This window comes from Burkholderia sp. Bp8994 (assembly GCF_003853805.1).
GTDB lineage: Bacteria > Pseudomonadota > Gammaproteobacteria > Burkholderiales > Burkholderiaceae > Burkholderia.
Map to the genome: position 1 here is coordinate 57,672 of NZ_QTQH01000013.1, position 56,480 is coordinate 114,151.

Consider the following 56,480-nt stretch of genomic DNA (forward strand, 5'->3'; position numbering starts at 1 on the left):
CTACATCCAGTCGCTGCGCAACGGCGCGGCCGATCGCGCCGGCCAGCCGGTCGCCTACCGGGGCGGCACGCGCTACATGAAGGCGCCGCTCGAATTCCTCGTCGAGCGCCTGAACGACTCGCCGCTCGGCGAACGCTATGCGCTCAAGGGCGTGATCGTCGACGACGACGCAGGCTCGCCGGCCGACCGCGCGAAGGTCGCCGACTACGGCTTCGCGCGCACGCCGGGCCGCCCGTGGATCCTGCCCGACGGGCTGACGGTGCAGGGCCGGCCGGTCGACGAACTGTTCTGCACGATTGCATCGACGTACCGCCGGCTGCCGCGCGACGCACGCGAGCGCGTGACGGGCAAGCAAGCGTTCGAGCGCCGCCTGCTCGAACGCCTGCTCGAACTCGACGCCGACGTGGTCGTGCTCGACGGGCTGCTCGTGATCCTCGACGAGCTCGTGCGTCCCGGCGCGCGCTTTCACCGCCGCATCGCGAACATCCACCCCGGCATTACGGCCGACGCTTCGCCGTACCAGCGGCGCGGTGCGTGGGCGACGCTCGACGCGCTGCACGGCGCGCGCGGCGAACGGGTCGACTGGGCGAGCGGCGCGACCTCGCGCGTCGAACCGGTGACGATGACGGGCGCCTCGTTCCACTACGTCGACAACGGCATCGATTCCGGCGAGGTGATCTGCGACGTGCTCGACACGCCGATCGCGCCGGACGACACGATTCTCGAACTGCGCTGGAACAACTTCCAGCGCAGCCTGTTTCCGGCGCTCGAGCGGGGGCTGCACATCCTCGCCGACCGCCACGACGCGGGAGCACTGTGATGGAAGACACGCTGACGAAACCGGCCAACGCGGTAGACGCGGTCGAAGGCCACGTGGCCGCGGCACGCGACGGCGCCGCGCACGGGCAGGAGCCGCCCGCCGTCGAGCGCACGCTCGACGCGTGGCGGCCCGGCGATCCGCCGGCGGCACTGCTCGCGGAATTCGTCGCGCTGTTCAACACGGACACGCGGCACGACGCGGCGACGGTGTCGGTGCCGCTCGGCGGCGCCGATCCGGCGGCCATCGCGTCGTACGTCGCGCGCGCGGTTCGCGAAGGCGTGATCGACGGCGCGCGGATCGCGGGCGACCGGCTGCGCGTCACCGCATCGCGCGCGACGTTCTGGCAGAACCCGCGGCCGTGGCTGAAGGCCCCCGCGTCGGGCGGGATGCCGCTGCGCTACACGATCACGAACGGCCATCGGCACCCGGTGCGGCCGCCGTCGCCGGCCGGCGAGATCTATGCGCGCTACATGCCGCAGGTCGGGATGACGTTCAGCCTGCGCACCGTCGACATCGCTGCACATGCGCAGCTGTTCAGCGACTGGATGAACCTCGATCGCGTCGCGCATTTCTGGGATCAGCGCGGCACGCTCGACGAGCACGCCGCGTATCTCGCGGAGCGGCTCGCCGATCCGCACATGCATCCGATGATCGGCTATTTCGACGACACGCCGTTCGGCTATTTCGAGTTCTACTGGGCGAAGGAGGACCGCCTCGCGCCGTTCTACGACGCGCACGACTACGATCGCGGGCTGCACCTGCTGATTGGCGACTCACGCTTCCAGAGCGCGGGCAAGCTGCATGCATGGTGGAGCGGGGTGCTGCACTACATGTTCGTCGACGAACCGCGCACGCAGCGGCTCGTCGGCGAGCCGCGCGTCGATCACGTGCGGCATATCGCGTACATGCACCGGCTCGGGTTCCATACGTTGAAGGAGTTCGATTTCCCGCACAAGCGCGCGGCGCTTACCGTGATGGAGCGCGAAACATTCTTCGACACTTTCCGGTTGCCGTGACGGGGACGGGGACGGGGACGCGAGGCGTCGATACGTCGATTCGCAAGCGTGGACGTTTCGCGCGGCTTGCAGGGGGCGCGCATCGGCCGTTCGGGATATGGATCGGGTGGGCGGCATGAGGAAGAATGGTCGCTCCCTCATCGCAGACAGGTCGTGACGACATGGCAAGCACACCCACGACAGCATCAGGCGCGATCCCGCATCAGCGCCGCCCGATATTGACATATGCCGGCATATGCCTAGAGTGGGTGCATCGTACTCCATTGGAGTGGCTCATGCGCACCGTTTCCATTTTCAAGAACGCCCGTAACCAGGCAATCCGCATCCCGAAGGACATGGAATTCGAGGGGGTGACGGAACTCGAGATCCGCCGCGAGGGCGACACGTTGCTGCTGCGGCCGGTGCGGCCGACGTGGCTGTCGCTCGCGAGTGAACCGCTGGCCGATGCCGACTTCCTCGTCGAGCGCCAGGCTGTCGTCGAATCCGGCCGTTTCGACTTGTCCGGCGCCGATGACGCCGCACCGACGGAGTCGGGCCGGTGACCACGCTCTACATGCTCGATACGAACATCTGTTCGTTGATCATGCGCGAGCGACCGTCCGTGGTGTTGTCCCGGCTGCAGTCGTGCGTCAATGCGCAGCACCGGATCGTCGTGTCGGCGATTACCTATGCGGAAATGCGGTTCGGCGCGGTCGGCAGAAAGGCATCGCCGAAGCATGCGGAACTCGTGACGGCCTTTGTCGCTCGGCTGGACGGCGTGCTGTCGCGGGATACCGCGGCGGTCGATGCAACGGCGGCGATTCGCGCCGACCTCGCCGCGCGCGGCACGCCGATCGGCGCAAACGATGCGTCGATCGCCGGTCACGCGATCGCGGCCGGTGCCGTGCTCGTCACGAACAATCGTCGCGAGTTCGGCCGCGTCGCGGGGTTGTCGCTCGAAGACTGGGCGGCCTCGGCCTGAGGTCGTGAATGCGCGATGGCGTGGCGCCCGCGCGGTCGCACGTCACGCGCGAGGAACAGGCGGATCCGCGAGGAAGGCGCTGCGGAACGCGTCGAGATACCGGTCGGCGTCCGCGCTGAATTCCCCCGGCAGCAGCGCGAACGCGCGGGCCTGCAGATCCTGCCCGAGCGTCGCGTAGATTGCTTCGTCGGACAACAGCGCGCGGATCGCATCGTACGTCTGCGGCGAAGCAATCCGCTGCGCATCGCGCGCCAGCAGCGCAGCCGCCGCCACCTCAGGCTGGAAACCGTGCTGCTCGAGCAGGTCGGGCGCCACCTCCCAGATGCGCTCGCGATTGCCTGCGTCGTGGAAATGCGTGAGCAGGAACAACAGGTCGTACGCGTCGCTGTTCTGGCGCGCGCGCCGGTCCTTCCACGCGAGCAACTTCAACAGCGCAAGGGCGGGCAGGCTCGCCACCGGCACCGCGACGTCGGCCGCGATCGACACGACCAGCGCCGTATCGATCGCCTCCTGAAAGCCCAGCACGTTCAACACGAAATCGCCGCCAGGCGGCCAAGCGATTTCGCCGGGCGGCGTTTCGAGCGGCCCGAACGGCACGAGATCGAGTTCCGTGCGAAAGCCTTGCGTCCCGCTGTCGAACAGCAGTTTCTGCTGATGCTTCGGCGCACGCGCGAATTGCCCGGTCGCGACGAGCGCATCGACGAGCCGTTCGTGAAACGGCCAGCTCACCGCGCACACCGCGACGTCGACGTCCCGCGTCGCACGCACCGGGCGGATGCCGTGGACATGCCACATCAGGATGTCGCGCGCGGTCGCACCGGCGACGACGAATGCCGCGTCGAGCTGCGCGCAGGCCGCACGGACCGCCTGCAGCAGCGCGACCGCCGCCGGCTCGAGCGGCCGGCGCGCGTCGACTTCAAGCGGGCGGGCGGGCGAGGTATCGGTCATGGATGTGTTCGGCGGCGGCGAGATTGCGGCTGTCCCCGGACGAGACGAGATCCGCGTAGATCAGCAGCGGCGGCACGAGCGGCACGTCCTGCTCGCGCCAGTCGAGCGCCGGCGACGGCGGCCAGAAGGCTTCGAGCAGCTCGACGTCGCCACGCTCGTCCGGGCGCAGGCGTGCCTGGAGCAGCAGGCGGTTCGACACGGCGCCATGCGTATAGACGGTGATCGCGGCCGGCTTCAGGTCGTGCGTCAGCAAGTCGGCCGCGGGTTCGCCGCCCAGCCGCGCGTCGAATGCCGCGAAATCGAAGCCGCGCCACCAGTCGGGCGCGAGCGCGGCAAACCGCCGGGCCGGCAGTTTCGCGCGCAGGCGGCTCGGATACAGCGCGACCCATTCCTGCATGAAGCGCGGCCAGTCGGGTATCAGCCGTTCGCCGTTGCGCCGCTGCGCGACAAGGCCGCGCGCGAGCAGGTCGTCCATCGCGAGATTGACCGTGCCGAGCGCGACGCCCGACGCGGCAGCGATCGCCCGGTACGGTTGCGCGACGAGGCCCGGCTGCGTCGCGAGCGCGAACATCACGGCCAGCCCCTTGGGCGTCGTCGCGCGCGATGCCTGCCGGCGCGGCGTGCGGGCGGGTTTCGGCCGGCCGGCGATCATCACGGTCGCTTCCGGCTGGATCAGGCACGCATTGCCGGCCGTATCGAGAAACGGGATGCCTTGATCGGTCAGGCGGGCAGCCAGCTCGACCGATACGTACGGCGCAACCAGCATCAGCGGCCGCTCGCCGGGCAGCGGGGCGCCGCCGCGCCGGCGCAGCGCCGCGCGTGCGTCCTGCACCGATTCGACCCCGATGCTCACCGCCGCCGGCATCTCGAAGGCCTGCCCGGCAATGGCGAAACGGATCATCGCGTCGGCATGCGCTTCATAGGCGGCCGGCACGCGCACGGGCCGCGCATGGAAGTGCCGGGTCGCGCGTTCGAACGCGGCGCAGGCTTCGTCGAGCACGTGCTGTTCCGCTATCGGCAGGGTGGCGTTCTCGGGCATCGGGATGGATCGCTTGTTCACTTTTCTGCCAGCGTACACAAAAAATGTACAACCGTCAAAAAATGAACACGAACGCTCAACTCTTTGATAAGGCGAGATTATTCCGGAATGACGAACGGAACTCAACGTGCACTCCCACCTGAGAAATCAAGACGAACTCGCAGTGTCGCGCATCCCGATCGTGGCCGGCAGTCACCCGAATGGCCAGCTTCCTCCCGCCGTGCGATTCGTCGTGTGCCGGCGAGCAGACTGGCAACTCCAGGTTGTCGCCGCGACGACTTTCTGTCTGTCCGGTTGCCGCTCAACCGACTATCCTTGCCTGCACATTCCCCACGGAACCCAGGAGACGACACCGTGACGCACAGCGTGATCCCCGCAGGCCTCGCCGACGAAATGATCGAGATCCGGCACCGCATTCATGCCCACCCCGAACTGGGCTTCGAGGAATTCGCGACGAGCGATCTCGTCGCCGGGCAGTTGCAGGCGTGGGGCTACACGGTGCAGCGCGGGCTCGGCGGCACGGGCGTCGTCGCGCAGCTGAAGGTGGGCAATGGCACGCAGCGCCTCGGCCTGCGTGCCGACATGGATGCGCTGCCGATCCACGAGTCGACCGGCCTGCCGTACCAGAGCACGATCCCCGGCAAGATGCACGCGTGCGGTCACGACGGCCACACGGCGATGCTGCTCGCGGCCGCGAAGCACCTGGCGCGCGAGCGCCGCTTTTCCGGCACGCTGAACCTGATTTTCCAGCCGGCCGAGGAAGGGCTCGGCGGCGCGAAGAAAATGCTCGACGACGGGCTGTTCGAGCAGTTCCCGTGCGACGCGATCTTCGCGATGCACAACATGCCGGGCTTCCCGACGGGCAAGTTCGGCTTCCTGCCGGGGCCGTTCATGGCGTCGTCCGATACCGTGACCATCGACGTGCAGGGGCGCGGCGGCCACGGCGCGGTGCCGCACAAGGCGATCGACCCGGTCGTCGTGTGCGCGCAGATCGTCATCGCGCTGCAGACGATCGTCTCGCGCAACGTATCGCCGCTCGACATGGCGATCGTCACGGTCGGTGCGATCCACGCGGGCGAGGCGCCGAACGTGATTCCCGACCGTGCGCAGATGCGCCTGTCCGTTCGCGCGCTGAAGCCCGAGGTGCGCGACCTGCTCGAGACACGCATCAAGGAAGTCGTTCATGCGCAGGCGGCCGTGTTCGGCGCGACCGCGACGATCGACTACCAGCGTCGCTATCCGGTGCTCGTCAACGATGCGGAGATGACCGCGTTCGCACGGGGCGTCGCGCGCGGGTGGGTCGGCGAAGCGAACCTGATCGACGGGATGGTGCCGCTCACCGGCAGCGAGGATTTCGCGTTCCTGCTCGAGAAGCGGCCGGGCTGCTACCTGATCATCGGCAACGGCGACGGGGAGGGCGGCTGCATGGTGCACAACCCCGGCTACGACTTCAACGACGCGGCGCTGCCGATCGGCGCGTCGTACTGGGTCAAGCTGGCGGAGACTTTCCTGGTGTGACGCCGCGGCGCATCGACGTGGGCACCGCCGCCCGGTGAGCGCCCGCGCGGCCATGACACCGGCCGCGCGGGACGCATTGGAAACGCGCCAAAGGCGCTACACAAGAGCTACCGCCAACCCTCGCCCAGGCTCCTGTTCCATTGGAAAGCGCTCACGCGCTGAATTTGACGCTCCTTGACATCGACGGCACGGGCCGCGTGCTACGCTGCGCGCGACGCCGGATCGGCTCGATGAATACAGGTGTGGACGACATGCGAAAACAGTTTCTGACCGTGCTGACGGCTTGCGCGGTCGGCGTTCTGGCGGCCGGATGCGACGACCAGAAGGTGGCTGACGCGGTGAATGCGATCAAGCCCGATCCGATGGCGTTCGGCAATCTGCAGCCGGGCGTCTCGACGACCGAGGACGTGCTGCGCCAGGCGGGCAAGCCCGAGATGGTCCGGCAGGGCGACGACGGCTCGCAGCGCTTCGAATATCCGCGCGGCCCGTACGGCACGCGCACGTACATGCTCGATTTCGGGCCCGACGGCCGGCTCGTGTCGATCACGCAGGCGCTGACGGCGGCGAACATCGCGAAGGTCGTGCCGGGGATGTCGAAGGACGACGTACGGCAACTGCTCGGCAAGCCGACCGAGGTCGCGCAATACGCGTTGAGCCATGAGGAAGTGTGGAGCTGGCACTGGGCCGAGGGCGGCGTATCGGGCGACGCGATGTTCAACGCGCATTTCTCCCCCGACGGCACCGTGATCCGGACTTCGCGCTCGGAAGCGCCGGGCCGCGAAAAACCCTGACCGCGCGGCCGCGCGGTGTCCCGGGGTATTTTTCGTCAGAATACCGTGCCGCCGAACAGCGCGGCCGCCATCTCCGGATTCGATGGCCAGTACATGTGCATGTAGGTCGCGACGATCGGGCCCGCGCGATATACGGCTTCGCCGCTTCCGGGCGCGCCGTCGGGCCGCGCAGCCGTCGCCACCGGCGCCAGCGGCGTATCGAGCCGCGAATAATGAAACGTATGACCGCGCATCGGCCCGGTGCGCGTGTCCAGCTGCTGCATCCCGAGCGCCGCGAACCGGCGCTGCATCGTCGCATGGCCTGACAACAGTCCGAGCATCGGCGTCGTCGCGCCGTCCACGTCGGTCAGCGATTCGCACAGATACACCATCCCCCCGCATTCCGCGACGATCGGCAGGCCGGCCGCCGCATGCGCGCGAATCGTCCGCGCGGTCACGGCATTCGCCGCGAGCGTCGCCGCATGCAGTTCCGGATAGCCGCCCGGCAAGAACAGCGCGTCGCAATCGTCGGGCACGGGTTCGTCCGCAAGCGGCGAAAAGAACCGCAGCTGCGCACCCAGCGCGTCGAGCAGCGCGAGATTGGCCGGATAGATGAACGAGAACGCGGCATCGCGCGCGATCGCGATCCGCTTGCCGGCGAGCACGCGCGGCAGCGCGGCGTGAACGTCCGGTTCCGCGAACGCGACGGCCGGCGGCAATTCGGCGAGCGCCGTCCGCGCGAGCACGTCGGCCGCACGCTCGAGCCGCGCGTCGAGATCGTCGATGTCGGCCGGCTGGTGCAGGCCGAGATGCCGTTCCGGCAGCGCGATGCCCGCATCGGCCGGCACGTGCCCGAGCCAGCGCAGGTCGTCCGGCAGCGCCTGCCGCAGCAGTTCCGCATGTCGCGGCGACCCGACACGATTGCCCAGCACGCCGTGAAACGGCACCTCCGGCCGGAACCGCGCGAGCCCGAACGCGATCGCCGCGAACGTCTGCGCCATCGACTTCGCGGCAATCACCGCGACGACCGGCACGCCGAACGCGACCGCGAGATCGGCGCTGCTCGGCGTGCCGTCGAACAACCCCATCACGCCTTCGATCAGGATCAGGTCCGCGTCGCGCGCCGCATCGGCGAGCAGCGCGCGGCAGCCGGCTTCGCCGACCATGCCGAGGTCGAGCGCGTGCACGGGCGCGCCGCTCGCGCGTTCGAGCAGCATCGGATCGAGAAAATCCGGCCCGGTCTTGAACACGCGCACGCGCCGGCCGAGCCGCCGGTGCAGCCGCGCGAGGCCGGCCGTCACCGACGTCTTGCCCTGGCCGGACGCGGGCGCGCTGACGAACAGCGCGGGGCAGGCCAGCATCACTCAGAACTCCACGCCGGGTTGCGCCTTCACGCCTTGCTCCTTGTACGGATGCTTGACGAGACGCATTTCGGTGACGAGGTCGGCCGCATCGATCAGCGCATCGGGCGCATGCCGCCCGGTGACGACGACGTGCACCGATTCCGGGCGCGCGACGAGCGTCGCGAGCACTTCGTCGAGCGGCAGGTATTCGTACTTCAGCACGGTGTTCAGCTCGTCGAGGATCACCATCCGGTACTCGCCGCTTTCGATCATCCGGCGCGCCTCGTCCCAGCCCTTGCGCGCGGTCGCGATGTCGGCGTCGCGGTTCTGCGTGTTCCACGTATAGCCGTCGCCCATCGTCACGAAGTCGCATTGCGCGACCGCGCCGAGGAAGTCGCGCTCGGACGTGTGCAGCGCGCCCTTGATGAACTGCACGACGCCGAGCCGCATGCCATGGCCGAGCACGCGCACGGCCATGCCGAACGCGGCCGTGCTCTTGCCCTTGCCGTTGCCGGTATTGACGATCAGCAGGCCCTTTTCCTGGGTAGCGGCAGCCTGCTTCTTTTCATGGCCGGCGCGGCGGCGTTCGGTCATCCGCTGATGGGATTCGGCATCGGTCTTCATCGGGAATCGTCCTGTCGAAAGCGAAACAAAAGGTTCAGAGCGGGCCGGCGAGCGCGACCGTCACGCCGTCCCGGATGGATTTGGGGCCGAGCAGCCGGCCATCGGGCGCCGCGAGCCGCGCGCACGGCTCGGCCACGCCCGCGACGCCGAAACGCGCGAGCGCCGCAGCCGACGGGCCGCTCAAGGCCGGTTCGGGGCACCGCGCGAGCTGCGCCGCGTCGAACGCGACGAGCGGCCAGCCGCGGCGTGCGCACAGCGTGCGCAGCGGCCGGGCACGCGCCTTGTCGGCGAGCGTCGCGACGACGGCCGGCTCGGCGTCCGGGTAGCGCGCCAGCGCCGCGCGGATCGCGGCATCGAGTTGCGCGGCCGTCACGCCCGCGCGGAAACCGACGCCGAGCGCGACGCGCATCATGCGCTGCCGCCGAGCGCCGCGCGCACCGCCGGATCGCCGGCGAGCGCCGCGACGCGGCCGATCACGACGATCGCGGGCGAGCCGATACCGGCGGCGCCCACGCGTTCGACGACCGTGTCGAGCGTCGCGAGCGCGTGCCGCTGCCCGTCGCGCGTCGCGTTCTCGATCGCCGCGCACGGCATGTCGCCGGGCACGCCGCCGTCACGCAGCGCGGCCACGATCGTGTCGAGCCGGCGTATGCCCATGTAGATCACGATCGTCATCCGCGTCGCGGCCAGCGCGCGCCAGTCGGGCTCGTCGGCGCCCGCGCCGTGGCCCGTGACGAAGATCACGCCCTGCGCGTCGCCGCGATGCGTGACCGGAATGCCGAGTGCGGCCGGCGCCGCGATACCTGCCGTGATGCCGTTCACGACCTCGACCGGGAAACCCGCCGCGCCGAGCGCGAGCAGCTCCTCGCCGCCGCGGCCGAACACGAACGGATCGCCGCCCTTGAGCCGCGCGACGCTGCGGCCCGCGCGCAGGTGCGCGAGCATCGCGGCGACGATCGTTTCCTGCGGCGTCGACGCGTGGCCGCCGCGCTTGCCGACGTGCTCGATGCGCGCGTCGGCGCGCGCATGGCGCAATACATCGGGGTTCACGAGATCGTCGACGAGCAGCACGTCGGCCGCGGCGATCGCGCGCACGGCCTTCAGCGTCAGCAGATCCGCGTCGCCGGGGCCGGCGCCGACGAGCCAGGCGCGGCTCATCGGGCGCGGCACGGCGCACACCGTGTCGTGGCAGTGGAAAGGGGACAGCGAGCGGCGCATCGGCGGCCGGCGGACAGGCAAGGCATGACGGATCGGGCGAAGCCCGCGCGAACGCGGGCGGAAAGCGCACCCCATCCGTCCCCCGCGGATCGGGCGTTCGGCGAGCAGCGGGCTCGCCCCTTGCGTCGGCCGGTATCCGGGCTGGCCGCTTGCCAGGCCGCAGCCTTCCCGCCCGCTGAAGGGCAGTGGCATCGCGGGCGGCCTGGGCGCGTGCGGGGGGAACCGCGGCGCGCGGGCGGCGTACCGTTGCGGGGACAGCACAGGCCGGGCGGACTTCCGCCTCCTGTTTCCCGTTTAACTGCGTGCGCGGAATGCGCATGCGAGCACCGAACGCGGCGCATACGATAGCACAGCGGTCGGCCCGCGCGAACCCGCCGCGCGAGCGCCGCAAGCGCCCCCGGTGCGATGCCGCCACCACGCCGGACGCGCCGCGGCAGGCCGTTCCGCCTTTACCTTGACGCTCCCCGCACCGCCGCCTACACTCGCACGCGTTTCGGTGCTCGCGCGCGCTCCTCCGGCGCGCGCAGTTAAACGGGAAACAGGGAGCCTGCCTGCGCCGCAGTCGGACCAACCTGTGCTGCCCCCGCAACGGTAAGCGAACGCGTCGCGCCCAGCGCGATGCAGCGCCGCTTCGCCGCATGCCTGCCGCATGCGGACGACCGCCACTGGATGCCGCGCATCCGGGAAGGCGAAGCGGCGTGTTCGTCAGCCCGGATACCGGCCGAGACGTTGGGGTTCAGCGCCGCGGGGAGGCGGCGCATCGTCCACGGCCGCAGTTCGCCGGACGCCCGGGCGTTGCCCTTCCTTCGCCGATCCGTCAGCCGCTGCACGCGTGCGGGCCGGGGCGAAGAACGGCCAGCTCCGCGGGCAGGCCGACGACGGCCGTGTTGGCATACATCATGTCGACCGTTCGCAAAGGAGCATCATGCTCGACTCGTTCTTCCGCCTGTTCAACGACAGCCCGTCCGGGCTGCGCGGCAAAATCGCCGCGATCTATTCATTGCTCGTCGCATTCAACGTCGGCGCGTGGATCTGGGCCTTCATCGCGTTTCGCGACCAGCCCGTGCTGCTGGGTACCGCGCTGCTCGCCTACGTGTTCGGGCTGCGCCACGCGGTCGACGCCGATCATATCGCCGCGATCGACAACGTCACGCGCAAGCTGATGCAGGAGGGCCGCAGCCCGCTCGGCGCGGGCCTGTTCTTCTCGCTCGGCCATTCGACGGTGGTGATCGTGATGTCGGTCGCGGTCGCGCTGACCGCGGCGTCGCTCGCGCGCTTCGAGAGCATGAAGACCTGGGGCGGCGTGATCAGCACGAGCGTGTCGGCGTTCTTCCTGCTGGTGCTCGCGGCCGCGAACCTGCTGATCCTGATCTCCGTGTACCGGACGTTTCGCGCGGCACGCCGCGGCGAGCCGATCGTCGACGCCGACCTCGACATGCTGATGAACCAGCGCGGCGTGCTGGCCCGCCTGTTCCGGCCGTTGTTCCGCCTCGTGTCGCGCAGCTGGCACCTGTATCCGGTCGGCTTCCTGTTCGGCTTCGGCTTCGATACCGCGACCGAGATCGCGCTGTTCGGCATTTCGGCCACGCAGGTGCAGGGCGGCCTGTCGTTCTGGTCGGTGATGGTGCTGCCGGTGCTGTTCACCGCGGGCATGACGCTCGTCGACACGACCGACGGCATCCTGATGATGGGCGCGTACCGCTGGGCGTACGTGCGGCCGATCCGCAAGATCTACTACAACATGACGATCACGTTCGTGTCGGTGCTGGTTGCCGCGCTGATCGGCGGCATCGAGGTGCTCGCGCTGCTCGCGGACAAACTCTCGCTGCAGGGCCCGGTATGGGATTTCGCGACGATGGTCGCATCGCATTTCGGCATGCTCGGCTACGTCGTGATCGGCCTGTTCGTCGCGTGCTGGATCGTATCGGCCGCGATCTACCGCCTCAAACGCTACGACGAGATCGACGTGACGCTCTCGGCCTGACTCCCTCTTAGACACAGGACCCACCATGACCCTACGCAAGCTTCCCGTCACGATCGTCACGGGCTTTCTCGGCAGCGGCAAGACCACGCTGATGCGCCACATCCTGCAGCATGCAGAAGGCCGCCGCATCGCGGTGATCGTCAACGAATTCGGCGAGCTCGGCATCGACGGCGAAATCCTCAAGGGCTGCGGGATCGGCTGCGAGGATGCCGAGGGCGCCCGCACCGAAGCGTCGGGCCAGCTGTACGAACTCGCGAACGGCTGCCTGTGCTGCACCGTTCAGGAGGAGTTCTATCCGGTGATGGAAGCGCTCGTCGAGCGCCGCGCCGACATCGATCACGTGCTGATCGAGACGTCGGGCCTCGCGCTGCCGAAGCCGCTCGTGCAGGCCTTCAACTGGCCCACGATCCGCAACAGCTTCACGGTCGACGCGGTCGTGACCGTCGTCGACGGGCCGGCCGCCGCGAGCGGCCAGTTCGCCGATAACCCGCAGGCCGTCGACGCGCAGCGCCGCGCCGATCCGAACCTCGACCACGAATCGCCGCTGCATGAACTGTTCGCCGACCAGCTGTCGTCCGCCGATCTCGTGATCGTGAACAAGGCCGACCTCGTCGCCGACGCGCAGTTCGCCGCGGTCGAAGCCGCGATTCGCGAGGAGATCCCGCCGCAGGTGAAGGTCGTGCGCGCGACGCGCGGCGAGCTCGACCTCGCGATGCTGCTCGGCCTCGAATCGGCATCGGAGGAAACGATCCACCTGCGGCACGACCATCACGGCTCGGCCGACGACGGCGATCACGACCATCACCACGACGAATTCGATTCGGTGGTGGTGTCGGGCGACGCGGGCTCGCGCGAGGCGACGATCGCCGCGCTGCAGCGTGTCGTCGAGACGCACACGATCTACCGAGCGAAAGGCTTCGCGGCGCTGCCCGATGCGCCGATGCGGCTCGTGATCCAGGGCGTCGGCCGCCGCTTCGACAGCTATTTCGACCGTCGCTGGCAGGACGGCGAACCGCGTGCGAGCCGCTTCGTGCTGATCGGCGAGGATCTCGACGCGGCCGCGCTGCAGCGCGCGTTCGACGTCGCGTGCGCGGCCGAGCCGCAACAGGCGTAACGCACGATGCATCTGCTGCGCACCACGCCGGGCGGCTTCGTCGACGATACGCAGGGTGTCGTCCGGATCGACCAGCAGCCGGCCGACATCGTGATCCTGAGTTCGGCCGACACGACGCTGTCGCTGCTGGCCAGCGTCGTGCCGAAGCTGCCGGCCGGCTTTCCGAGCGTGCGGCTCGCGAACGTCACGTTCCTGCGGCAGCCGGCGTCGGTCGATTTCTATGTCGACGACGTGCTGCGTCATGCGAAGACGGTCGTGATCGATCATCTGGGCGGCGAAGCGTACTGGCCGTACGGGATCGAACAGGCCGTGTCGCTCGCGTCGAAACGCAGGCAGCAGCTCGCGATGTTCTCGGGCGACCTGCAGGAAGATCCGAACCTCGTCGCGAAGAGCACGGTCGCGCCGGACCTGTGCCGGTTGTGGTGGCGCTATCTGCGCGAAGGCGGGATGCACAACGCCGAAGCGTTGCTGCGCAGCATCGCGTTCCATACGCTCGGGGTCGGCGACGAACCCGAGCTGCCGCGCCCGCTGCCGGCCGCCGCGCTGTATCACCCGGCGCGCGACCCGGCGAGCGTCGACGACTGGCGTCCGCGCTGGACGCCCGGCGCGCCCGTCGTCGCGATCCTGTTCTATCGCGCGCACTGGCAGGCCGCGAACACCGCCGTGTTCGACGCGCTGGCCGATGCGCTCGTGCGCGAAGGGCTCAATCCGCTGCCGATCGCCGTCACGTCATTGAAGGATGCCGTGAGCCGCGAGGTCATCACGCGGCTGTGCGACACGCACGGTGTCGCGCTCGTGCTGAACACCACGGCCTTCGCGGCCGGCGCGATCGACAGCCCCGAGCCCGACGTGCTCGCCGGCGACGCGCCGGTGCTGCAGGTGATCCTGTCCGGCGGCAACCGCGACGCGTGGGTGGCCGACAACCAGGGGCTGCACGCGCGCGACATCGCGATGCACATCGCGTTGCCCGAAGTCGACGGGCGCATCGTCACCCGCGCGGTGAGCTTCAAGGGGCTGGCATATCGTTGTCCGCACACCGAGGTCGACGTCGTGCGCTACCAGCCGGACGCCGAACGGATCGCGTTCGTCGCGGCGCTCGCGCGCGGCTGGTGCCGGCTGCGCACGCTCGACCCTGCCGACAAGCGCATCGCGCTGATCCTCGCGAATTATCCGCAAAGCGAAGGGCGGATCGGCAACGGCGTCGGGCTCGACACGCCGGCGTCCGCGCTGCGCGTGCTGGCGGCGCTGCGCGACGCGGGCTATAGCGTGGCCGACCTGCCGGCCGACGGCGACGCGCTGATCGCGCGGCTCACCGAAGGCGTGACCAACGACCCGGCCGTGCGCGCATTGCGCCCGGCGTTCCAGAGTTTCGCGCTGGCCGATTACATTGCGCATTTCGCGCGACTGCCGGCCGCCGTGCGCGACGCGCTGAACGCACGCTGGGGCCCGCCCGAAGCCGATCCGACGCTGCGGCAGGGGCGCTTCACGATCGCCGGCTGGCGCGCGGGCAACGTGTTCGTCGGCATCCAGCCGTCGCGTTCGCGCGGCGAGAACGACTATGCGAGCTACCACGACGCGGATCTCGTGCCGCCGCACGCGTACCTCGCGTTCTATTTCTGGCTGCGCGATGCGTTCGGCATCGACGCGGTCATCCACCTCGGCAAGCACGGCAACCTCGAATGGCTGCCGGGCAAGAGCGTCGCGCTGTCCGACGCGTGCTGGCCCGACCTGACGCTCGGGCCGCTGCCGCACCTGTATCCGTTTATCGTCAACGATCCGGGCGAGGGCAGCCAGGCGAAGCGCCGCGCGCAGGCGGTGATCATCGATCACCTGATGCCGCCGCTCACGCGCGCGGAAAACTACGGCCCGCTGCAGGATCTCGAACGGCAGGTCGACGAATACTACGAGGCGCTGATGGTCGATGCGCGGCGCGCGAAGCTGCTGCGCAAGACGATCCTCGCGACGATCGCCGAACACCGGCTGCACGACGAACTGAGCGTGTCGCCGCCGCGCGATGCGGGCGACGAAGATGCGCTGCTGACGCGCGTCGACGCGTGGCTGTGCGAATTGAAGGAAGCGCAGATTCGCGACGGGCTGCATGTGTTCGGCGCGTCGCCGGCCGAGCGTCAGCGCCGCGACACGCTGCTCGCGCTCGCGCGCTTTCCGGTCGGCGACGGCAAGGGCGAACGTGCGGGGCTGATCGGCGCGCTCGCGCGCGATCTCGCGCTCGGCGACGATTTCGATCCGCTCGCGGCCGACTGGGCCGCGCCGTGGACGGGCCCGCGGCCGGCCGTGCTGCAGGCGCTCGACACATCGCCGTGGCGCCATGCGGGCGACACGCGCGAGCGGCTCGAACGGCTCGCGCAGCAGTGGCTCGACGGCGTGTGTGCGGCCGGCACGTCCGGCGCTTCCGGGATCGGCACGACGCCGCCCGGCGACTGGCCGCATACGCTCGCCGTCATCGAACGCGTGCGCGCGACGCTGATGCCCGCGCTCGACGCGTGCGGCGGCGAGGAAATGCGCCAGCTGCTGCGCGGGCTCGATGGCCGCTTCGTGCCGCCGGGGCCGAGCGGCTCGCCGTCGCGCGGCCGCCCCGACGTGCTGCCGACGGGCCGCAACTTCTATTCGGTCGATACGCGCGCGGTGCCGACGCAGGCCGCGTGGTCGCTCGGGCTGAAATCCGCGCAGCAGCTGATCGAACGTCATCTGCAGGATCACGGCGACTATCCGCGCGCGATCGGGCTGTCGGTCTGGGGGACGGCCACGATGCGCACCGGCGGCGACGACATCGCGCAGGCGTTCGCGCTCCTCGGCGTGCGGCCGAAATGGGCGCACGGCAGCCATCGCGTGACCGACTTCGAGATCCTGCCGATCGAGATCTTCGACCGGCCGCGCATCGATGTGACGCTGCGCGTGTCCGGCTTCTTCCGCGACGCGTTCCCGAACTTGATGCACCTGTTCGACGCCGCCGTGCAGGCCGTCGCCGCGCTCGACGAGCCGGAGGCCCTGAACCCGATCCGCGCGCGCGTCGAGCGCGAACGCGCAACGTGGATCGAGCGGGGCGTGGCGCCGGACGAAGCGCGACGCCGTGCCGGCTGGCGCGTGTTCGGCGCGCGGCCGGGCAGCTACGGCGCCGGCCTGCAGGACCTGATCGACCAGCGCCACTGGCAGAGCGACGCCGATCTCGCCGATGCGTACCGCCAGTGGGGCGGCCACGCATACGCGCAGAACAGCGCGGGCGAGCCCGCGCCCGACGTGTTCGGCGAGCGGCTCGCGACGATCGACGTGGTCGTGCAGAACCAGGACAGCCGCGAACACGACATCCTCGATTCGAACGACTACTACCAGTTCCAGGGCGGGATGACGGCGGCCGTCCGGCACCTGTCCGGGCAGCAGCCGAGCATCTATCACGGCGACCATGCGAACCCGGCCGCGCCGAAGATGCGCACGCTGCGCGAGGAGATCGCGCGCGTGATCCGCTCGCGCGTCGTCAATCCGAAATGGCTCGACGGCGTCAAGCGCCATGGCTACAAGGGCGCGGCCGAAATGGCCGCGACCGTCGACTACCTGTACGGCTATGACGCGACCGCGCGCGTGCTGTCGGACCACCAGTACGCGCTCGTCGCCGACGCGTACCTGTTCGACGACGACACGCGCGCGTTCCTCGAACGCCACAACCCGAAGGCGCTGCACGGCATCTGCGAACGCTTCGTCGAAGCGATGCAGCGCGGGCTGTGGCAGCAGCCGGGCGACTATCGCGAGCGGATCGAAGCGGTCTGGCTCGACAGCGAACAACTTCAGGAAGGAGGACGGCGATGACCTATCCGACGACGCAGCACGCACGCGCGGTATTCCCGTTCGCGGCGCTGGTCGCGCAGCAACCGCTGCAGCAGGCGCTGCTGCTCGCGGCGATCGACCCGTCGCTCGGCGGCGTGCTCGTCAGCGGGCCGCGCGGCACCGCGAAATCGACCGCCGCGCGCGCGCTCGCCGAGCTGCTGCCCGAAGGGGCATTCGTCACGCTGCCGCTGTCGGCGAGCGACGAGCAGGTCACGGGCACGCTCGATCTCGCGCATGCGCTCGCCGAAAACGGCGTGCGCTTCCGGCCGGGCCTGCTCGCGCGCGCGCATCGCGGCGTGCTGTACGTCGACGAGGTGAACCTGCTCGCCGACGGGCTCGTCGATACGCTGCTCGACGTCGCCGCGAGCGGCGTAAACGTGGTCGAGCGCGATGGCGTGTCGCATGCGCACGACGCGCGCTTCGTGCTGGTCGGCACGATGAACCCCGAGGAAGGCGAACTGCGCCCGCAATTGCTCGACCGCTTCGGGCTGATGGTCGAACTCGCGAACTGCTTCGACGCCGCGCAGCGCGAACAGATCGTGAAGGCGCGCCTCGCGTTCGATCTCGATCCGGATGCGTTTCGCGCACGTCACGCGACGGCACAGCGCGACCTCCGCGACCGCATCCACGCGGCGCGGGCAAAGTTGTCGACGCTGGATTTCGACGATGCGGTTCACGCGCGCGTCAGCGCGCTGTGCATCGACGCGGCCGTCGACGGCCTGCGCGCCGACCTCGTGATGCTGCGCGCCGCGCGCGCACTCGCGGCGCTGGAACAGGCCGACGCGGTGACGGTGTCACATGTCGAACGCGTGGCCGACGCGGTGCTGCGGCATCGGCGTCATGCGGGTGCGCCGCCGTCGTCGGGCGCGTCGCAGTCGAATGCAGAGGGCGGCGGCGACCGCGACGACCCTGCGCCGCCGGACCTGCGCCGGCAGCCCGATCATCGACCGGGCACGGCACGAAACGATGCAATGGCGTCGCAAGGCGACTGGGGCTACCTGCCGCCCGAGCCCGCCGGACTGCGCGACGTGAAAGGCGTGGTGCCGCTGCCGCTAAAAAAACGCTGAGCCATCGAGCCGACGCCGCCGCGAACACCGTTCGCGGTCCTCGATGGCTGCCAGGCGCCGCCGCGCGCGTGCCGGGTACGGTGCGTGCCGGCACGGCCGTTGCATGGCCGGCGACGCTCGCCGCGAAGCGCGGCGGCCCGCTGCACGCCGACCACCTGCGTTTTCGCAAGCAGGCCGGCACGCCGCGCGCACTCCATTGCTTCGTGCTCGACTGTTCGGCGTCGATGCTGTCGCACGAACGGCTCGCGCTCGCGAAAGGGCTGATCGTCGCGTACTTCGACCAGGCCGCGCGCGACCGCGTCGAAACCGCGCTGATCTGTTTCGGCGGCAACGGCGCCGAGCGGCGCTTCGGCCCGGCCGTGCCGCGCTGGTGGAATGCGCGCTGGCTCGATCCGGTGGACGGCGGCGGCGGCACGCCGCTTGCGGACGGCATCGCCGCCGCCGGACACTTGCTCGCCGGCGCCGCACGGCGCACGCCGGACCAGCAGCGCTGGCTGTGGGTGCTGTCCGACGGGCGCACGCGCGAAACACCGCCGAAACCGGCGGCCGCCGATCACGTCGTGTTCGTCGATTTCGACGATGCAGCCGTGCGGATCGGGCAGGGCAGGCGGCTCGCCGATGCATGGGGCGCGCAATGGATGACGGCCGCGTCGCTGTGCCCACGGCTGGCCGGCTGATCCGGTGATCGAGCGCGCGGGCCGGGCGGGCCGGGCGGGCCGATTGCCGGCGCTGCGCTATGATCGCCGTTTCTACTCACCGGAATGCCTTCCATGCAAGTACTCGTCGATGCCGACGCGTGTCCCGCCGTCATCAAGGACATGCTGTTTCGCGCCGCGCGTCGCGCCGAGATCTGCGTGACGCTGGTCGCGAACCAGTTCCTGCGCACGCCGCCGTCGCCGTTCATCAAGGCGTTGCAGGTGCCGGCCGGCTTCGACGTGGCCGATGCGCGGATCGTCGAGCTCGCGGCAGCCGGCGATCTCGTGATCACCGCCGACATCCCGCTGGCCGCCGCCGTCCTCGACAAGGGCGCGCATGCGCTCGACCCGCGCGGCAACTGGTTCAGCCGCGAGAACATCGAGGAGCGCCTGTCGACGCGCGCGATGATGGATCAGCTGCGCAGCGCGGGCATCGACACGGGCGGGCCGGCCCCGTTCAGCGCACGCGACGGCAAGACGTTCGCGTCGCAGCTCGACCGGTTCCTGGCACGCCACGGCAAGCCGTGACACATCAGGCCCCGCGCGTCGATCGTGCGATACGTCACCGGTTTCGCGTCGAACCGTCCGCTACGGCAGAATACGGATGCTGCCCCGGCATCGATGTCGTGGCGCGAACGACCCACCGGAGGGCATGGATGTCACCGACTCAACTTCTCGTTCCAACGTTCACCCAGATGCTGCGCGCGCAATCCGCGTGGCTCGACAAGGCCGTGGCGCACCGGCAGGCCGCCGGCGACGCGCCCGATGCGGTGCTCGCGCTGAAGCTCGCACCCGACATGTATCCGCTTGCCGCCCAGGTGCGGTTTTCGTGTTTCCAGGCGATGGAACCCGTCTACCGGCTGCGCGGCGAACCGCTGCCGGACGCGCTGCTGGCGTTGCGGGAAGCCGGCTGGCATGCCGATGCGCAGCCCGGCACGCTGGGCGACGCGCAGGGCATCCTCGCCGGCACGATCGCGTTCCTCGGCGAACTCGCGCCCGACGCACTCGACGGCGGCGCCGCGCTGCCGATCGCGCTCGCACTGCCGAACGGTATCGCGTTCGACATGACGGGCGAGCAGTACGTGCGCGACTGGGCGCTGCCGCAGTTCTATTTTCATTCGATCGCTGCGTACGCGATCCTGCGCCATCACGGCGTCGAGCTGGGCAAGGCCGACTACGTGCCGCACATGCTGGCCTACGTGCGGCCCGGCACGATTCCGCAGGGTTGAACGGTCGAGCGGACGATCCCGCCGCCGCGCACCGGCATGACACGCGCCCTGTTCATCTGCAGCCGCAATCGGCTGCGCAGCCCGACGGCCGAGGCGGTGTTCGCCGCTTGGCCGGGCGTCGAAACCGACTCCGCGGGCCTCGCTCCCGACGCGGAAACGCGTCTGTCCGCGGAACAGCTCGAATGGGCCGAGATCGTGTTCGTGATGGAACGCGCGCACCAGGCGAAGCTACACGCCCGATTCGGCGCCCGGCTGAAGCAAAAGAAGATCGTCTGTCTCGACATCCCCGATCGCTACGCCTACATGCAGCCCGAGCTGGTCGCACTGCTCGAGCGCAAGGCCGGGCCATTGCTGCGCGCGTGAGCCGCGCGGGCCGGTTCAGCGCGGGCGAAGCGGCCCGTCCGCGAGCGCGGAAAAGCGGTCGAGGTGCAGCAGCTCGATGATCTTGCGGGTCGGCACGCTCGCACGCAGCGTCTCCAGCCGCTCGACGTCGAACCACTTGCAGCGCGCGATCTCGTTGCTCGCGCGTGGCGTCAGGTGTTTCGGCACGTCGGCCACGAACACGTGATGGAGCTTCGTGAGGCCGCCGAACTGCACCGCGTAGTCGAGCGCGAGCCCCTCCAGCCGCGTTTCCTCCGCCAGTTCCCGCTGCGCGGCCTCCAGCGGCGTCTCGCCGCGCCGGATCGTGCCGCCCGGCAGCGACCAGCGCGCCGCGGTACGGGCGACCAGCAGCACGCTGCTGCGCTGGCGGCACACGATCGTGGCGCGTTCCTTGATGCTGACGACGGTATCCGGCCCGGTATTCATGTTCGGCAAAACAAAACTGGTGCTCAATCGTGAAGGGAAATACACGTCGGCCGATCGCCGGGCACGACGGCATGCAAGCCGCCGCGCCGATCATACCGGCCGTTCGTGACAGTTCCGTGCGTTGTCGCGCGCAACGCGGATCACCTCACGCGTGCGTGTCGATCCCCGCGCGCGCCGGCTTTCCGGACCGCCCGTGGCGCTGCTTGTGGACGGTACGCCGGTGGTGATGCGGCGGCGTCACGTGCGGGCGCACCGGCGCGGGTCGTGCCACCGGCGCGGCGGCCCGCGGCTGTAATTGTCCCTCGCCAAAATGGAAGGTCTGGGTTTGCGCGCGGGCGACGCCCAGCGTCGACGCCAGCAGGATGGCCGCGAGCAGCATGCGTTTCATGAAATCTCCGCCTTTCTTCAGTTGAGCACCGTCCGCCAGCTTAGCGAATCGCGGCCCGGCGCGGCAACCGGCCGGCGTTCGGTGGCGTCCCCACTTGCGGCCGGCCGCGTTCTCGGCGCGGCCGCCGGGGCATCTCCTGCTTGACAATGAAATTCTCGAGTGTGAATATAAATTCACACCCAAGAATTATTCTTCGAGTCCGGACAACCGTGCCGCTGCTGTCGGCCCGGCGGAACCGGCGGTCCGATCAACCGGAAGCAGGAGCGAGACGCATGGCGGAACTGAAGCAGCAGGGCGCGTTGGCGGGGTTGCGCATCATCGATCTGTCGCGGGTGCTGGGCGGCCCGTACGCGACGCAGATCCTCGCCGACCACGGCGCGGAGGTGATCAAGGTCGAACCGCCGTCGGGCGACGAGACGCGCACCTGGGGGCCGCCGTTCGACGGCGACACGGCGTCGTATTTCCTCGGCGTGAACCGCAACAAGCTCGGCATCGCGCTCGACCTGACGCAGCCGGCGGATCGCGAGCGGTTGCTCGGCCTGCTCGAGCACGCCGATGCGCTGGTCGAGAACTTCAAGATCGGCACGATGGAGCGCTGGGGCCTCGGCTTCGACACGCTGCACGCGCGCTTTCCGCGCCTCGTCCATTGCCGCGTGTCGGGCTTCGGCGCGGACGGCCCGCTCGGCGGCCTGCCCGGCTACGACGCGGCCGTGCAGGCGCTGGCCGGGCTGATGAGCGTGAACGGCGAGGCGGGCGGCGCGCCGCTACGCGTCGGCGTGCCGATCGTCGATCTCGTCACCGGGCTGAACGCGGCGCTCGGCGTGCTGATGGCGCTGCGCGAACGCGATGCGAGCGGGCGCGGCCAGTTCGTCGAAGCGACGCTGTTCGACTGCGCGCTGTCGATCCTGCATCCGCATACGCCGAATTTCTTCCATTCCGGGAAGGCGCCGGCGCGCACCGGCAACGCGCATCCGAACATCACGCCGTACGACAGTTTTCCGACCGCGAGCGTCGACATCTTTCTCGCGGTCGGCAACAACGGGCAGTTCGCCGCGCTGTGCGACGTGCTCGGCACGCGCGACTGGCCCGCCGATCCGCGCTTCGCCGACAACCGCGCGCGCAGCGCGAACCGCGCCGCGTTGCGCGCGCTGCTCGAAACGGCGCTGGCCGCGCACGACGGCGCGGCGCTCGCCGAGCAGCTGATGCGCCGCGGTGTGCCGTGCGCGCCGGTGCTCGGGCTCGATGCGGCGCTCGACCATCCGCACGTCGCGCATCGGCAGATGAAGGTCGAACTGGGCCGGCATCGCGGCATCGCGTCGCCGATCAAGCTCGGCCGCACACCGGCCACGTACCGGCGGCCGCCGCCGGCGCTGAACGAACACGCGGCTCAGGTGTTTGCCGAGGATGCATGCGACGCCGCCCACGCCAACGACACCAACGACAACGCCGGCCGCACGCGCCGCAACTGACACGCCTGGCGGCCGGCGGCCGTGCGAAGGCGCCCGACGCCGCCGCACGCCCGCACGCCGCTTCGGACATCGCGCCGCACCGCGCCCGACGCGCGCCGGCGCCAGAGGAGACACATCATGCTCGCATGGATCGGCGCGATCGCGATCGTCGCGCTGTTCGGCCTGATCATCACGAAGCGGCTGTCGCCGCTCGTCGCACTGATCGTCGTGCCGGTGGCCGCGTCGCTCGCGGCCGGCTTCGGACTCTCGACCGGCACGTTCATCGTGCGCGGCGTGCAGAACATCGGCCCGATCGCCGGGATGTTCGTTTTTGCGATTCTATTTTTCGGAATCCTCACCGATGCGGGGATGCTCGACCCGATCATCGCGGGCGTGCTGCGCGTGATCGGCTGCCATCCGCCGCGCATCGTGACGGGCTCGGCGCTGCTCGCGCTGCTGATCCACCTGGACGGCTCGGGCGCCGTCACGTTTCTCGTCACGCTGCCCGCGATGATGCCGCTCTATACGCGGCTCGGCATGGACCGGCGGATTCTCGCGTGCGTCGCGTCGATGGCGGCCGGGGTCAACTTCCTGCCATGGGTCGGGCCGATGCTGCGCGCGTCGGCGGCCTTGCACATTCCCGGCTCGGCGATCTTCATGCCGATGATCCCGGTGCAGATCGTCGGGCTCGCGTTCGTGTTCGGCACCGCCTACATGCTCGGCGTGCGCGAGGCCAAGCGGCTCGGGCTCGATCGCGCCGGCGCGGCGTCGCTCGCGGTCGCGCCGCGCGAGCTGACCGACGCCGAGCGCGTGCTGCGCCGGCCCGGCCGCTTCCGGATCAACCTGGCGCTGACGCTCGTCGTGCTCGGCACGCTGGTGTCGGGCATCGTCGACCCGATGGTGATGTTCATGCTCGGCACGGTCGCCGCGCTCGTCATCAACTATCCGGACGTGCAGGCGCAGCGCGAGCGGATCGACGCGCACGCGAAGGCCGCGCTGATGATGGCGAGCGTGCTGCTCGCGGCCGGCGCGTTCACCGGGATCATGTCCGGCACCGGGATGCTGAAGGCGATGGCCGAGGTCGTCGTCGCGCACGTGCCGGTCGAGCATGCGCGCCACATGCCGTTCGTGCTCGGCCTGCTGTCGATGCCGCTCAGCCTGCTGTTCGATCCCGATTCGTTCTACTTCGGCGTGCTGCCGGTGCTCGCGGAAAGCGCGAAGCTGCTCGGCGTACCGCCGATCCAGATGGCGCAGGCCGCGCTGCTCGGCCAGATGACCACCGGGTTCCCGGTCAGTCCGCTCACGCCCGCGACGTTCCTGATCGTCGGCCTGACCGGCGTCGAGCTGGCCGAGCACCAGAAGTTCACGATCCCGTTCCTGTTCGCCGCCACCGTGCTGATGGTCTTCGCCGCGGTCGTGGCGGGCGTGTTTCCGTTGTGAGCGTCCGCGTGCCTGTCGCGCCGCGCCGGCCGCCACCGACACCCCTCGAAGGCCGACATCGTCTCGAGCGCGGCGCGGCCGTTCACGTTTCCTGGAGAGCAATCCATGCAGTTCGACCTGACCGACGACCAGCGCGCGATCGAAAGCGCGATCGAGAAAATCTGCGAACGCTTCGGCGACGATTACTGGCTCGAGCGCGATCGCGCGGGCGGATTTCCGTCCGACTTTCACGCGGCGCTCGCCGAGGCCGGCTGGCTCGGCATCGCGATGGATCCGGCCCACGGCGGCGCCGGGCTCGGGATGACCGAGGCCGCGCTGATGATGCGCACGATCAGCGCGTCGGGCGCCGGCCTGTCGGGTGCCTCGGCCGTCCACATGAACATCTTCGGGCTGAACCCGGTGCAGGTGTTCGGCAACGACGCGCAGAAGGCGCGCTTCCTGCCGCCGCTGATCGCCGGGCGCGACAAGGCCTGCTTCGCGGTGACCGAGCCCGACGCCGGCCTCGACACGACGCACCTGAGCACGCAGGCGCGCCGCGACGGCGACCACTACGTGCTGAGCGGACGCAAGATCTGGATCTCGACCGCGCAGGTCGCGAACAAGATGCTGATCATTGCGCGCACGACGCCGCTCGACCAGGTCGCGAAGCCGACCGACGGCTTGAGCCTGTTCTACACCGACCTCGACCGTGCGCGCGTCGAGGTGCGCGAGATCGAGAAAATGGGCCGCAAGGCCGTCGATTCGAACATGCTGTTCATCGACAACCTGCGCGTGCCGCGCGACGACCTGATCGGCAACGAAGGCGACGGCTTCCGCTACCTGCTGCACGGGCTGAACCCCGAGCGGATCCTGATCGCCGCCGAGGCGATCGGCCTCGGTCAGGCCGCGCTGCGACGCGCGACGCAGTATGCGTGCGAGCGCGTCGTGTTCGGCCGGCCGATCGGGCAGAACCAGTCGATCCAGCATCCGCTCGCGCAGGCGTGGATGCAGCTCGAGGCCGCGTGGCTGATGGTGATGAAGGCCGCGACGCGCTACGACGCGGGGCAGCCGTGCGGCGCGGAGGCGAACGCCGCGAAGTACCTCGGCGCGGAAGCCGCGTTCCAGGCCTGCCAGACGGCGATCGCGACGCACGGCGGGATGGGCTATGCGAAGGAATACCATGTCGAGCGCTACCTGCGCGAGTGTATGATTCCGAGGCTCGCGCCCGTGAGTCCGCAACTGATCCTGTGCTACATCGCGGAGAAGGTGCTCGGGCTGCCGAAGTCGTACTGACACGCGGCGGCTCGCCCGGCGCGCGTTTCCCGTTCCGAATCAAGCGCTCGTCATGGACGTCAAACTCGTTGCCCGCACGCTCGATCTCTTCGAGCTGTTCGCCGCCGAACGGCGGCCGCTGCCGCTCACCGAACTCGCGCGCCTGCTCAACGTGCCGGCGTCGAGCTGCCTGGCGATGGCGCGCACGCTCGTGAGCCGCGGCTATCTGTACGAGGTGCGCAAGCGCGGCGGCTACTATCCGACGCGGCGCCTGCAGACGATCGCCGCCGCGATCGACGCGACCGATCCCGTCGTCGACATCGTGCATCCGCGTCTCGTCGCGCTGCGCGACGCGAGCCGCGAGACGGCCGTGCTCGGCAAGATCCAGGGCGCGTCGGTCACGTATCTCGACGTCGTCGAGTCGGAGCAGGCGATCCGCTATACGCGCCAGCCGGGCGAGCTGCGCCCGCTGCATGCGAACTCGATCGGCAAGGCGATCTTCGCGGAACTCGCGAGCGATGCGCAGCAGGCGCTCGGCGCGCAGTTGTCGTTCGAGCGCTTCACCGATGCGACGGTGGCCGACCTGCCGGCGCTCGTCGCGCAAACCACGCGGTTTCGCGAACTCGGCTGGGCCGAGAACTTCGGCGAGAGCGCGCCCGAGCTGTCGGCGATCGCGGTCGCGCTGACGCTCGACGGCGACTGGTACGGGCTGTCGGTCGTCGGGCCGACCGAGCGGATCCGCCAGCATCGCGACACGCATGCAGCGCTGCTGGTCGATGCGAAGGCGCGGCTGCTGGCCGAGCAGGGGCGCGGGTAGCAAAGGCCGCGAAGCGGGGCGGGGCGCCTGCTTCGCTTCGCGTCCGTTCGCCGCGATGGCGAATGCCGGATAGCGACCGGGAACGGCCGCATCGCATCACGTGCCGGTACGCCGCTCGCCGTCGAGCTTCCCGAAGGTCGCTGCGAACGCGTACGGCTGCCGCGCGATATCCGGGCAGCTCGACGCCCGAACCACGCCACCGCCCCGGCCAGCAAGGCTGGACTGTGGCTCAATCCGCATCAAAGTTCAGCGATACCAGCGCGGCGTATACACCCACTCACGCCCGTCGCCGATCGCGAAACGCCGCGTCGTCGACGAACCGACGATCACCATCGTGCGCATGTCCACCTGATCGCTGCGCAGCGCGCCGAGCGTCGTCGTCGCGAGCGTCGCGCCGGGCCGGCCGATGTCGCGGCCGAGCACGACGACCGTATCGGCCGCGCGGTGCGCACGCACCGCATCGAGCGCACGATCGAGCTGCCACGGCCGAGCACGCGAGATCGGGTTGTAGAACGCCATCACGAGATCGGCCTGGGCCGCATGCCGCAGGCGCGTCTCGATCACGTCCCACGGCTTCAGGTTGTCCGACAGCGAGATCGCGCAGAAATCGTGGCCGAGCGGTGCGCCGGCCTGCGCGGCGGTCGCGAGCGATGCCGATACGCCGGGTTCGATGCGCAGTTCGACCGCGGCCCAGCGCGGATCGCGCGCTTCGTCGAGGGCTTCGAGCACGGCCGCGGCCATCGCGAACACGCCGGGATCGCCCGACGACACGACCGCGACGCGCCGGCCCTCGGCCGCCAGTTCGAACGCATGACGCGCACGCTGCATTTCCTCGCGATTGTCGGTGCCGTGCACGCGCTGCTCCGCGCGGAACGGGCCGGCCATCGTCACGTAGGTCGTATAGCCGAGGATATCGGTGGCGTCCGCGAGCGCGCTGCGCGCCGCGGGCGTGAGCCATGCGGCGTCGCCGGGGCCGAGGCCGAGCACCGTCAGGCGGCCGCGTGCACGGCCGAGCGTGGCGGGATCGACGGGCTCGGCAGCGACCGCGCACGCGAGGCCATCGGTCGCTGCGCGCAGCGTATGCGCGACGCGCAACGTGCGGGCGAGCAGGGTGGCGGCAGCGGTGTTGCCAGCGCGGGCCTTATCACCATCACCTTCGCCATCACCATCGCCTTCGACATCGGCGAAGCGCAGCGGCACCTCCAGCATCCGTGCGGCGGCTTCGACCCGTGCATCGCCGAGCAACGTCGCCGGTGCGACGAGCGCGGCAAGCGCCAGCCGCGCGAGGCCGTGCGTGTCGAGCAGCGCGTCGATGCGTTCGGCAAGCGACGGCGCCGCATCGGCCCGCACGCCGCGCGCATCGACGCCGACCACCACGCTGCGCGGATGGATCACGAGTTCGTCCCGCGCGCCGCGCCACGCATCGGGCGTCACGCGGATCGCATGCGCGGCCGCGCCGTCGCGCGGCAGCGCGACATCGTCGAGCCACGGCGCCGCGCCGTCGACGCGCGTGGCCGCGCCCGCGAGCAGGTCGGACACGAAGCGCTTGCCTTGCTGGAGATCGGCGAGCGCATAGCCGTCGGGCGGGTTGAGCACGCATGCGCCGAAGCGCAGTTCGCCGCTCGTGGTGATCGCCGGCGCGACGCCGAGGCATTCGGCGATTTCGCGCGCGATCACGTTGACGCCCGTCAGCCCGCCGAGCAGCGGCACGACGGCCGACCCGTCTTCCGCGACCGCGAGTACCGGCGGTTCGACACCCTTGTCGGCGAGTGCCGGCGCGACGCAACGGATCACGATGCCGGCCGCGCACAGCGCGACGATCGGCAAGCCGCGCGCGTAGAGTTCGCGCAGGTGCGCGCCGAGTTCGTCGAACGACACGTCGGCCTCGACGCGCGACGCGAGCCCGTGCACGGCGGCGCCCGGATAACGCGCCTGGATGCGCCGCGCGGTATCGAGCGCGCCCGCGCCGAGAATCACGATCGCGGGCGGAGTCGTCATCCTTGCCATTTTTCCCCCGGGACGACGAGCAGCGAGAAATACGGCGACGCCATCGGATCGACTTCGTCGAGCGGCACGATGCGCTGGGCCGCCATCGTCGCGCGCTCGACGTACAGCGCGCGCTTCGCGAGCCCCAGTTCGTCGAGCACGCGCCGCACCTTGTCGAAGTTGCGGCCGAGCTTCATCACGACGGCCGCGTCGGCCTGCGCGAGCCGCGCGCGCAATTCGTCCTCCGGCAGCACGCCGGACAGCACCGACAGGCTCTGGTTGCGATAGACGAGCGGCTGGCCGAGCACGGCCGTGCCGCCGAGCATCGCGCACACGCCCGGGATCACTTCGGTGTCGTAGCGCGGCGCGAGGCGATCGTGCAGGTACATGTACGACCCGTAGAAGAACGGGTCGCCTTCGCAGATCACCGCGACGTCGCGCCCGGCATCGAGATGCGACGCGACGATCTCGGCCGCCGTGTCGTAGAAGTCGGCAATCACGGTCTCGTAGCAAAGCGGCGGCGCCAGCGCCTCGGTCGTCACCGGATAGACGAGCGGCAATTGCGTCTGCGCGTCGCGCAGGTGCGCCTCGACGATTCCGTACGCATTGCCCTTCTTGCCCTTCGCGACGAAATACGCGACCACCGGCGCGGCCTGCAGCACGCGCAGCGCCTTGATCGTCATCAGTTCAGGATCGCCTGGGCCGACGCCGACCCCGAACAGGCGTCCGCGCGGGGCCGTCATTCGGCCTCCGTCGCGAGTGCGTTGACCGCGGCGGCCGCCATCGCGCTGCCGCCGCGCCGGCCGAGCAGCGCGACGTACGGCACGCCGCGGCTGTCGGCGTCGAGCGCCGCCTTCGATTCGGCCGCGCCGATGAAGCCGACCGGAAAGCCGAGGATCAACGCGGGACGCGGCGCACCGGCGTCGATCATGTCGAGCAGGTGGAACAGCGCGGTCGGCGCATTGCCGATCACGACGACGCTGCCGGCCAGATGCGGGCGCCACAGTTCGAGCGCCGCGGCCGAGCGGGTGTTGCCGAGATGCCGCGCGAGGTCGGGCACTTCCGGTTCGCCGAGCGTGCAGATCACGCGATTGCCGGCCGGCAGCCGCGCGCGCGTGATGCCTTCGGCAACCATCTTCGCGTCGCACAGGATCGGCGCGCCGGCCGCGAGCGCCATACGGCCCGCCGTGCCGGCGCCGGCCGAGAAGCGCAGGTCGTAGGTGACATCGACCATCCCGCACGCGTGGATCACGCGCACCGCGAGTTTCTCGAGATCGGGCGGAACCTGCGACAGGTCGGCCTCGGCGCGGATCGTCGCGAACGACTGGCGGTAGATTTCCTGCCCGTCGCGAATGTAGTCAAGCATCGGTGGTGTCCTGGCTGTGGCGCGCGCCCGTCAGTCGGGCCGCGGCCTGGTCAATCGTCAGATGGCGCGCGAGCGGGGCGCCGAGGCCCGCGGCGGCGTCGCGCCGGTAAAGGTCGTAGCGCGCGGGCGCGACCGCGACGAGCGTATGCGTCGCGGGGTGCGGCAGCGCACAGTGGCGCTCGCAGCCGGTCAGGTGCACGTCGACCGGATGGCCGACGCGCGCGGCCAGCGCGAGCGCATCGCGTTTCGTATCGGCACGCGACTTCGCGCAGCCCGCGCTGCCGGTGCAGGCGACCAGCGCCGCCAGCGGGTCGGATGTCGTGCACACGAGCCCGAGCGACGCCAGCGCGTCGAGCACGGCCGGCGCACGTTCGTGCCGCACGCCGTGCACGAACACGCCTTGCCACGGCGTCATCGACAGCGTGCCGTCGCCGTCGGCGTCGGCCAGTGCCGCGAGCCGTTCCAGTTGCGACGCGTCGAGCCGGCCGAGCACGAACTGCGCGCCGATGCTGCAGCGATCCGCGTCGCGCGACGGCCGTGCGCCGAAACGCAGCGCGGCATCCGCTTGCGTGCGCCGCCAGCCGGCCAGTGCCGGATCGGCTTCGAGCGGGAACGGTACGTAATGCTGCGCACGCTCGCGCAACGCGCGTGCGCCGCCGGTCGCGAGCCACGCGCGCATCCGCGTGACGTCGGCCGGCGCGAGATCGAGGAACGCCAGCAGCAACGCGCGCACGAGCGCGACCGCCTGGTCCGGCGCCACGTCGAACGCGGCGGGCGGATCGCCGGGCGCGACCGGCGGACAGCCGGCCAGGCCCGCGGCGATGCGGACCGCGCCGTCGCCGCGACGCCACGCGGCGAGCCAGATGTCGTGCGGATGATCGAGCGCCGCGACCGATTCGCCGCCGTCGAGCTGGATCGAGAATTTCGGCGACAGTTCGCCGCGGCGCGGCTCGTGCGTCAGCATGTCGAGCAGCGCAAGCGCGAGTGTGCGGCTGTCGAGCAGCGCGTCGGGATCGCGCCCCGCAAGCGGGCTGAGCATCAGGTTGCGGACGTCGTCGCTTGCGGCGAGCGCGGCGCGGTCGTCAGCGGCCTCGCCCGCGTTGATGCGTGGGCCCAGGCCCGCGTCGAGCAACGCGTCGACCAGCGTATCGGCCGTGCCGTCGCGAATGCCGCGCAACTGGAGATTCGCGCGATTGGTCGCGTCGATCGCGCCGGAGCCGCAGGCACGCGCGACGGCGGCGATCGCGCGCGCCTGCCGCGCGTCGAGCCGGCCGCCCGGCAGCTTGATCCGGCACAGCCCGCCGTCGGCGGCCGCGACGACGCGCACGAGCCCCGGGCAAGCCGAAGGGCGCACGACGGGCGAAGCAGGATTCGAATCGGGGGCGGATCTCAACGGGATACCGGGACAGTGTCGCGCCGCGGCCAACGCATCGGTACACCCCGCCCGACGCCGACTGGCACGCACGCACTTTCAGGCCGGCAGGTCTCCTGGCTGACAGGTCGGCGCCGGCTCCCGGCCTTCCCGGTGAAACCAGTGGCATGAGGGGGGAGATCGGCTCGCTGTCTACAGTTGCGGGGGCAGCCACAGCGGCGCGAGGCGCGCCCTGTGTTCCCTCTTCGGCCCCGAAGGGCACCGGCGAACGAACGGCCGTAGGATACCCGATTTCACCGGCGTTTCGGGCCCCCCAGGCGACCGCCGGGCGACCGTCGGGCAGGCGCCGCGGCCGACGCGAAACGCGGCCCGGCGTCGGCGGGCTCGCAGATGAAACGCGCGGTGGAACACGGTACCATGCCGACTTTCGCAATGCGGACGGCCGCACCGGCGCCTTCACGGCCGCCGTGCGGCGACTCGATGGAATCGGACGAAGGGGAAGGGTGCATGACGGCGTGGCTGACGGTAGTGGGCATCGGCGACGACGGCTACGCGGGGCTCGGGCGCGGCGCGCGGCGCGCGCTGCTCGAGGCGAAGCGGGTCATCGGCGCGAAGCGGCACCTCGACATGCTGCCCGCGCGGCTGCCGGCCGAACGCGCCGCGTGGCCGTCGCCGTTCGACCTGTCGGGCCTGCTCGCGCAGCGCGGTTCGCCCGTCTGCGTGCTGGCGAGCGGCGACCCGATGCTGTTCGGCGTCGGCGCGACGCTCGCGCGCGAACTGTCCCCCGACGAATGGCGCGTGCTGCCCGCACCGTCGTCGCTGTCGCTGGCGGCCGCGCGGCTCGGCTGGGCGTTGCAGGACGTCGGCGCGGTGTCGCTCGTCGGCCGGCCGCTCGCGACGCTGGCGCGTCACCTGCTGCCGGGCCGGCGCCTGTTCGTGCTGAGCGCCGACGGCCGCACGCCGGCCACGGTCGCCGCCGAACTCGCCGCGCGCGGCTTCGGCCCGACGCGCATCAGCGTGTTCGAGCACCTCGGCGGCCCGCTCGAGCGGCGCATCGACGGGCTCGCGCAAGACTGGCACATCGACGAAACCGCCGCGCTCAATCTCGTCGCACTCGACTGCCAGGCAGGCCCCGATGCGCCGCGCCGCGCGCTCACGCCCGGCCTGCCCGACGACGCGTACCGCCACGACGGCCAGCTCACCAAGCGCGACATGCGCGCGCTGACGCTCGGACGCCTCGCGCCTGCCCCCGGCGAACTGTTGTGGGACGTCGGCGCGGGCAGCGGCTCGATCGGCATCGAGTGGATGCGCGCGCATCCGTCGTGCCAGGCGATCGCGATCGAGTCGCATGCGGAGCGGCAGCGCTACATCGAGCACAACCGCGACGCGCTCGGCGTACCGGGCCTGCAACTCGTGGCCGGGCGCGCGCCCGATGCGCTCGCGGGGCTCGCCGCGCCCGACGCGATCTTCATCGGCGGCGGCGCGACCGTGCCCGGCGTGCTCGACGCGTGCTGGTCGGCACTGAAGCCCGGCGGCCGGCTCGTCGCGAACGCGGTCACGCTGCAGGGCGAGCTGGCGCTCGCCGCGTGGCGCGACGCGCACGGCGGCACGCTCACGCGCGTATCGCTCGCGCACGCCGAGCCGCTCGGCCGCTTCGACACGTGGCGGCAGCCGTTGCCCGTCACGCTGTACGACGTGCACAAGCCCGCTTCCACGGCGACCGACCTCGCGGACCCTGCCTGATGCGCGACGAAACCCCCGAACAACCGGCACCGCTGCGGTTCGGCTACACGACCGGCAGCTGCGCGACCGCGACGTCGCTCGCCGCCGCACGCGTGCTGCTCGCGGGCCGCGCGGACGATGCGGTCGAGATCGTGTTGCCGAAGGGGCAGCGCGTGATGATGCGGCTCGCGTTCTGCCGGGCCACGGCCGACGGCGCGGAAGCCGGCACGATCAAGGATGCCGGCGACGATCCTGACGTCACGCACGGCGCGCTGATCTTCGCGCGGGTCGCGCTCGCCGCCGTGCCCGGCGTGCGTTTTCACGCGGGGCCGGGGGTCGGCACCGTCACGCGCGCGGGGCTCACGCTGCCGGTCGGCGAACCGGCGATCAATCCGGTGCCGCGCCAGATGATGACCGCGCACCTCGACGCGCTCGCGGCCGAATACGGCTACACGGGCGGCTTCGACGTGACGATCGGTGTCGAGGGCGGCGAGGCGCTCGCGCTGAAGACGATGAACCCGCGGCTGGGCATCGTCGGCGGCTTGTCGATTCTCGGCACGACCGGCATCGTGCGGCCGTTCTCGTGCTCGGCGTACATCGCGTCGATCCATCAGGGCATCGACGTCGCGCGCGCGAACGGGATCGCGCACATCGCCGCGTGCACCGGCAACGCGAGCGAGGATGCGATGCGCGCGCACTACGGCCTGCCCGACATGGCACTGATCGAAATGGGCGATTTCGCCGGCGCGGTGCTCAAGCACCTGCGCCGCGCGCCGGTCGCGCGCCTGTCGATGTGCGGCGGCTTCGGCAAGCTCAGCAAGCTCGCGGCCGGCCATCTCGACCTGCACAGCCGCCATTCGAGCATCGACCTGCCGCTGCTCGCGCAGTGGGCGGCCGAGGCGGGCGCGAACGACGCGCTGCAGGCCGCGATGCGCGCGGCGAACACCAGCCAGGAAGCGCTGAAGCTCGCGCAGGCCGAAGGCGTGCCGCTCGGCGACCTCGTCTGCGCGCACGCGCTGCGGGTCGCGCGCGACATCGTGCCGCCATCGGTCGCCGTCGAGATGTTCGCGATCGACCGGCAGGGCCGCTTCGTCGGGATCGCACGATGAGCGCGCGCATCCTGGTGCTCGGCGGCACCGGCGACGCGCTGAAGATCGCACGCGCGCTCGGTCCGCGGCACGTCTATAGCCTCGCGGGTCTCGGCAAGGTGCCCGACGACCTGCGCTGCGACGTGCGCGTCGGCGGCTTCGGCGGGGCGGCGGGGCTCGCCGCGTATCTGCGCGGTGCCGGCATCGGCCTCGTGATCGACGCCACGCATCCGTATGCCGCGCGCATCAGCGCGAACGCGGCGGCCGCCGCGCGCGACGCGGGCGTGCCGCTGTGGGCGCTGCGCCGCGCGCCGTGGGCGCCGCAACCCGGCGACGACTGGCGGATGGTCGACGACTGGGGCGGCATCGAGGCCGCGCTCGCGCCGTTCCGGCGGCCGCTGTTCACGCTCGGCCGCGAACCGCTCGCGCATCTCGACGCGATCCCGCCGCACCAGTTCTGGCTGGTGCGCTGCCTCGATGCGCATCCCGGCAACGCGCGCGCGCAGATCGTCGCCGCGCGCGGGCCGTTCACGCTCGAAAATGAGCGCGCGCTGTTCGCGCTCGCGGGCATCGACGTCGTCGTCAGCAAGAACAGCGGCGGCGCCGCGACCGAAGCCAAGCTCGACGTCGCGCGCGAACGCCGGCTGCCGGTCGTGATGCTGCGCCGGCCGCCGCTGCCTGACGCCGACCGCGCGTTCAACTCGGCCGCCGCGCTGCTCGATGCGCTCGACCCGGCCGCGCGTGCTTGATGCCACGCAACCCGGCTGTCCCATGAATTGACGGAGATTTTTCGATGACGGTGTATTTCATCGGCGCGGGCCCCGGCGACCCGGAGCTGATCACGGTAAAGGGCCAGCGCCTCGTGCGCACGTGCCCGGTGATCCTGTATGCAGGGTCGCTCGTGCCGCCGGCCGTGCTTGACGGCCATCGTGCGGAACGGGTCGTCAATACCGCCGAGCTCGACCTCGACGCGATCGTCGCGCTGCTCGCCGACGCGCATGCGAAAGGGCAGGACGTCGCGCGCGTGCATTCGGGCGATCCGTCGCTGTACGGTGCGATCGGCGAACAGATCCGCCGGCTGAAAGCGCTCGGGATTCCCTATGAAATCGTGCCGGGCGTGACGGCCACGGCCGCCTGCGCGGCGACGCTCGGGGTCGAGCTGACGCTGCCCGGTGTCGCGCAGACGGTGATCCTCACGCGCTTCGCGGGCAAGACGACGATGCCGGAAGGCGAAGCGCTCGGCGCGCTCGCCGCGCATCGCGCGACGCTCGCGATTCACCTCGGCGTGCGGCATCTCGCGCGGATCGTCGACGAAGTGCTGCCGCATTACGGGCCCGCGTGCCCGGTCGCCGTGATCTATCGCGCGAGCTGGCCCGACGAGGAGCGCGTGACCGGCACGCTGGCCGACATCGTCGGCAAGGTGCAGGGCACGCAGATCGAACGCACCGCGCTGATCCTGATCGGGCGCGTGCTCGATGCGGAAGGGTTCGCGGATTCGACGCTGTACGCGAGCGGGGGGTGATGACGCGTGTACCGAACGCAACGCACTTCGCGTTGCGAGGCATCGCGACAATGGGTTGCCTCGCGAGCGGGGCAACCGATCAATACCCATCGTCGAGCGGCGCTCTCCGCGTGAACCGGCGCGACCGGGTGACAACGGGCAACCGCGCGAACCGGGCCGCCGATCGATGTCCATCGTCGAACGGCACTGCATGAACCGGCAACGGGCAACCGCGCGCCGGCCACGAACCGGGTCGACGCCTTCACGCGCCGCTTCTGAACGGCGCTACGCACGCGCGACACGCCGCGCAAACTGCGGCGCGAAGCCCGCCGCCAGTGCGAACAGCACGACGCACAGGCATGCCATCGCGATCCATGCCGGCGTCAGATCCGCGAGATGCTGGCGCACGATGCCGGCCGCGAACGGAAACAACCCGGCGACCAGATAGCCGACGCCCTGCACGAACCCGGTCAGCGATGCCGCATCGGCCGGCGTCGCCGCATGATCGACCGTGACGATCAGCGACAGCGGAAACAGCGCGCCGATCCCCGCGCCAAGCAGCAGCGCGGCCGGCATCGCGAGCGTGTCCGGCGCGGCCAGCATCACCAGCAATCCGGCGAACAGCGACGCGATCGCCGCGTGCAGCGCGGGCCGGCGATCGGGCAGGCGGTCGATCGTCGCCGAGATCGCCAGCCCCGCGACGACTTCCGCGAGCGTCACGCCGCCGAGCAGGCTGCCGGCCGCGGTCGGCGACCAGCCGAGCCGCATGTAGTACGGCGGCAGCCATGCGAGCACGAGGGTGTAGGCACCCGTCGCGATCCCGAAGAACATCGCGAGCCGCCAGGCCCGCGGCGAGCGCGACGGTCGCGCCTGCATCGGCGGCGCAGCCGTCGGCCCGGACGCCGGTGCGTCACCGCCACGACTGGCCAGCGGCCACGCGAGCGCCGCGACCGCGGCCGGCAGCGCCCAGCCCGCGAGCGCGACCAGCCAGCTCCAGCGGGCCGCGGCGAACGGCGCGACGACGCTCGCGAGCACCGCCCCGCCCATGATCGACGTCGAATAGACGCCCATCGCGCCGCCGATGCGCGTCGCGAAATGCGCCTTCACGAACCCCGGCAGCAGCGCCTGCACCATCGCGATCCCGATGCCCGCGCAACCTGCGCTCGCGAGCAGCAGCCACGCGTGCTGCGCGCCGAAGCGCGACGCGCACGCGAGCCCGATCAGCACGACGCCGAGCCACACGCCGCCGGCGATCCCCGTCACGCGCTGCAGCCACCGCGCCCCGAGCGCGCCCAGGCCCATCAGCAGGATCGGGATCGTGGTCAGCAGGCTCGCCGCGCCATCGCCGATGCCGGTCGCACGCTGGATCATGTCGAGCAGCGGACCGATCGCGGCCAGCGCGGGCCGCAGGTTCAACCCGACCAGTACGACGGCGGCCAGCCGCCAGCCGGGGGAAGTGGAGCGATTCATGATGGAGTGGCCCTCGATATCGGTGCACGACACCTCCGTCCTGCGTGCCGTGCATTTTCATGTAAAGTATCTCGACATCAAGATAAATGCGTATTTATCTCGACGTCAAGATAACTGGTGAGCCGAGGAGGGTTAATGGATCGAGCCGCGCATGCGCTCGCGCAATGGCGCGTCGAGCGTCCGGATCTGGATGCGTCGTCGATGCTCGTGATGGGACGGCTGCAGGAAGCCGCGCTCGTGATCGCGCGCGACGGTCTCAATCCGCTGTTCGCGCGCTACGGGATGCAGCCGGGCGAGTTCGACGTGCTGGCGACGCTGCGGCGCAGCGGCGCGCCGTTCGCGCTGACGCCGACGGCCCTGTACGACGCGCTGATGATGTCGTCGGGCGGGATGACCGCGCGCATCGACCGGCTGCAGAAGGCCGGCTGGGTCGAGCGCCGGCCGAACCCGGCCGACGGCCGCGGCACGCTCGTCGCGCTGACCGACGCCGGCCGCGCGCTGATCGACGATGCGGTGGTCGCGCACGTCGACAATCAGCGCGCGATGCTGGCCGCGCTGTCGGAGGCGGAGCAGGCGCAACTTGCGGCGTTGCTCGAAAAGCTGCTGGCGGGATTGGGAGGAGAAGCGTCGGCCGAAAGGTAGCGCCGCCGCATCGTCACGTCGAACGAACGCGACGAGCGGGACATGGAAACACCGAAAGAAAACGCGCGAAAGGCAGCGCGTGAACCGCCCGCCGCGCGATGCGGCGGGCCGGACAGACGGCGGGCCGCACCGGGTGCGCCCGCCGCGCGGCTCAGCCGCGTGCCGGGATGTTGAGCCCGCGCGCGACGGCCGGACGCGCGACGAACGCGTCGAGCGCCCGCGCGACATGCTTGAATTCGCCGAAGCCGACCAGGTCGCCCGCTTCATAGAAGCCGACGAGGTTGCGCACCCACGGGAAGATCGCGATGTCGGCGATCGTGTACGAATCGCCCAGCACCCACTTGCGGTTCGCGAGATGCGCGTCGAGCACGCCGAGCAGGCGCTTCGATTCGGCGACGTAGCGGTCGCGCGGACGCTTGTCCTCGTAGTCGCGGCCCGCGAACTTGTGGAAGAAGCCGACCTGGCCGAACATCGGGCCGATGCCGCCCATCTGGAACATCACCCACTGGATCGTCTCGTAGCGGCCCGCCGGATCCTTCGGGATCAACTGGCCCGTCTTGTCCGCGAGATAGATCAGGATCGCGCCGGATTCGAACAGCGCCAGCGGCCGGCCGTCGGGGCCGTTCGGATCGATGATCGCCGGGATCTTGTTGTTCGGGTTCAGCGACAGGAATTCGGGCGACAGCTGGTCGTTCGTGTCGAAGCGCACGAGGTGCGGCTCGTACGGCAGGCCGGTTTCCTCGAGCATGATCGAGACCTTGACGCCGTTCGGCGTCGGCAGCGAGTACAGCTGGAGACGGTCGGGATGCTGGGCCGGCCATTTTTTCGTGATCGGGAAGGCGGACAGATCGGGCATGGGGGTTCGTTCGTCAACGTTGAGGATCCGCGCCCCGCCGGCCTGCTACGCGTCGCCGGGCAGCCGCTGACACGGCGGCAGGAACGGGACGAACGCATCGACCGGCGGGCGGGGCGCGCCGAAGACGCCCACTGTAGCCGATCCCCGCGATCGCTGCAGACGGCGGCCACGCGTCGTGTCCGTGCGCCGCCGCGCGCAGCGCGCCTGCCTGTTTCGGTCAGTCGCCTCAACAGACGACGCATCGACGTGTCGCGAACGGGTGCCTGTGGACATCGCGCCAGGCCCTGCGCGCTGCGGCACCCGTGCCACACCGCACCGCATCGTCAGAAGTTGTGCCGCAGCCCGACCATCGCCGCGGTCGTGCCGACCCCGGGCGCGACCGGCTGCCCGTACACGAGCATCTGGTTCATCGTGCCGCGGTTGTTCACGTGGCCGACCTGCGCATAGACCATCGACCGCTTCGACAGGCTGTAGTCGGCCGTGAGCACGACGGCCGTCGAGCGGTTTTCCGAACGGTTGCGGTCCTTCAGGTAATACACCGCCGACGTCACCTGCAACGCGGGCGTGAAGCGATAGCCGACGCCGGCCGACAGCATGTCGAGGTTCACCTTGTCCGCATGCGACGGATTCCTGCCGTTGCCGTACGACGCCGACACCGAGAAGTCACGGATCGTGTATTTCGCGCCGACGTAGATGAAGCGGTTGTTGTCGACGCCGGTCGGCGCGACACCCGGCGCCGGATTCGTGTCGTGGCCGTTGTAGTAGACGGCCGACGCGTTGAGCCCGTAGTTCGAATACCGCAGCACGACCGATTCGCGCGTGCCGCCCTGGAACTGCCCGGCGACGCCGCCGGGCGCGTATTCGAGCGCGATCGACGCGCCCGCGAAGGTCGGCGACTGATAGACGAGCGCATTGCTGTCGTACAGCGCGCCGATCGCGCCGTTGGTGCTCGTGCCCGGCCAGCCGGCCGCGGTGTTCAGGCCGAGCCACGCGGTCAGCACGCTGCCGAAGAACTGCGCGTTGCGCACGTCGGTGTCGGCCATCGCGTAGATCATCGGCACGATCTGGCGGCCGGCCGTGAAGGTGCCGAACGGCCCGGACACGCCGAGCGACGCAACCTGGTTGAAGATCGCGACGGCGCCCGGCGTGTCGCTCAGCTGCATCCTGCCGGTGCCGCTGTCGAACGAGCCCTGCAGCTTGAAGTTGACCTTGTAGCCGCCGCCGATGTCCTCGCTGCCCTTGATGCCCCAGAAGCTCGAATAGATGCCGCCGTCCTTCATGCGGAACACCTTGCCGGTGTTCGGCGCGCTCGGGCCGAACGACGCGGCCGACGTGCTCTGGTACAGCAGGCCCGTGTCGACCACCCCGTACAGCGTGACGGAGGATTGCGCGTGCGCGAGCGCCGCACTGCCGGCAAGCGCCGCGAGCGCGGCCAGTTTCGTCTTCATCGAAGTCTCCAGGATCGTAATGGACCGCACGGGATCGAGCCCGGGCGGGTGCAGCAGGGGAAGCATCGAGGCAGGCGGGAGGGCGCCGGGTGCGACGCCGGTGCGAGCCGTGCGGAAAGACTACGCAACGGCGCGCGGCCGCTCCCCCCCATGCGCGGGGGGCAGGGTTGCGGAGAATCGGAGGGAAGCCCTGGTGACGCGGTTGTCATCAACGGCCGGGCAAGGCCGATCAAGGCCAGTTAAGGCGAGTTGACGCGAGTTGAGGCCGGTTCGGACGTGCGCAGGCGGGCAACGCGCGCGTCAAGGCGCGCTTTCGAGCAACCCGAGCACCAGCGCGCGGCGCACCGCGTGCTTGCGCGAGCTGGCGTCGAGCTTGCCGAACAGGTTCTTCAGGTGCCACTTCACGGTTTCCTCGCCGACGGCGAGCGCCACCGCGATCTCCTTGTTCGACAGGTTGCGCGCGAGCAGTTCGAGGATCGCGCGCTCCTTCGGCGTCAGCACGACGCTCGGCACCGCGCGCGGGCTGGCCGTGCTGCGCGGCGCGGGCGGCACGATGCGCGGCTGCGGCTGTGCGGGCCGGGCGGGTCCGTCGCCCGCGGCCGTCTCGTCGCCGATGCGGCGCGCCCAGTCGGCGACGGCCGGATGCGCGTCGGCGAGCGTGCGCGTGAGGCCGAACATGTCCGCGAGGTTCATCGCCTCGTCGAGCAGCGCGCGGCCGCCGTGCCCGGACTGTTCGAGCGCGAACGCGCTGAGCGCCATGATCTCGATGCGCTCGCGTCCCATGCTCATTTCGCGGGCCAGCACGGCGGCTTCGTCGAGCGCCGCGCACGCATCGTCCCAGCGGCGCGCGGCAAGCGCGGCGCCCGCGTGCGCCATCGCCTGCAGCAGCACGACGGGGCGCCGCCACAGCGGCCCGTGCGACGGAAACTCGGCCGCGGCAATCGCATCGATCCGCTCGACCAGCGCATGGCAGGTCGCCTCGCGATAGCGCGCCGCGTGAATGCGCACCTGCTCGGCGAGGCTCGCGACCGACAGGCGCGGCAGCCGGCGCGCGACGCCCATCGCGTCGAGCGCCTCGAGCAGGTCGATCGCGCGATGCTCGACGCCGCGCAGCAGCGCGATGCGCGCGGCCGTCCGGTAGCCGAGCAGCACGGTGTCGGGCGTGCCCGCGTGCTCGAGCACGTCGAGCCGGTTCGCGAGCAGCGCGGCGGCCTGGTCGACGCGATCGGCCTCGTACGCGATCGCCGCGCACATCGCCGCAAGCATGCAGGTCAGCGGATGGCGGCGCCCGAGATCGGCTTCCGCGCGGGCGAGCGCCGGCGACAACGCGTCGTCCGCGAGCCGGATCTGGCCTTCGCGCAGGTAGCTCAGGCCGGTGATCAGCTCGCCCCAGCGCGCGACGTAGCCGAACCCGGCCGCGGTCGCGCCGCGCGGCGCGGCCTGCTGGAAGCGGCGCGCCTGCGCCGGTTCGCCGACGATGATCGCGCGCGCCGACAGGCGGTTCGCATGCATCTGCGCGAGCCAGGTCGCCCTGGGCGGCGTGAAGTCGGCCCACGGTTCGAACAGCTCGACGAAATGGTCGATTTCGTCCGCGTAGTAGGCCGCCGCACTGAGGATCAGCGCGCATTCGTAGCGCATCGCGGCCGGCGTGCCGGGGTCGGCGAGGATGCCGGCGATCTGGCGCCGCGCCTCGACATGGCGCTCGCCGAGCGCCAGCGCCCACGCGACCGCGATCCGCAGCGTCGGGCGCTTGTCGAGTTCCGCATCGGGCAGCAGCGCGAGCCAGTCGAGCACGTCGTTGATGCGGCCCTGCTTGATCGCGTCCTCGAGGCAGCGCTGCGCGAGCGCGTATGCCGTCTCGAACTGGCCGGCCGCATACGCGTGGCGCGCCGCTTCCTCCGTCATCCCGTGCGCGTCGAGCCACGCGGCCGCGCGTGCGTGCAGCGCGCTGCGGTCTGCTTCGGCGCTCGTCGTCAGACGGTCGCGCAGCGTATCGCGCACGAGCGGATGCAGCCGGCACCAGTCGGAAGCGTCGGACGCGATGAACAGCGGCGTGTCGCGCGCGAGCCGTGCGAGCCGGTCGGGGGCGGCCGCGTCGTCGAGCAGCGCGGCGCACAGCGACGGATGCAGGCGGTCGGCAACGCTCGTGCGGGTCAGGAACGCGGTGTCGTCGGCCGACAAATTCGCGAGCAGCAGTTCGACGAGCCGGTCGCGCGTGCCGTCCATGCGTGCGGCGAGCGCATCGACGGCCTGGCGCGGATCGGCCGAGCGCGCCATCGCGGCCATCGCGAGCTGCAGTCCGAGAGGCCAGCCGTCGACGCGCTCGAACAGCCGCGCGCACGCGTCGGCGTCGACCCGCTGCGCAAAGCGCGCGCCGACCAGCGCGATCGTCTCGTCGAGCGTGAAGCGCAGCCAGTCGGGGCCCGCGAGCGTGCATTGCCCGCCGGCGAGCAGGTCGCCGGCCGCGTGATCGAGCCCGCGCCGGGCCGCGACGACCACCCGCAGGTTCTGCGGCGCGTTGTGCAGCACGTAGGTCAGCGCGTCGAGGCCGGCGGCGGGCAGCCGCTCCGCATCGTCGACGATCAGCAGCGCGTCGATCGACAGTTGCGCGACCTCGGCCAGCCACGCGGTCAGCCCCTCCAGCGCGCGGGCCGCGCCGTCCGGAATCAGGCGCCCGAACGCGGGCCGCGCGCAACCGGTGCGCACCGCCTGCACGAGCCCCTGCAGCAGGCGCGGCGCGTCGTCGCGCTCGTCGGCGGACAGCCACACGACCGCGCGGCCGAGCGCGAGCGATTCGCGCCGCCATTGCGCGAGCAGCGAGGTCTTGCCGTAGCCGGCCGGCGCCTGCACGAGCGTGACGGGCCGGGCGTCGAACGCCGCCGCGGCAAGGCTCAGCCGCGCGCGCGCGAGCAACTGCGCCGGCACGCGCGGCGCGGTCGTCTTCAGCACGAGTTCGGTCGGGGGCGCGTCGGCGCGTTCGGGTGGGTGAGCCATCGGGGCAGCAGTCGGAATCCGGCGCTGCCGTGCAGGCCGGCGTCCGGGGTGGGCGTGGGGGGAAGGATCGGCCGAACCGCGTTCGCGCGTCAATCCCCCCCGCGGCGAGTGGGGCCGCGCCGCCTCCCGGCCGATAGCATGGATTCCGAGGCGTGACGAACGCGATTGACGAATGCAACGGGGAGGGGCCATGAACATCGTATCGACCGGCGCGCGCCGCAGCGCGGCGAGCGCCGGATAAACGGAGCGGCACGATGTATCGCCATCTGCTCGTGACGGTCGACGGCGTGCCCGGCGGCATCGACGCGATCGGCCATGCGCTCGAACTGGCGCGTGCGGTCGGCGCGCGGGTCACGTTCGTGCTGTCCGGCGCGGCGCCGCAATCGCCTGGCTCCGACTCGCGTTTATCCGGAGCGCGGATGCCGGAACACGGTGCGAAAGTGGAAGCCGCCGCCCGGGCGCAGGGCCTGTCCCATGCGATCGCGGGGGCCGGCGATCCGGGGGCCGGCGGCACGTCGCCCGCCACGCTCGCCGGCGAACTCGGCTGCGACCTGATCGGCGTCGCGGCGCTGCCGCACGATGCCGATGCCGGCGCGGCCGCGCAACGGCGGTTGCTGCTGGCGACGAGCGGCGTGCCGGTGCTCGTGTGCCCGGCGCGGCGTGCGCCGGCAGAGGCGCGCGTGATGGCCCGCTGTCTCGCCGCGCATCGCGCGCTCGGCGCGCAGTTGCAGGCGCTGACGCAGTTGCAGGCGCCGACGCTCGCGAGCGAAGCCCCGGACTCGGCAACGCGGCCGGCCGCCGATGCAGACCGCGCGCTCGCGGTGCACGCCGCGTTGGCGTCGCTCGCGGCGCTGCAGGACGCGCGTTCCGGGCCGTCCGCCGAAGCACGCCTGTGCGCGGCATTGCGCAGACGGGCGGAGAGCACCGCGGCCGAACTCGACGAGCTCGACCGCCAGCGGCGCCGCGACGCGCACGCGCTCGACGCGCTGGCGCGGCTCGCCGCCGACGGCTTGCCGTCGGCCGCGTTCGATGCAGCGCTCGCCGTCTATGCGCGCGGCGCGTTCGAGCAGATGGGGCGCATGGAAGGCGTGATTTTCCCGGCCGCGCGGCGCTATTTGAGCGACGCCGACTGGACCGAACTGGACGCGCCTCCGGCGAGCGGCTCAGCCGCGACGACGCCGGACGCGGACGAACCCGACGATGCGTGACGCGCATCCGACTGAAACCCTACGGAGAACCAGATGGCACATGCAGTGCGATTCCACGAAACCGGCGGCCCCGACGTGCTGCGCTGGGAAGCGGTCGAAGTCGGCGACCCGGGCGCGGGGCAGGTCCGCCTGCGGCACGAGGCCGTCGGCCTGAACTTCGCCGACACGTATTTCCGCAGCGGCCTGTATCCGGTGCCGCTGCCGGCCGGCATCGGCGTCGAGGCCGCCGGCGTGGTCGAGGCCGTCGGCCCCGGCGTGACGAACGTCGCCGCCGGCGACCGGGTGACCTACACCGGCTTCCTGAACACGCTCGGCGCGTACAGCACCGAACGGCTGATCGCCGCCGCGCCGCTCGTGAAGCTGCCGGCCGGGATCGCCTGCGAAACGGCCGCGGCGATGACGATGCGCGGCCTGACGTCGGCGTACCTGTTGCGCCGCATCCACGCGTTCGCGCCGGGCGACACGATCCTGCTGCACGCGGCCGCGGGCGGCGTCGGGTTGATCGTGTCGCAATGGGCGAAGCTGCTCGGGCTGACGGTGATCGGCACCGTGTCGAGCGAGCACAAGGCCGCGATCGCCCGCGCGCATGGCTGCGACCATACGATCGACTACAGCCGCGAGGACGTCGCGAAGCGCGTGCGCGAACTGACCGGCGGCGCGGGCGTCGACGTCGTGTTCGACAGCGTCGGCAAGGACACCTTCGAGGGCTCGCTCGATTCGCTGAAGCGGCGCGGGCTGATGGTCTGCGTCGGTACCGCGTCGGGCCCGATCCCGCCGTTCGACCCGCAGCGCCTCGCGATGAAGGGTTCGCTGTACCTGACGCGCCCGGCGCTGGCCGACTACATCGCCGATCCGGCCGAGAAGAACGACCTAGCCGGCGAGCTGTTCGCGCACGTCGCGGCCGGCCGCATCCGGATCGAGATCAACCAGCGTTACGCGCTGCAGGACGCGGCACAGGCGCACCGCGATCTCGAGTCGCGCAAGACGACCGGCTCGTCGGTATTCATCGTCTGAGGAGACGCGCATGCGAGTCGAACCCCTGACCTGTGCGATCGGCGCGGAGCTGCTGGACGTGAGCCTCGCCGACGCCGTGCACGACGACGGCCTGTTCGCCGAGATCCGCACGCAACTGCTGCGCCATCGCGTGCTGTTCCTGCGCGACCAGGACATCACGCGCGCCGAGCACGTCGCGTTCGCACGCCGCTTCGGCGAGCTCGAGGATCATCCGGTCGCCGGCAGCGATCCCGAGCACCCGGGGCTCGTGCGGATCTACAAGTCGCCCGACCAGCCGAACGACCGCTACGAGAATGCGTGGCACAGCGATGCGAGCTGGCGCGTGGCGCCGCCGCTCGGCTGTGTGCTGCGCTGCATCGAGGGTCCGCCGGTTGGCGGCGACACGATGTGGGCGAACATGGTGCTCGCATACGAGAACCTGCCGGAACACGTGAAGCAGCAGATCGAAGACTTGCGCGCACGCCACAGCATCGAGGCGAGCTTCGGCGCGGCGATGCCGGTCGACAAGCGCCTCGCGCTGAAGGCGCAGTATCCGGACGCAGAGCATCCGGTCGTGCGCACGCATCCCGAAACCGGCGAGAAGGTGCTGTACGTGAACGCGTTCACGACGCACTTCACGAACTTCCATACGCCCGGGCGCGTGCGCTTCGGGCAGGACGCGAATCCGGGCGCCGGCCAGCTGCTGCAATACCTGATCAGCCAGGCTTACATCCCCGAATACCAGGTGCGCTGGCGCTGGAAGAAGAACAGCGTCGCGATCTGGGACAACCGCAGCACCCAGCATTACGCGGTGATGGACTACCCGCCGTGCGTGCGCAGGATGGAGCGCGCGGGCATCGTCGGCGACGTGCCGTTCTGAGCGCGCCCGCACCTTAACCGACTCGCAACCCTGTACACGACGCGCCAGGCCAGCCGCCCGGCGCGGCGGGATACGCACGCCCGTACGCCTGCACTAAAACGATTCCCACTGGAGGACGACATGCAATTTCTCGACGATTCGCTGCACCCGGAAAACCAGGACAAGGTAGTCATCACGGTCGCGCCGTACGGCCCCGAATGGATGCCCGCCGACTTTCCGGAAGACATTCCGGTGACGATGGACGAGCACGTGCAGAAGGCCGTCGACTGCTACAACGCGGGCGCGACGGTGCTGCACCTGCACGTGCGCGAACTCGACGGCAAGGGCAGCAAGCGGCTGTCGAAATTCAACGAGCTGCTCGGCCGGCTGCGCGAGGCGGTGCCCGACATGATCCTGCAGGTCGGCGGCTCGATCTCGTTCGCGCCGGAAGGCGACGGCGCCGAGGCGAAATGGCTGTCCGACGACACGCGCCACATGCTCGCCGAGCTGACGCCGAAGCCCGACCAGGTGACGGTCGCGATCAACACCGTGCAGATGAACATCACCGAGCTGATGAACCGCAAGGACATCGCCGGCACCTCGCTGAACGAAGCCGCGCTGTGGGACGCGTACCGCGAGATGACCGTGCCGGCCGGCCCCGGCTGGGTCGACGAGCACCTGCGCCGGCTGCAGGCGGCCGGCATCCAGCCGCATTTCCAGCTCACCGGCATGCACGCGCTCGAGACGCTCGAGCGGATCATCCGCCGCGGCGTCTATCGCGGGCCGCTGAACGTCACGTGGGTCGGCATCGGCGGCGGCTTCGACGGCCCGAATCCGTACAACTTCATGGAATTCGTGCGGCGCTGCCCGGACGGCGCGTGCATCACGCTCGAATCGCTGATGAAGAACGTGCTGCCGATCAACACGGTCGCGATGGCGCTGGGCCTGCATCCGCGCTGCGGGATCGAGGACACGATCATCGACCAGAAGGGCAACCGGATGACGTCGGTGCAGCAGGTCGAGCAGTGCGCGCGGATCGCGCGCGAACTCGGGCGCGAGATCGCCACCGGCAAGGAGGCGAAGGCGATCTACCGGATCGGCGTGCAGTACGACGGCGTCGACGAGACGCTCGCGCAGCTCGGGATGGCGCCGAACCGCCGGCCGGGCCAGCTGAGCGTGCCGCTGCGCGCGGCCTGACGCACCGGGCGACCGTGCAACCGGGCGGCCCGCGAGCGCCGCCCGCCGATCGATGTGGCGCGGCACCCACCCTCGCGCCGTGCGCGAGGCAAGCTCCGACGAACGGAGCGGGGCCGCGCAAGCCGCGCCGGCGCGTTGCCGCACCGGTGCCGGAGGAGACACGCATGCTGATTCATCACGTCGAGCCGTCGCTGCAGGACGTGGCGGCCACCGGGCGGCGCGCGCCGGCCTATGCCTGGCTCGTGTTCGGGCTGACCGTCGGCCTGCTGCTGTCGGACTACATGTCGCGGCAGGTGCTCAATGCCGTGTTTCCGCTCCTCAAGCACGCGTGGGGACTGTCGGACACGCAGCTCGGCTCGCTCTCCGGCGTCGTCGCGCTGCTGGTCGGCCTGCTGACGTTCCCGCTGTCGGTGCTCGCCGACCGCTTCGGCCGCGTGCGCAGCATCGTGCTGATGGCCGCGCTGTGGAGCGTCGCGACGCTCGGCTGCGCGCTGTCGACCAACTACGCCCAAATGCTCGTGTCGCGCGGCCTCGTCGGGCTCGGCGAAGCCGCGTACGGCAGCGTCGGCGTCGCACTGATCCTCAGCATCTTTCCGGCCCGGCTGCGCGCGACGCTGACCGGCGCGTTCATGGCCGGCGGCGCGTTCGGCTCCGTGTTCGGGATGGCGCTCGGCGGCCTCGTCGGCGCGCATCTCGGCTGGCGCTGGTCGTTCGGCGTGATGGCCGCGCTCGGCATCGTGCTGCTCGTCGCGTACCGCGGCGTGGTCACCGAACGGCGGCTCGCGGCCTGCCGCGTCGAACCGTGCCGGCCCCATGCCGATGCGCCGCGCGACCTGCGCGGCAGCGTGCGCGCGCTGATGTCGGGGCTGTTCGCATCGCGTTCGGTGATCTGCGCGTATGTCGGCAGCGGGCTGCACCTGTTCGTGCCCGGCGCGCTGTTCGCGTGGCTGCCGAGCTACCTGAACCGTTATTACGCGATGGCGCCGGACCGCGCCGCGGTGCTCGCGGCCGGCTTCGTGCTGCTGTCGGGCGTCGGGATGGTCGGCTGCGGGATCGTCACCGACCGTGTCGGCAAAACCGACGGCAAGCGCAAGTGGTTGACCGCGATCGCGTATTGCGTGCTGACGGGCGTGTGCCTCGCGGCCGCGTTCCGGCTGCCGCCCGGGCCGCTGCAACTCGCGCTGATTTGCGCGGGCATGCTGGTCGGTGCGGGCGCGTCCGGCGCATCGGGCGCGATGGTCGCGAACCTGACGCCCGCCGCGATCCATGCATCGGCGTTCGCGACGCTCACGCTCGCCAACAACCTGCTCGGCATGGCGCCGGGCCCGCTGCTGACGGGGTGGGTCGCCGATCGCGCCGGCCTCGTCGGCGCACTGCAATGGATTCCCGTCGTGCCGCTCGCGGCCGCCGTGTTGTTCGCGATCGGACGCGCGAGCTACGCGGCCGATCTCGCGCGCGTCGAACGCGAACGGCGCGCGTCCCACCTTTCCTGAACCGAACCCTCCCGGAGGCTGCATGACCCTGGCGACCGCGCCCACCATCCTGATCGTGCCCGGCTTGCGCGATCACGTCGAAGACCATTGGCAGACGCATCTGCAACGACGCCTGCCGAACGCACGGTCCGTCGCGCCGCTCGAAGCCGACAAGCTGAGCCGCGCCGCGCGCGTCGCGGCACTCGATGCGGCGCTCGCCGCGATCGACGGCCCCGTGATTCTGGTCGCGCACAGCGCGGGCGTGATGATCACGGTGCACTGGGCACGGCAGGCCACGCGCAAGATCCACGGCGCGCTGCTCGCGGCACCGGCCGATCTCGACACGCCGATGCCCGCCGGTTACCCGGCGCCCGACGCGATCGCCGCGAACGGCTGGACCCCGGTACCGACCGGGCGGCTGCCGTTTCCGAGCGTCGTGGCCGCTAGCCGCAACGATCCGCTCGCGCGCTTCGAACGCGTCGAACTGCTGGCGGCCGGGTGGGGCAGCAAGCTCGTCGATCTCGGCGAAGTCGGGCATCTGAATCCGGCGTCCGGGTACGGCGAGTGGCGGGATGCGGAGCGGCTGATCGGGGAGGTGATCGCGCTCGGTGCGGCCTGAGCGCCATCGGCAACGCGCCGCGCATGAATTCCCTGCCGGCGCGTCAACGTGAACCGATTCCATTTGAGCGCCCAGCGACATACGACGTCCTAACACGCCGCGTGCCCGTCGCCGTGTCGCGGCGCCAAATCGTTCAATCTACAAATCCTCGGGAAACGGAAGGTTTCTGTTAGGGAAATTCCCGCCCCGCGCCAGTCGGTTTTTTGTTGACCGACATCGTATAACGCCGTCATGATTTCCTGAAAAGAAAGGTCCCATCCACCGACCGAAGTGAGGAGACATGAACGCCACCCCGATCGCTCGCCGTGTCCGCCGGATCGCACTCGCGCTGGGTTTCACGCTGTCGGCCGCGGCAGCCGTTGCCGCACCCGTATCGCTGAACGTCGTCGACGTCGCGGGCAACCTGCAGCTCACGCAGAAGGCCATCGAGGCGTTCAAGGAGAAGAACCCGAATCTCGTCGCGAACGTCACGTTCACGAACGCGCCCGCGCCGCAGCTGCCGGGCAAGATCAAGGCGATGCAGGCGGCGGGGCGCGCCGACATCGATCTCGTGCTGACCGGCACCGACGCGCTGGCCGCCGGCATCGAGCAGAACCTGTGGCTGAAGCTGCTGCCCGACAACGCGGGCGCGTTCCCCGGCGTGCTCGACCGGTACGCGCCCGGCCCGCGCAAGATGCAGGATGTCGCGCAGGGCTTCGGCCTCGAAGTGACCTACATGCCGGCCGGCCCGCTGCTCGAATACAACCCGGCGAAGGTCGCCGACCCGCCGAAGACGCCCGAACAGCTGCTCGCGTGGTGCAAGGCGCATCCGAACAAGCTGATCTACGCGCGCCCGGCGAACTCGGGCCCCGGCCGCACGTTCCTGATGGGGCTGCCGTACGTGCTGGGCGACAAGAACCCGCAGGATCCGATCAACGGCTGGGACAAGACCTGGGCGTTCCTGAAGCAGCTCAACGACTGCGTGCCGTACTACCCGGGCGGCACGTCGGCCGTGATGAAGGAGCTCGGCGAAGGCACGCGCGACATGACCGTGACCGTCACCGGCTGGGACCTCAACCCGCGCGCGCTCGGCATCGTGCCGGCCGACTTCCGGATCCAGGCGTTCGACAACATGACGTGGGTCAACGACGCGCACTACATGGTGATTCCGAAGGGCGTGGCGAAGGACAAGCTCGACGTGCTGTTCAAGCTGATGAACTTCCTGCTCGAACCGGCGCAGCAGGCGATGACCTACGACGACGGCTACTTCTATCCGGGCCCGGCGGTGAAGGGCGTGACGCTCGAGATGGCGCCCGCGCACAGCCAGGAAGTGATCAGGAAGTTCGGCCGCCCCGAGTACGCGAAGCTGCTCGCGGAACGTCCGCACGTGCAGCCGCTCAACGCGCAGGCGATGGTGGCCGCGTTCCAGAAGTGGGACCGCGAGATCGGGTCGCAGAAGTCGAAATGACGGATGAACCCGCGGGCGCCGCGGCGCCCGCGCCGACGGAGTTCGCGTAATGAAGCACAGTTTCGAACGGTTGCGGCTCGACGGCGTGTGCCGCAGCTTCACCAATGCGGAGGGCGCGCAGGTCGCCGCACTGAACGGGCTCGATCTCGACATCCGGCGCGGCGAGTTCGTCGCGCTGCTCGGCCCGTCGGGCTGCGGCAAGTCGACCGCGCTGAACTGCATCGCCGGGCTGCAGCCGCTCACGAGCGGCGGCATCTGGCTCGACGACACGCGCATCGACGTGCTGCCGCCCGAGCGCCGCGGCTTCGGCATGGTGTTCCAGAACTACGCGCTGTTTCCGCACATGTCGGTGCTCGAAAACGTCGGCTTCGGGCTGAAGATGCGCGGCGTGCCGAAGCAGGAAACGCGGCGGCGCGCGCAGCAGGCGCTCGAACTCGTGCAGCTCGTCGGCCACGAGGGCAAGCTGCCCGGGCAGTTGTCGGGCGGGCAGCAGCAGCGCGTCGCGATCGCGCGCGCGATCGTCATCGAGCCGCCGCTGGTGCTGATGGACGAGCCGCTGTCGAACCTCGACACGAAGCTGCGCATCGAGATGCGCGCCGAGATCCGCCGCATCCACACGCAACTCGAACGCGCGACGATCTACGTGACGCACGACCAGGACGAGGCGCTGTCGATGGCCGACCGGATCGTCGTGATGAAGGAGGGCGTCGTGCAGCAGGTCGCGTCGCCGAAGGACGTGTACACGCGCCCGCACAACCTGCACGTCGCGCGCTTCATGGGCTATCGCAACGTGCTGCCGTTCACGCTCGAAGGCATGGCCGGCGATTACGTGAACGTCGCCGCCGCGGGTGTGCGCATCACCGGCGTGCCGATGGCGGGCTTCGACGGCAAGGACGTCGTGGTCGCGCTGCGCCCCGACGACATCGAGCGCGCACAAGCAGGCGCCGACAACGCATTCGACGCGACCGTCGAAACGGTCGAATACGGCGGCCGCGACTCGCTCATTCGCGCGATCACGCCGTTCGGCCCGATCTGGGCGCGCGTCGCCGGCGAATTCGCGCAGGGCGAACGGCTGCGGCTGCGCGTGAGCCCGGCGCGCACGCTCGTCTATGCGGGAGACGCGCGATGAACGGCCGCGGCGCCGCGTGCGCGGCAGCGCGCCCCCGGGAGGCCAGCATGAAAACCATCCCCGATCGCCGCCGGACGCACATTCTTGCGCAACGGAATGCTTCTGTCGGGCACTGTCGAAACAGCACTTGCAAGGGCGGTGCCGCATGAGCACGCTCGCGACCGGCGGCGCGCCGCGCGACGCGAAGGCGTGGCTCGTCACGCCCGCGCTCGCGTTCATCGTCGCGCTGTTCATCTATCCGTTCGCGTACGGCCTCGTGCTGTCGTTCCAGCCGACGAACGGCGGCGGCGTGCTCGCGAACTACGTGCAGTTCTTCACCGACACGGCGATGTGGCCGACCGTGCTCGTCACGCTGAAGCTCGCGGTGCCGGCGACGCTGATCAACGTCGGCATCGCGGTGCCTGTCGCGTTCGCGCTGCGCCGCAACTCGCCGTACCAGAAGTTCGTCACGACGCTGCTCGTGATTCCCGTCACGCTCGGCACGGTGCTCGTCGCCGACGGGATGCTCACGTACTTCGGCCCGAACGGCTGGTTCCCGCAGGCGCTGCAAGGGCTGCACCTGTACACCGACGAGGTGCGCCTCACGCACAACTACTGGGGCGTGCTGCTGTCGCTGATCGTGTCGGGCTTTCCGTTCGCGTTCCTGCTGATGCTGTCGTACATCAGCGGCATCGACCCGACGCTCGCGCGCGCCGCGGCCACGCTCGGCGCGAACCCGTGGCAGCAGTTCCGGCGGATCTACCTGCCGCTGCTCGTGCCGGGGCTCACGATGGCCGCGTGCCTGTCGTTCGTGCAGGCGTTCTCGGTGTTCCCGTCAGCCGTGCTGCTCGGCGCGCCGGCCGGGCCGACGCGAGTGATCTCGATCGCGGCCGCCGAAGCCGCGTTCGAGAGCTACGACTATTCGCTCGCGTCGGCGATCGCGATCGTGATGGGCTTCGTGCAGCTGCTGGTGGTCGCGTCGATGCTCGGCGCGCGCCGCTTCTTCTATACCGGTCCGGTCACGGGAGGCAAGGGCTGATGGCGACCGACAATCATGCCGCGCCGGCGTGGCCGCCGAAGCACAGCCCGCCCGGCGCGCAGCCGGTCAACGCGATGAAGCCGCGCAAACTGCGCGGCAGCCTCGCCGGCCGTGCATGGAAGGCGCTCGTGTGGGGGCTGATGGCGTTCTTCCTGCTGAACGTGATGCTGCTGATCGCGACCGTCGCGGTGAACTCGGTCGCGACGCGCTGGTTCGGCACGCCGCTGCCGCAGGGCTTCACGCTGCACTGGTATGCCAAGGCGTGGGAAGACTTCCAGCTCGCGAGCGTGCTGTGGGTGACGGTCGAAGTGGTCGGCGCGGTGGTGCTGCTGTCGGTCGCGCTCGGCGTGCCGGCCGCCTATGCGCTCGCGCGCGTGCAATTCCGCGGCAAGCGCTTCGCGCTGCTGGTGTTCCTGCTGCCGCTGATGGTGCCGCCCGTCACGTACGGGATCCCGATGGCGACCGTGATGTACAAGGTCGGGCTCGCCGGCACGCTGCCGGGCGTGATCCTCGCGAACCTGGTACCGGCGCTGCCGTTCGTGATCCTCGTGATGACGCCGTTCCTCGAGCAGATCGATCCGAACCTCGAAGCCGCCGCGCGCATCTTCGGCGCGAACACGTGGCGCTATTTCCGCTACGTGCTGTTGCCGCTGCTGGTGCCCGGCATGCTCGCGGCCGGGCTGCTCGTGCTGGTGCGCACGATCGGGATGTTCGAGCTGACCTTCTTCACCGCGGGCCCGAGCACGCAGACGCTCGTCGTCGCGCTGTATTACGCGGTGTTCTCGACCGGCGTGCGCGCGCCGCAGTCGATCGACGCGATGGCGATGATCTACATGGCCATCACGCTCGTGTGGGTCGTGATCGCGCTGCAGTTCGTGAGCCCGACGCAGCTCGTGAGTCGCGTGAAGCAGGAGCGGCAATAGGCGTCCACGTGTGGCGGCGTGCGTTAACGCGACTCAACGCGAAGGACAGCGGCGGCGCAGCGATGCAGGCGGTCCTGCCGATGCTTGCGCGCGCCATCCGTGCAATTGGTTACAAATGGATACCGCGAACCGTGCACGGACGTTGCAGACTACGCAGCGTACCGGCCCGGCGATACGTTCGCTCGCATCGCCGCATGCCGCCCGACGTTCACCCGATTCGCGGAGTTCCATGAAGTTTCCCACGCTGCTCACGCTCGGCTGTGCGGCCACGCTGCTTGCCGCCTGCAACCTGCTCCACGACGGCCCCGGATCGAGCGACGTCGATGCCGCGGTGCGCCGCGCGCTCGAAGCGGAAAACCACGGCGGCCTGAACGCGCTGTTCGGCCAGCCGCTGCCCGTGTCGGCCGACGTGATCTCGGCGAAACCCGACGGCGACTGCAGGAAGGTCGGCGAACGGACCTACACGTGCGACGTCGTGGTCACGTGGCGCAACCACGATTACGCGCCGTCGCGCGCGAACCTGACCTTCGTCAAGGCCGCCGACGGTTCGTGGCAGACCTCGGGCGTCGACGCGGCCATCGCGACCGGCGCCGCCAAATCGCTGATCGACCGGATCGGCAAGGCGTGGCCCGGCAACGCGGCGAGCGGTGCGTCAGCGCCGCAGTGACGCGGCCGGCGACGGGCTTCGTCGCGCTTTCTTCAGAGGACGCTCCCGGCGCGCGGAACCGTACCGTTCTCCACGGACCGCTGGCGGACTGCGCGAACGGTGCCGCGACCGCGGCGGTGCCCCATCTTGTTCGACCCGTGCTCGGGCCCGGATTAGCGGCAAAAAAGGGCGCAAACGCGACCGGGTATCGACCGAACCCATCCTCGGTATGCGGATCGGAATATAGGGAAAACCCTTAATTCGAGCTATAATCACGACCTAGAAGAAAGGTCGAACCATGCCCGAACGTCTCCAATCCCTTGAAAAATTTGTGTTTTCCCTGGTCGTGATGTCCGCGGTCTTCTGCTCCGCGTTCCTCGCGTACGAGCGTCACCCCGAGATCAAGATCGCGCTGCACGAAGGCGAAGCGCTGATGCGCGAAAGCGCCAAGTATTCGGTCATCTGCTCGCCGTCCAAGGTCGATCCTTGCGTCGAGATGTCCGCTTACTGATCGATCTTCGCGTCGAGGCTCGCGCGCCGGTCGGCGCGGCAGCGAACGGTGTCCTGGGCACCGTTTCATCAGTTTTGGACTCGTCCTACAGATTTGGCGGCCTGATTTCCTTGAAGTAGCGCCCATCAGGAATTCGGAAACCGGCCGCAAGACAGGGCGGATGTACGAACCCGTACCGTGCCGAGTCGCTGGCGTAAGCAGCCCCCATTCCGTCGGCCCCGCTTCGAGCAATCGAGCGGGGCCGCTCCATTTGCGCGGTCGATCTGCGCGCCCCATTTACACGGCCCTGACTGCACGGCCCGAATTCGCGCGGTCCGCAGGTTCGGTCCGCAGCGACCGGCGTCACACCACCTGCCGAGGTTCGCCGCGCGCAAACGCGGCAACGTTGTCGACGAGCTGATCGGCCAGTGCCCGCATCGCCTCGTCGCTCGCCCACGCGACATGCGGCGTCAGGATGAACGCCGGATGCGACAGGATCGCGTGGAACGGGTGCGCGGCCGGCAGCGGCTCCTGCGTGACCACGTCGAAGCCGGCGCCCGAAATCTGCCCCGACTGCAGCGCGTCGACGAGTGCACCTTCATCCACGAGCCCGCCGCGTGCGGTGTTGATCAGCAGCGGCCGGCGCGCCATCCGCGCGAACGCGGCCGCGTCGATCAGGCCGCGGGTCCCCGGCGTGAGCGGGCAGTGCAGCGTGATCACGTCGCTGTCGCGCAGCAGCGTGTCGAGCGGCACATGCCCGGCGCCCCGCGCAGCGCCGTGCGCGGCGAACAGCACGCGCATGTCGAGCGCGCGGGCGATGCCGGCCAGCGCACGGCCGAGCACGCCGTCGCCGACGATCCCGAGCGTCGCGCCGGCCAGGTCGCGGATCGGATGATCGAAGAAGCAGAACTGTCCGCTGTCGAGCCAGCGCCCCGCGCGCACCGCGTCGCGATACGCGACGAGGCTGCGCCGCAGCGCGAAGATCAGCGCGAACGTGTGTTCGGGTACGGTGCGCACCGCATACCCGCGAATGTTGCTGACGACGATGCCGCGCGCGGCGCACGCATCGAGATCGACGATGTCGGTACCCGTCGCGGCGATCGCGATCATTTTCAGGTGCGGCGCACGGTCGAGCGCCGTCGCGTCGAGCCGGACCTTGTTGGTCACGACGATGTCCGCGTCGCCGATACGCGCGGCCACTTCGTCCGCGGCCGTCCGTTCGAAGGTCCGCAGCGCGTGCGGAAACGGAAACGGCTTCAGCACGGTCTGCGGCGACAGCGTCGCGCGGTCGAGAAACACGATCTGCGCAGGAGAGGAACTGGAAAACATGGCGGGCCTCGCTGACGGGCGCCCGGCGGGCGCGCAACGGCAACGATTCTGCCAACGGCGCATGCGATCGGGCTTGCGCATTGCGCGAGCGCGCTTTCCCGCGTGGAAAACGTCGATGCCATCCGTGCACGGCCGGCCCGACGACTTCCCGGTTCACTGTTCCGTCGCACGAGCCGCTGTGGCAGCGCCCCGTCGTGCTGCAGGCGATGGCGCACGCGGGCGCCACTGGGACGATGCGTGTGCGGCGCTCGACGAAGCCGCCGTGCTGGCCCGCGAAAAGAGCCACGCGCCCCTTTCCGTTCAGGAAAGGCTGGTTGAGCATCGATCGATTTTCGCCGGATGCGAACGCCGTCATGATCGCCGTCATCGAC

At 70.4% G+C, this 56,480-nt stretch carries 52 protein-coding genes and 3 riboswitches (1 of these 55 only partly in view); of the genes, 35 read left to right on the plus strand and 17 right to left on the minus strand.

Translation table 11 applies throughout. The features are described 5' to 3' along the window. The 4 genes from DIE04_RS15970 to DIE04_RS15985 form a co-directional block, all read left to right on the plus strand. On the plus strand, window positions 1-820 hold the 3' portion of the coding sequence (locus tag DIE04_RS15970) for a formyltransferase family protein (protein WP_124485516.1). Its footprint begins 20 nt before the window's first position; only the last 820 of its 840 coding nucleotides appear in the window; its start codon lies beyond the left edge, outside the window; the stop codon is at window positions 818-820. Further along, window positions 820-1,836 (plus strand): GNAT family N-acetyltransferase, encoded by a 1,017-nt coding sequence (locus DIE04_RS15975; RefSeq protein WP_124485515.1) that lies wholly within the window; start codon window positions 820-822, stop codon window positions 1,834-1,836. The genes DIE04_RS15970 and DIE04_RS15975 overlap by 1 nt, the downstream gene beginning before the upstream one ends. Window positions 1,837-2,111: 275 nt before the next feature. Further along, entirely contained in the window at window positions 2,112-2,378 is a 267-nt protein-coding gene (gene vapB / locus DIE04_RS15980; RefSeq protein ID WP_124521795.1) for a type II toxin-antitoxin system VapB family antitoxin, read from the plus strand. Then, window positions 2,375-2,797: a PIN domain-containing protein gene (locus DIE04_RS15985; RefSeq protein ID WP_124521794.1), complete on the plus strand. Its 423-nt coding sequence runs from the start codon at window positions 2,375-2,377 to the stop codon at window positions 2,795-2,797. The genes vapB and DIE04_RS15985 overlap by 4 nt, the downstream gene beginning before the upstream one ends. A 42-nt stretch (window positions 2,798-2,839) precedes the next feature. On the opposite strand, the gene DIE04_RS15990 is transcribed toward DIE04_RS15985, so the two are convergent. Both DIE04_RS15990 and DIE04_RS15995 read right to left on the minus strand, forming a co-directional pair. After that, complete coding sequence (locus DIE04_RS15990; protein WP_124521792.1) at window positions 2,840-3,745, minus strand: nucleotidyl transferase AbiEii/AbiGii toxin family protein; 906 nt, start codon at window positions 3,743-3,745, stop codon at window positions 2,840-2,842. Beyond that, window positions 3,714-4,784 (minus strand): type IV toxin-antitoxin system AbiEi family antitoxin, encoded by a 1,071-nt coding sequence (locus DIE04_RS15995; protein ID WP_124485718.1) that lies wholly within the window; start codon window positions 4,782-4,784, stop codon window positions 3,714-3,716. Before DIE04_RS15995 ends, DIE04_RS15990 begins: the two co-directional genes overlap by 32 nt. A 354-nt stretch (window positions 4,785-5,138) precedes the next feature. Here DIE04_RS15995 and DIE04_RS16000 point away from each other — a divergent pair, with 354 nt between their 5' ends. Both DIE04_RS16000 and bamE read left to right on the plus strand, forming a co-directional pair. After that, window positions 5,139-6,302 (plus strand): M20 aminoacylase family protein, encoded by a 1,164-nt coding sequence (locus tag DIE04_RS16000; protein WP_124485510.1) that lies wholly within the window; start codon window positions 5,139-5,141, stop codon window positions 6,300-6,302. A 251-nt stretch (window positions 6,303-6,553) separates the two neighbouring features. Then, window positions 6,554-7,093 carry an outer membrane protein assembly factor BamE gene (gene bamE, locus DIE04_RS16005; protein WP_124521791.1) on the plus strand — a complete coding sequence of 180 codons (540 nt, stop codon included), beginning with the start codon at window positions 6,554-6,556 and terminating at the stop codon, window positions 7,091-7,093. A 35-nt stretch (window positions 7,094-7,128) separates the two neighbouring features. On the opposite strand, the gene DIE04_RS16010 is transcribed toward bamE, so the two are convergent. Genes DIE04_RS16010 through cobA form a run of 4 tightly spaced genes read right to left on the minus strand, consistent with a single transcriptional unit; the run spans window position 7,129 to window position 10,257 of the window. After that, the gene (locus DIE04_RS16010; RefSeq protein WP_124521790.1) at window positions 7,129-8,433 is read right to left on the minus strand and encodes a cobyrinate a,c-diamide synthase; all 1,305 of its coding nucleotides are present in this window, start codon (window positions 8,431-8,433) and stop codon (window positions 7,129-7,131) included. Window positions 8,434-8,436: 3 nt separating this feature from the next. Next, entirely contained in the window at window positions 8,437-9,039 is a 603-nt protein-coding gene (gene cobO, locus DIE04_RS16015; protein WP_044843565.1) for a cob(I)yrinic acid a,c-diamide adenosyltransferase, read from the minus strand. Between the two features lie 34 nt (window positions 9,040-9,073). Further along, window positions 9,074-9,451, minus strand: a complete 378-nt coding sequence (locus DIE04_RS16020; RefSeq protein ID WP_124485507.1) for a cobalamin biosynthesis protein — start codon at window positions 9,449-9,451, stop codon at window positions 9,074-9,076. Next, window positions 9,448-10,257, minus strand: coding sequence for a uroporphyrinogen-III C-methyltransferase (gene cobA, locus DIE04_RS16025; RefSeq protein ID WP_185500366.1), 810 nt, complete (start codon window positions 10,255-10,257; stop codon window positions 9,448-9,450). The genes DIE04_RS16020 and cobA overlap by 4 nt, the downstream gene beginning before the upstream one ends. A 109-nt stretch (window positions 10,258-10,366) precedes the next feature. After that, window positions 10,367-10,603: riboswitch (cobalamin riboswitch) on the minus strand. Between the two features lie 131 nt (window positions 10,604-10,734). Further along, window positions 10,735-10,998: riboswitch (cobalamin riboswitch) on the plus strand. 184 nt (window positions 10,999-11,182) lie between these two features. Between cobA and DIE04_RS16030 the strand changes: the two genes are divergently transcribed. The 8 genes from DIE04_RS16030 (at window position 11,183) to DIE04_RS16065 (ending at window position 20,546) form a co-directional block, all read left to right on the plus strand. Next, complete coding sequence (locus DIE04_RS16030; RefSeq protein WP_124521789.1) at window positions 11,183-12,241, plus strand: HoxN/HupN/NixA family nickel/cobalt transporter; 1,059 nt, start codon at window positions 11,183-11,185, stop codon at window positions 12,239-12,241. Between the two features lie 25 nt (window positions 12,242-12,266). Next, the gene (gene cobW, locus DIE04_RS16035; RefSeq protein ID WP_124521788.1) at window positions 12,267-13,355 is read left to right on the plus strand and encodes a cobalamin biosynthesis protein CobW; all 1,089 of its coding nucleotides are present in this window, start codon (window positions 12,267-12,269) and stop codon (window positions 13,353-13,355) included. A gap of 6 nt (window positions 13,356-13,361) precedes the next feature. Next, window positions 13,362-17,174, plus strand: coding sequence for a cobaltochelatase subunit CobN (gene cobN, locus DIE04_RS16040; RefSeq protein WP_124521787.1), 3,813 nt, complete (start codon window positions 13,362-13,364; stop codon window positions 17,172-17,174). After that, window positions 17,171-18,259, plus strand: coding sequence for an ATP-binding protein (locus tag DIE04_RS16045; RefSeq protein WP_124521786.1), 1,089 nt, complete (start codon window positions 17,171-17,173; stop codon window positions 18,257-18,259). Before cobN ends, DIE04_RS16045 begins: the two co-directional genes overlap by 4 nt. A gap of 68 nt (window positions 18,260-18,327) precedes the next feature. Then, window positions 18,328-18,936 (plus strand): VWA domain-containing protein, encoded by a 609-nt coding sequence (locus DIE04_RS16050; protein WP_124521785.1) that lies wholly within the window; start codon window positions 18,328-18,330, stop codon window positions 18,934-18,936. 93 nt (window positions 18,937-19,029) lie between these two features. After that, window positions 19,030-19,482 carry a YaiI/YqxD family protein gene (locus DIE04_RS16055; protein WP_124521783.1) on the plus strand — a complete coding sequence of 151 codons (453 nt, stop codon included), beginning with the start codon at window positions 19,030-19,032 and terminating at the stop codon, window positions 19,480-19,482. Window positions 19,483-19,610: 128 nt separating this feature from the next. Beyond that, window positions 19,611-20,183, plus strand: a complete 573-nt coding sequence (locus tag DIE04_RS16060; protein ID WP_124485500.1) for a DUF1993 family protein — start codon at window positions 19,611-19,613, stop codon at window positions 20,181-20,183. Window positions 20,184-20,219: 36 nt separating this feature from the next. Beyond that, a complete protein-coding gene (locus DIE04_RS16065; RefSeq protein ID WP_124485499.1) occupies window positions 20,220-20,546 on the plus strand; it encodes a low molecular weight protein tyrosine phosphatase family protein in 327 nt (108 codons plus the stop codon). Between the two features lie 15 nt (window positions 20,547-20,561). Here the strand turns inward: DIE04_RS16065 and DIE04_RS16070 are convergent, their stop codons facing one another. Beyond that, on the minus strand, window positions 20,562-20,990 hold the full coding sequence (locus tag DIE04_RS16070; RefSeq protein WP_124521781.1) for an NUDIX hydrolase: 429 nt from the start codon (window positions 20,988-20,990) through the stop codon (window positions 20,562-20,564). A gap of 145 nt (window positions 20,991-21,135) precedes the next feature. Then, window positions 21,136-21,378: a hypothetical protein gene (locus DIE04_RS16075; RefSeq protein WP_124521779.1), complete on the minus strand. Its 243-nt coding sequence runs from the start codon at window positions 21,376-21,378 to the stop codon at window positions 21,136-21,138. A 272-nt stretch (window positions 21,379-21,650) separates the two neighbouring features. Here DIE04_RS16075 and DIE04_RS16080 point away from each other — a divergent pair, with 272 nt between their 5' ends. The 4 genes from DIE04_RS16080 to DIE04_RS16095 all read left to right on the plus strand — a co-directional run bounded on the left by DIE04_RS16080 (window position 21,651) and on the right by DIE04_RS16095 (window position 26,334). Then, complete coding sequence (locus DIE04_RS16080) at window positions 21,651-22,847, plus strand: CaiB/BaiF CoA-transferase family protein (protein WP_124521777.1); 1,197 nt, start codon at window positions 21,651-21,653, stop codon at window positions 22,845-22,847. Between the two features lie 117 nt (window positions 22,848-22,964). Beyond that, window positions 22,965-24,266: a CitMHS family transporter gene (locus tag DIE04_RS16085; protein ID WP_124520779.1), complete on the plus strand. Its 1,302-nt coding sequence runs from the start codon at window positions 22,965-22,967 to the stop codon at window positions 24,264-24,266. 105 nt (window positions 24,267-24,371) lie between these two features. Continuing rightward, window positions 24,372-25,538, plus strand: coding sequence for an acyl-CoA dehydrogenase family protein (locus DIE04_RS16090; RefSeq protein ID WP_124485495.1), 1,167 nt, complete (start codon window positions 24,372-24,374; stop codon window positions 25,536-25,538). Window positions 25,539-25,590: 52 nt separating this feature from the next. Further along, entirely contained in the window at window positions 25,591-26,334 is a 744-nt protein-coding gene (locus DIE04_RS16095; RefSeq protein ID WP_124520777.1) for an IclR family transcriptional regulator, read from the plus strand. Window positions 26,335-26,580: 246 nt separating this feature from the next. Here DIE04_RS16095 and cobJ read toward each other — a convergent pair whose 3' ends face one another. The 4 genes from cobJ to cobG are packed head-to-tail and all read right to left on the minus strand — an operon-like array spanning window position 26,581 to window position 31,040. Beyond that, window positions 26,581-28,332 carry a precorrin-3B C(17)-methyltransferase gene (cobJ, locus tag DIE04_RS16100; RefSeq protein ID WP_124573117.1) on the minus strand — a complete coding sequence of 584 codons (1,752 nt, stop codon included), beginning with the start codon at window positions 28,330-28,332 and terminating at the stop codon, window positions 26,581-26,583. Next, window positions 28,329-29,063, minus strand: coding sequence for a precorrin-2 C(20)-methyltransferase (locus DIE04_RS16105; RefSeq protein ID WP_044843548.1), 735 nt, complete (start codon window positions 29,061-29,063; stop codon window positions 28,329-28,331). The genes cobJ and DIE04_RS16105 overlap by 4 nt, the downstream gene beginning before the upstream one ends. Beyond that, window positions 29,060-29,686 carry a precorrin-8X methylmutase gene (locus DIE04_RS16110; RefSeq protein WP_044843547.1) on the minus strand — a complete coding sequence of 209 codons (627 nt, stop codon included), beginning with the start codon at window positions 29,684-29,686 and terminating at the stop codon, window positions 29,060-29,062. Before DIE04_RS16110 ends, DIE04_RS16105 begins: the two co-directional genes overlap by 4 nt. Beyond that, window positions 29,679-31,040: a precorrin-3B synthase gene (cobG, locus tag DIE04_RS16115; RefSeq protein ID WP_260426909.1), complete on the minus strand. Its 1,362-nt coding sequence runs from the start codon at window positions 31,038-31,040 to the stop codon at window positions 29,679-29,681. The genes DIE04_RS16110 and cobG overlap by 8 nt, the downstream gene beginning before the upstream one ends. Window positions 31,041-31,146: 106 nt before the next feature. Further along, window positions 31,147-31,339: riboswitch (cobalamin riboswitch) on the minus strand. Between the two features lie 226 nt (window positions 31,340-31,565). Here cobG and cbiE point away from each other — a divergent pair. From cbiE to cobM, 4 genes are read left to right on the plus strand one after another with little or no spacing between them, the layout of a single operon-like run. Continuing rightward, window positions 31,566-32,801 (plus strand): precorrin-6y C5,15-methyltransferase (decarboxylating) subunit CbiE, encoded by a 1,236-nt coding sequence (gene cbiE, locus DIE04_RS16120; protein ID WP_124485717.1) that lies wholly within the window; start codon window positions 31,566-31,568, stop codon window positions 32,799-32,801. Then, window positions 32,801-33,889 (plus strand): cobalt-precorrin-5B (C(1))-methyltransferase, encoded by a 1,089-nt coding sequence (locus tag DIE04_RS16125; RefSeq protein WP_124485489.1) that lies wholly within the window; start codon window positions 32,801-32,803, stop codon window positions 33,887-33,889. The genes cbiE and DIE04_RS16125 overlap by 1 nt, the downstream gene beginning before the upstream one ends. Next, window positions 33,886-34,617: a cobalt-precorrin-6A reductase gene (locus DIE04_RS16130; protein ID WP_124521770.1), complete on the plus strand. Its 732-nt coding sequence runs from the start codon at window positions 33,886-33,888 to the stop codon at window positions 34,615-34,617. The genes DIE04_RS16125 and DIE04_RS16130 overlap by 4 nt, the downstream gene beginning before the upstream one ends. 44 nt (window positions 34,618-34,661) lie before the next feature. Then, complete coding sequence (cobM, locus tag DIE04_RS16135; RefSeq protein ID WP_124485487.1) at window positions 34,662-35,390, plus strand: precorrin-4 C(11)-methyltransferase; 729 nt, start codon at window positions 34,662-34,664, stop codon at window positions 35,388-35,390. A gap of 264 nt (window positions 35,391-35,654) precedes the next feature. Here cobM and DIE04_RS16140 read toward each other — a convergent pair whose 3' ends face one another. Continuing rightward, window positions 35,655-36,839: an MFS transporter gene (locus tag DIE04_RS16140; protein ID WP_124521768.1), complete on the minus strand. Its 1,185-nt coding sequence runs from the start codon at window positions 36,837-36,839 to the stop codon at window positions 35,655-35,657. Window positions 36,840-36,974: 135 nt separating this feature from the next. Between DIE04_RS16140 and DIE04_RS16145 the strand changes: the two genes are divergently transcribed. Beyond that, on the plus strand, window positions 36,975-37,481 hold the full coding sequence (locus DIE04_RS16145) for a MarR family winged helix-turn-helix transcriptional regulator (RefSeq protein ID WP_124520773.1): 507 nt from the start codon (window positions 36,975-36,977) through the stop codon (window positions 37,479-37,481). A gap of 151 nt (window positions 37,482-37,632) precedes the next feature. On the opposite strand, the gene DIE04_RS16150 is transcribed toward DIE04_RS16145, so the two are convergent. The 3 genes from DIE04_RS16150 to DIE04_RS16165 form a co-directional block, all read right to left on the minus strand. Further along, window positions 37,633-38,337 carry a glutathione S-transferase N-terminal domain-containing protein gene (locus DIE04_RS16150; RefSeq protein WP_124521766.1) on the minus strand — a complete coding sequence of 235 codons (705 nt, stop codon included), beginning with the start codon at window positions 38,335-38,337 and terminating at the stop codon, window positions 37,633-37,635. Window positions 38,338-38,660: 323 nt separating this feature from the next. After that, complete coding sequence (locus DIE04_RS16160; RefSeq protein WP_124485483.1) at window positions 38,661-39,785, minus strand: porin; 1,125 nt, start codon at window positions 39,783-39,785, stop codon at window positions 38,661-38,663. Window positions 39,786-40,085: 300 nt separating this feature from the next. Then, on the minus strand, window positions 40,086-42,779 hold the full coding sequence (locus DIE04_RS16165; RefSeq protein WP_124521762.1) for a LuxR C-terminal-related transcriptional regulator: 2,694 nt from the start codon (window positions 42,777-42,779) through the stop codon (window positions 40,086-40,088). A gap of 254 nt (window positions 42,780-43,033) precedes the next feature. On the opposite strand from DIE04_RS16165, the gene DIE04_RS16170 reads away from it, so the two are divergent. From DIE04_RS16170 to DIE04_RS16225, 12 genes are all read left to right on the plus strand, one after another. After that, window positions 43,034-43,987, plus strand: coding sequence for a universal stress protein (locus DIE04_RS16170; protein ID WP_124521760.1), 954 nt, complete (start codon window positions 43,034-43,036; stop codon window positions 43,985-43,987). A 33-nt stretch (window positions 43,988-44,020) separates the two neighbouring features. Further along, window positions 44,021-45,001 (plus strand): quinone oxidoreductase, encoded by a 981-nt coding sequence (locus tag DIE04_RS16175; protein WP_124485480.1) that lies wholly within the window; start codon window positions 44,021-44,023, stop codon window positions 44,999-45,001. Window positions 45,002-45,011: 10 nt separating this feature from the next. Then, window positions 45,012-45,860 carry a TauD/TfdA family dioxygenase gene (locus DIE04_RS16180; protein WP_124521758.1) on the plus strand — a complete coding sequence of 283 codons (849 nt, stop codon included), beginning with the start codon at window positions 45,012-45,014 and terminating at the stop codon, window positions 45,858-45,860. Between the two features lie 120 nt (window positions 45,861-45,980). Next, on the plus strand, window positions 45,981-47,036 hold the full coding sequence (locus DIE04_RS16185; RefSeq protein ID WP_044843535.1) for a 3-keto-5-aminohexanoate cleavage protein: 1,056 nt from the start codon (window positions 45,981-45,983) through the stop codon (window positions 47,034-47,036). A gap of 164 nt (window positions 47,037-47,200) precedes the next feature. Continuing rightward, a complete protein-coding gene (locus DIE04_RS16190; protein ID WP_124521756.1) occupies window positions 47,201-48,529 on the plus strand; it encodes an MFS transporter in 1,329 nt (442 codons plus the stop codon). 22 nt (window positions 48,530-48,551) lie between these two features. Continuing rightward, entirely contained in the window at window positions 48,552-49,127 is a 576-nt protein-coding gene (locus tag DIE04_RS16195) for an alpha/beta hydrolase (protein WP_124485477.1), read from the plus strand. A 280-nt stretch (window positions 49,128-49,407) separates the two neighbouring features. Then, window positions 49,408-50,574, plus strand: a complete 1,167-nt coding sequence (locus DIE04_RS16200; protein ID WP_044843531.1) for an ABC transporter substrate-binding protein — start codon at window positions 49,408-49,410, stop codon at window positions 50,572-50,574. 49 nt (window positions 50,575-50,623) lie between these two features. Then, window positions 50,624-51,703, plus strand: coding sequence for an ABC transporter ATP-binding protein (locus DIE04_RS16205; protein WP_124521754.1), 1,080 nt, complete (start codon window positions 50,624-50,626; stop codon window positions 51,701-51,703). A 145-nt stretch (window positions 51,704-51,848) separates the two neighbouring features. Then, a complete protein-coding gene (locus tag DIE04_RS16210) occupies window positions 51,849-52,721 on the plus strand; it encodes an ABC transporter permease (RefSeq protein ID WP_044843529.1) in 873 nt (290 codons plus the stop codon). Further along, a complete protein-coding gene (locus DIE04_RS16215; RefSeq protein WP_124573120.1) occupies window positions 52,721-53,644 on the plus strand; it encodes an ABC transporter permease in 924 nt (307 codons plus the stop codon). Before DIE04_RS16210 ends, DIE04_RS16215 begins: the two co-directional genes overlap by 1 nt. A 229-nt stretch (window positions 53,645-53,873) precedes the next feature. Next, window positions 53,874-54,311, plus strand: coding sequence for a hypothetical protein (locus DIE04_RS16220; RefSeq protein ID WP_124485474.1), 438 nt, complete (start codon window positions 53,874-53,876; stop codon window positions 54,309-54,311). 277 nt (window positions 54,312-54,588) lie between these two features. Beyond that, window positions 54,589-54,801, plus strand: coding sequence for a hypothetical protein (locus DIE04_RS16225; protein ID WP_044843526.1), 213 nt, complete (start codon window positions 54,589-54,591; stop codon window positions 54,799-54,801). A gap of 342 nt (window positions 54,802-55,143) precedes the next feature. Here DIE04_RS16225 and DIE04_RS16230 read toward each other — a convergent pair whose 3' ends face one another. Then, the gene (locus DIE04_RS16230) at window positions 55,144-56,109 is read right to left on the minus strand and encodes a D-2-hydroxyacid dehydrogenase (RefSeq protein ID WP_124521750.1); all 966 of its coding nucleotides are present in this window, start codon (window positions 56,107-56,109) and stop codon (window positions 55,144-55,146) included. Window positions 56,110-56,480 lie beyond the last annotated feature (371 nt).

Coding starts and splice junctions, on each gene's coding strand:
- DIE04_RS16145 (WP_124520773.1), top strand. CDS start 36,975: ATGGATCGAGCCGCGCATGCGCTCGCGCAATGGCGCGTCGAGCGTCCG.
- DIE04_RS16225 (WP_044843526.1), top strand. CDS start 54,589: ATGCCCGAACGTCTCCAATCCCTTGAAAAATTTGTGTTTTCCCTGGTC.
- DIE04_RS16205 (WP_124521754.1), top strand. CDS start 50,624: ATGAAGCACAGTTTCGAACGGTTGCGGCTCGACGGCGTGTGCCGCAGC.
- DIE04_RS16125 (WP_124485489.1), top strand. CDS start 32,801: ATGCGCGACGAAACCCCCGAACAACCGGCACCGCTGCGGTTCGGCTAC.
- DIE04_RS15990 (WP_124521792.1), bottom strand. CDS start 3,745: ATGACCGATACCTCGCCCGCCCGCCCGCTTGAAGTCGACGCGCGCCGG.
- DIE04_RS16020 (WP_124485507.1), bottom strand. CDS start 9,451: ATGATGCGCGTCGCGCTCGGCGTCGGTTTCCGCGCGGGCGTGACGGCC.
- DIE04_RS16140 (WP_124521768.1), bottom strand. CDS start 36,839: ATGAATCGCTCCACTTCCCCCGGCTGGCGGCTGGCCGCCGTCGTACTG.
- DIE04_RS16110 (WP_044843547.1), bottom strand. CDS start 29,686: ATGCTTGACTACATTCGCGACGGGCAGGAAATCTACCGCCAGTCGTTC.
- cobJ (WP_124573117.1), bottom strand. CDS start 28,332: ATGACGACTCCGCCCGCGATCGTGATTCTCGGCGCGGGCGCGCTCGAT.
- DIE04_RS16060 (WP_124485500.1), top strand. CDS start 19,611: ATGTCACCGACTCAACTTCTCGTTCCAACGTTCACCCAGATGCTGCGC.
- DIE04_RS16230 (WP_124521750.1), bottom strand. CDS start 56,109: ATGTTTTCCAGTTCCTCTCCTGCGCAGATCGTGTTTCTCGACCGCGCG.
- DIE04_RS16180 (WP_124521758.1), top strand. CDS start 45,012: ATGCGAGTCGAACCCCTGACCTGTGCGATCGGCGCGGAGCTGCTGGAC.
- DIE04_RS16095 (WP_124520777.1), top strand. CDS start 25,591: ATGGACGTCAAACTCGTTGCCCGCACGCTCGATCTCTTCGAGCTGTTC.
- DIE04_RS16165 (WP_124521762.1), bottom strand. CDS start 42,779: ATGGCTCACCCACCCGAACGCGCCGACGCGCCCCCGACCGAACTCGTG.
- DIE04_RS16045 (WP_124521786.1), top strand. CDS start 17,171: ATGACCTATCCGACGACGCAGCACGCACGCGCGGTATTCCCGTTCGCG.
- DIE04_RS16175 (WP_124485480.1), top strand. CDS start 44,021: ATGGCACATGCAGTGCGATTCCACGAAACCGGCGGCCCCGACGTGCTG.
- cobA (WP_185500366.1), bottom strand. CDS start 10,257: ATGCGCCGCTCGCTGTCCCCTTTCCACTGCCACGACACGGTGTGCGCC.
- DIE04_RS16215 (WP_124573120.1), top strand. CDS start 52,721: ATGGCGACCGACAATCATGCCGCGCCGGCGTGGCCGCCGAAGCACAGC.
- cobO (WP_044843565.1), bottom strand. CDS start 9,039: ATGAAGACCGATGCCGAATCCCATCAGCGGATGACCGAACGCCGCCGC.
- DIE04_RS16105 (WP_044843548.1), bottom strand. CDS start 29,063: ATGACGGCCCCGCGCGGACGCCTGTTCGGGGTCGGCGTCGGCCCAGGC.
- cobM (WP_124485487.1), top strand. CDS start 34,662: ATGACGGTGTATTTCATCGGCGCGGGCCCCGGCGACCCGGAGCTGATC.
- DIE04_RS16220 (WP_124485474.1), top strand. CDS start 53,874: ATGAAGTTTCCCACGCTGCTCACGCTCGGCTGTGCGGCCACGCTGCTT.
- DIE04_RS15975 (WP_124485515.1), top strand. CDS start 820: ATGGAAGACACGCTGACGAAACCGGCCAACGCGGTAGACGCGGTCGAA.
- DIE04_RS16085 (WP_124520779.1), top strand. CDS start 22,965: ATGCTCGCATGGATCGGCGCGATCGCGATCGTCGCGCTGTTCGGCCTG.
- cobN (WP_124521787.1), top strand. CDS start 13,362: ATGCATCTGCTGCGCACCACGCCGGGCGGCTTCGTCGACGATACGCAG.
- DIE04_RS16200 (WP_044843531.1), top strand. CDS start 49,408: ATGAACGCCACCCCGATCGCTCGCCGTGTCCGCCGGATCGCACTCGCG.
- bamE (WP_124521791.1), top strand. CDS start 6,554: ATGCGAAAACAGTTTCTGACCGTGCTGACGGCTTGCGCGGTCGGCGTT.
- DIE04_RS16055 (WP_124521783.1), top strand. CDS start 19,030: ATGCAAGTACTCGTCGATGCCGACGCGTGTCCCGCCGTCATCAAGGAC.
- DIE04_RS15995 (WP_124485718.1), bottom strand. CDS start 4,784: ATGCCCGAGAACGCCACCCTGCCGATAGCGGAACAGCACGTGCTCGAC.
- DIE04_RS16080 (WP_124521777.1), top strand. CDS start 21,651: ATGGCGGAACTGAAGCAGCAGGGCGCGTTGGCGGGGTTGCGCATCATC.
- DIE04_RS16075 (WP_124521779.1), bottom strand. CDS start 21,378: ATGAAACGCATGCTGCTCGCGGCCATCCTGCTGGCGTCGACGCTGGGC.
- DIE04_RS16210 (WP_044843529.1), top strand. CDS start 51,849: ATGAGCACGCTCGCGACCGGCGGCGCGCCGCGCGACGCGAAGGCGTGG.
- DIE04_RS16150 (WP_124521766.1), bottom strand. CDS start 38,337: ATGCCCGATCTGTCCGCCTTCCCGATCACGAAAAAATGGCCGGCCCAG.
- DIE04_RS16010 (WP_124521790.1), bottom strand. CDS start 8,433: ATGCTGGCCTGCCCCGCGCTGTTCGTCAGCGCGCCCGCGTCCGGCCAG.
- cobW (WP_124521788.1), top strand. CDS start 12,267: ATGACCCTACGCAAGCTTCCCGTCACGATCGTCACGGGCTTTCTCGGC.
- DIE04_RS16070 (WP_124521781.1), bottom strand. CDS start 20,990: ATGAATACCGGGCCGGATACCGTCGTCAGCATCAAGGAACGCGCCACG.
- DIE04_RS16030 (WP_124521789.1), top strand. CDS start 11,183: ATGCTCGACTCGTTCTTCCGCCTGTTCAACGACAGCCCGTCCGGGCTG.
- DIE04_RS16090 (WP_124485495.1), top strand. CDS start 24,372: ATGCAGTTCGACCTGACCGACGACCAGCGCGCGATCGAAAGCGCGATC.
- DIE04_RS16195 (WP_124485477.1), top strand. CDS start 48,552: ATGACCCTGGCGACCGCGCCCACCATCCTGATCGTGCCCGGCTTGCGC.
- DIE04_RS16170 (WP_124521760.1), top strand. CDS start 43,034: ATGTATCGCCATCTGCTCGTGACGGTCGACGGCGTGCCCGGCGGCATC.
- DIE04_RS16185 (WP_044843535.1), top strand. CDS start 45,981: ATGCAATTTCTCGACGATTCGCTGCACCCGGAAAACCAGGACAAGGTA.
- DIE04_RS16130 (WP_124521770.1), top strand. CDS start 33,886: ATGAGCGCGCGCATCCTGGTGCTCGGCGGCACCGGCGACGCGCTGAAG.
- DIE04_RS16160 (WP_124485483.1), bottom strand. CDS start 39,785: ATGAAGACGAAACTGGCCGCGCTCGCGGCGCTTGCCGGCAGTGCGGCG.
- cbiE (WP_124485717.1), top strand. CDS start 31,566: ATGACGGCGTGGCTGACGGTAGTGGGCATCGGCGACGACGGCTACGCG.
- vapB (WP_124521795.1), top strand. CDS start 2,112: ATGCGCACCGTTTCCATTTTCAAGAACGCCCGTAACCAGGCAATCCGC.
- DIE04_RS16190 (WP_124521756.1), top strand. CDS start 47,201: ATGCTGATTCATCACGTCGAGCCGTCGCTGCAGGACGTGGCGGCCACC.
- DIE04_RS16065 (WP_124485499.1), top strand. CDS start 20,220: ATGACACGCGCCCTGTTCATCTGCAGCCGCAATCGGCTGCGCAGCCCG.